The 57,671-nt window shown below is 47.4% G+C and carries 45 protein-coding genes (2 of these 45 cut by a window edge); 21 read left to right on the top strand and 24 right to left on the bottom strand.

Translation table 11 applies throughout. From position 1 onward, the window contains the following. Nucleotides 1-773, bottom strand: partial view of a LysR family transcriptional regulator gene (locus tag AOT11_RS19035; RefSeq protein WP_017421537.1) — the 5' portion only. Its footprint begins 124 nt before the window's first position; the window shows 773 of its 897 coding nt (coding positions 1-773); the start codon lies at nucleotides 771-773; its stop codon lies beyond the left edge, outside the window. A gap of 173 nt (nucleotides 774-946) precedes the next feature. Here AOT11_RS19035 and AOT11_RS19040 point away from each other — a divergent pair, with 173 nt between their 5' ends. From AOT11_RS19040 to AOT11_RS19055, 4 genes are all read left to right on the top strand, one after another. After that, a complete protein-coding gene (locus AOT11_RS19040) occupies nucleotides 947-1,438 on the top strand; it encodes a tetratricopeptide repeat protein (RefSeq protein WP_017421538.1) in 492 nt (163 codons plus the stop codon). A gap of 151 nt (nucleotides 1,439-1,589) precedes the next feature. Beyond that, nucleotides 1,590-3,614, top strand: a complete 2,025-nt coding sequence (locus AOT11_RS19045) for an alkyl/aryl-sulfatase (RefSeq protein ID WP_017421539.1) — start codon at nucleotides 1,590-1,592, stop codon at nucleotides 3,612-3,614. 177 nt (nucleotides 3,615-3,791) lie between these two features. Next, nucleotides 3,792-4,304 (top strand): hypothetical protein, encoded by a 513-nt coding sequence (locus tag AOT11_RS19050; RefSeq protein ID WP_017421540.1) that lies wholly within the window; start codon nucleotides 3,792-3,794, stop codon nucleotides 4,302-4,304. Beyond that, a complete protein-coding gene (locus tag AOT11_RS19055) occupies nucleotides 4,301-5,332 on the top strand; it encodes an HlyD family secretion protein (RefSeq protein WP_017421541.1) in 1,032 nt (343 codons plus the stop codon). Before AOT11_RS19050 ends, AOT11_RS19055 begins: the two co-directional genes overlap by 4 nt. A gap of 161 nt (nucleotides 5,333-5,493) precedes the next feature. Here AOT11_RS19055 and AOT11_RS19060 read toward each other — a convergent pair whose 3' ends face one another. Then, nucleotides 5,494-6,318 carry a LysR family transcriptional regulator gene (locus AOT11_RS19060; RefSeq protein ID WP_017421542.1) on the bottom strand — a complete coding sequence of 275 codons (825 nt, stop codon included), beginning with the start codon at nucleotides 6,316-6,318 and terminating at the stop codon, nucleotides 5,494-5,496. A gap of 223 nt (nucleotides 6,319-6,541) precedes the next feature. Between AOT11_RS19060 and AOT11_RS19065 the strand changes: the two genes are divergently transcribed. Next, nucleotides 6,542-7,798, top strand: coding sequence for an OmpP1/FadL family transporter (locus AOT11_RS19065; RefSeq protein WP_017421543.1), 1,257 nt, complete (start codon nucleotides 6,542-6,544; stop codon nucleotides 7,796-7,798). A gap of 119 nt (nucleotides 7,799-7,917) precedes the next feature. Then, entirely contained in the window at nucleotides 7,918-8,958 is a 1,041-nt protein-coding gene (locus AOT11_RS19070) for an oxidoreductase (protein WP_026050653.1), read from the top strand. 58 nt (nucleotides 8,959-9,016) lie between these two features. Here AOT11_RS19070 and tyrS read toward each other — a convergent pair whose 3' ends face one another. The 4 genes from tyrS to AOT11_RS19090 form a co-directional block, all read right to left on the bottom strand. Then, the gene (gene tyrS, locus AOT11_RS19075; protein WP_017421545.1) at nucleotides 9,017-10,285 is read right to left on the bottom strand and encodes a tyrosine--tRNA ligase; all 1,269 of its coding nucleotides are present in this window, start codon (nucleotides 10,283-10,285) and stop codon (nucleotides 9,017-9,019) included. Nucleotides 10,286-10,387: 102 nt separating this feature from the next. Then, nucleotides 10,388-11,212 carry a helix-turn-helix transcriptional regulator gene (locus AOT11_RS19080; protein ID WP_017421546.1) on the bottom strand — a complete coding sequence of 275 codons (825 nt, stop codon included), beginning with the start codon at nucleotides 11,210-11,212 and terminating at the stop codon, nucleotides 10,388-10,390. A gap of 136 nt (nucleotides 11,213-11,348) precedes the next feature. Then, nucleotides 11,349-12,155 (bottom strand): PhzF family phenazine biosynthesis protein, encoded by an 807-nt coding sequence (locus AOT11_RS19085; RefSeq protein WP_038940422.1) that lies wholly within the window; start codon nucleotides 12,153-12,155, stop codon nucleotides 11,349-11,351. Nucleotides 12,156-12,330: 175 nt separating this feature from the next. Further along, on the bottom strand, nucleotides 12,331-13,182 hold the full coding sequence (locus AOT11_RS19090; protein WP_026050655.1) for a LysR family transcriptional regulator: 852 nt from the start codon (nucleotides 13,180-13,182) through the stop codon (nucleotides 12,331-12,333). A 115-nt stretch (nucleotides 13,183-13,297) separates the two neighbouring features. On the opposite strand from AOT11_RS19090, the gene AOT11_RS19095 reads away from it, so the two are divergent. From AOT11_RS19095 to AOT11_RS19105, 3 genes are all read left to right on the top strand, one after another. Beyond that, the gene (locus AOT11_RS19095; RefSeq protein WP_026050656.1) at nucleotides 13,298-13,945 is read left to right on the top strand and encodes a glutathione S-transferase family protein; all 648 of its coding nucleotides are present in this window, start codon (nucleotides 13,298-13,300) and stop codon (nucleotides 13,943-13,945) included. 382 nt (nucleotides 13,946-14,327) lie between these two features. Next, on the top strand, nucleotides 14,328-15,284 hold the full coding sequence (locus tag AOT11_RS19100) for a substrate-binding domain-containing protein (RefSeq protein WP_017421550.1): 957 nt from the start codon (nucleotides 14,328-14,330) through the stop codon (nucleotides 15,282-15,284). Beyond that, nucleotides 15,281-17,338 carry a sensor domain-containing diguanylate cyclase gene (locus AOT11_RS19105; RefSeq protein ID WP_017421551.1) on the top strand — a complete coding sequence of 686 codons (2,058 nt, stop codon included), beginning with the start codon at nucleotides 15,281-15,283 and terminating at the stop codon, nucleotides 17,336-17,338. The genes AOT11_RS19100 and AOT11_RS19105 overlap by 4 nt, the downstream gene beginning before the upstream one ends. Before the next feature lie 62 nt (nucleotides 17,339-17,400). Here the strand turns inward: AOT11_RS19105 and AOT11_RS19110 are convergent, their stop codons facing one another. Continuing rightward, the gene (locus tag AOT11_RS19110; protein ID WP_026050657.1) at nucleotides 17,401-19,170 is read right to left on the bottom strand and encodes a sigma-54-dependent Fis family transcriptional regulator; all 1,770 of its coding nucleotides are present in this window, start codon (nucleotides 19,168-19,170) and stop codon (nucleotides 17,401-17,403) included. Between the two features lie 239 nt (nucleotides 19,171-19,409). Between AOT11_RS19110 and exaC the strand changes: the two genes are divergently transcribed. Then, nucleotides 19,410-20,930 (top strand): acetaldehyde dehydrogenase ExaC, encoded by a 1,521-nt coding sequence (gene exaC, locus AOT11_RS19115; RefSeq protein ID WP_017421553.1) that lies wholly within the window; start codon nucleotides 19,410-19,412, stop codon nucleotides 20,928-20,930. Nucleotides 20,931-21,063: 133 nt separating this feature from the next. Here the strand turns inward: exaC and paeA are convergent, their stop codons facing one another. Further along, nucleotides 21,064-22,377: a polyamine export protein PaeA gene (gene paeA, locus AOT11_RS19120; RefSeq protein WP_026050658.1), complete on the bottom strand. Its 1,314-nt coding sequence runs from the start codon at nucleotides 22,375-22,377 to the stop codon at nucleotides 21,064-21,066. Between the two features lie 497 nt (nucleotides 22,378-22,874). Between paeA and AOT11_RS19125 the strand changes: the two genes are divergently transcribed. Next, nucleotides 22,875-26,612, top strand: a complete 3,738-nt coding sequence (locus tag AOT11_RS19125) for a M66 family metalloprotease (protein WP_017421555.1) — start codon at nucleotides 22,875-22,877, stop codon at nucleotides 26,610-26,612. Between the two features lie 173 nt (nucleotides 26,613-26,785). Beyond that, nucleotides 26,786-27,292 carry a peptide deformylase gene (def, locus tag AOT11_RS19130; RefSeq protein ID WP_017421556.1) on the top strand — a complete coding sequence of 169 codons (507 nt, stop codon included), beginning with the start codon at nucleotides 26,786-26,788 and terminating at the stop codon, nucleotides 27,290-27,292. 75 nt (nucleotides 27,293-27,367) lie between these two features. On the opposite strand, the gene AOT11_RS19135 is transcribed toward def, so the two are convergent. Genes AOT11_RS19135 through AOT11_RS19145 form a run of 3 tightly spaced genes read right to left on the bottom strand, consistent with a single transcriptional unit; the run spans nucleotide 27,368 to nucleotide 29,417 of the window. After that, on the bottom strand, nucleotides 27,368-28,624 hold the full coding sequence (locus AOT11_RS19135; protein WP_017421557.1) for a PTS ascorbate transporter subunit IIC: 1,257 nt from the start codon (nucleotides 28,622-28,624) through the stop codon (nucleotides 27,368-27,370). Nucleotides 28,625-28,633: 9 nt separating this feature from the next. Then, nucleotides 28,634-28,921 carry a PTS sugar transporter subunit IIB gene (locus AOT11_RS19140; protein ID WP_026050659.1) on the bottom strand — a complete coding sequence of 96 codons (288 nt, stop codon included), beginning with the start codon at nucleotides 28,919-28,921 and terminating at the stop codon, nucleotides 28,634-28,636. A 52-nt stretch (nucleotides 28,922-28,973) separates the two neighbouring features. Continuing rightward, the gene (locus tag AOT11_RS19145) at nucleotides 28,974-29,417 is read right to left on the bottom strand and encodes a PTS sugar transporter subunit IIA (RefSeq protein ID WP_011081777.1); all 444 of its coding nucleotides are present in this window, start codon (nucleotides 29,415-29,417) and stop codon (nucleotides 28,974-28,976) included. A gap of 245 nt (nucleotides 29,418-29,662) precedes the next feature. Between AOT11_RS19145 and AOT11_RS19150 the strand changes: the two genes are divergently transcribed. Then, entirely contained in the window at nucleotides 29,663-30,694 is a 1,032-nt protein-coding gene (locus AOT11_RS19150) for a LacI family DNA-binding transcriptional regulator (protein WP_026050660.1), read from the top strand. A gap of 99 nt (nucleotides 30,695-30,793) precedes the next feature. Further along, entirely contained in the window at nucleotides 30,794-32,125 is a 1,332-nt protein-coding gene (locus AOT11_RS19155) for a ferredoxin reductase family protein (RefSeq protein ID WP_026050661.1), read from the top strand. A 181-nt stretch (nucleotides 32,126-32,306) separates the two neighbouring features. Here the strand turns inward: AOT11_RS19155 and AOT11_RS19160 are convergent, their stop codons facing one another. After that, nucleotides 32,307-32,891 carry a hypothetical protein gene (locus tag AOT11_RS19160; protein WP_223370905.1) on the bottom strand — a complete coding sequence of 195 codons (585 nt, stop codon included), beginning with the start codon at nucleotides 32,889-32,891 and terminating at the stop codon, nucleotides 32,307-32,309. Between the two features lie 506 nt (nucleotides 32,892-33,397). On the opposite strand from AOT11_RS19160, the gene AOT11_RS19165 reads away from it, so the two are divergent. After that, on the top strand, nucleotides 33,398-34,966 hold the full coding sequence (locus AOT11_RS19165; protein ID WP_017421561.1) for an ATP-binding cassette domain-containing protein: 1,569 nt from the start codon (nucleotides 33,398-33,400) through the stop codon (nucleotides 34,964-34,966). A gap of 37 nt (nucleotides 34,967-35,003) precedes the next feature. Here the strand turns inward: AOT11_RS19165 and AOT11_RS19170 are convergent, their stop codons facing one another. From AOT11_RS19170 to AOT11_RS19205, 8 genes are all read right to left on the bottom strand, one after another. Further along, nucleotides 35,004-36,218 carry an aromatic amino acid transporter gene (locus AOT11_RS19170; protein ID WP_017421562.1) on the bottom strand — a complete coding sequence of 405 codons (1,215 nt, stop codon included), beginning with the start codon at nucleotides 36,216-36,218 and terminating at the stop codon, nucleotides 35,004-35,006. A 98-nt stretch (nucleotides 36,219-36,316) separates the two neighbouring features. After that, complete coding sequence (tnaA, locus tag AOT11_RS19175; protein WP_017421563.1) at nucleotides 36,317-37,738, bottom strand: tryptophanase; 1,422 nt, start codon at nucleotides 37,736-37,738, stop codon at nucleotides 36,317-36,319. A 250-nt stretch (nucleotides 37,739-37,988) separates the two neighbouring features. Beyond that, entirely contained in the window at nucleotides 37,989-38,060 is a 72-nt protein-coding gene (gene tnaC / locus AOT11_RS24255; protein WP_123773448.1) for a tryptophanase leader peptide, read from the bottom strand. Nucleotides 38,061-38,346: 286 nt separating this feature from the next. Further along, nucleotides 38,347-38,913 (bottom strand): copper-resistant cuproprotein CopI, encoded by a 567-nt coding sequence (gene copI / locus AOT11_RS19185; RefSeq protein WP_172840621.1) that lies wholly within the window; start codon nucleotides 38,911-38,913, stop codon nucleotides 38,347-38,349. Between the two features lie 95 nt (nucleotides 38,914-39,008). Then, nucleotides 39,009-42,137, bottom strand: coding sequence for an efflux RND transporter permease subunit (locus AOT11_RS19190; protein ID WP_017421565.1), 3,129 nt, complete (start codon nucleotides 42,135-42,137; stop codon nucleotides 39,009-39,011). Then, complete coding sequence (locus AOT11_RS19195; RefSeq protein WP_017421566.1) at nucleotides 42,134-43,843, bottom strand: efflux RND transporter periplasmic adaptor subunit; 1,710 nt, start codon at nucleotides 43,841-43,843, stop codon at nucleotides 42,134-42,136. The genes AOT11_RS19190 and AOT11_RS19195 overlap by 4 nt, the downstream gene beginning before the upstream one ends. A gap of 4 nt (nucleotides 43,844-43,847) precedes the next feature. Then, complete coding sequence (locus AOT11_RS19200; protein WP_017421567.1) at nucleotides 43,848-45,230, bottom strand: TolC family protein; 1,383 nt, start codon at nucleotides 45,228-45,230, stop codon at nucleotides 43,848-43,850. Between the two features lie 90 nt (nucleotides 45,231-45,320). After that, the gene (locus AOT11_RS19205; protein ID WP_399462554.1) at nucleotides 45,321-45,680 is read right to left on the bottom strand and encodes a hypothetical protein; all 360 of its coding nucleotides are present in this window, start codon (nucleotides 45,678-45,680) and stop codon (nucleotides 45,321-45,323) included. A gap of 234 nt (nucleotides 45,681-45,914) precedes the next feature. On the opposite strand from AOT11_RS19205, the gene AOT11_RS19210 reads away from it, so the two are divergent. Beyond that, nucleotides 45,915-46,685 carry an MBL fold metallo-hydrolase gene (locus tag AOT11_RS19210; RefSeq protein WP_017421568.1) on the top strand — a complete coding sequence of 257 codons (771 nt, stop codon included), beginning with the start codon at nucleotides 45,915-45,917 and terminating at the stop codon, nucleotides 46,683-46,685. Between the two features lie 46 nt (nucleotides 46,686-46,731). Here AOT11_RS19210 and AOT11_RS19215 read toward each other — a convergent pair whose 3' ends face one another. Together AOT11_RS19215 and rimK are read right to left on the bottom strand one after the other, a co-directional pair. After that, nucleotides 46,732-47,160, bottom strand: a complete 429-nt coding sequence (locus AOT11_RS19215) for an ATP-dependent zinc protease family protein (RefSeq protein ID WP_026050663.1) — start codon at nucleotides 47,158-47,160, stop codon at nucleotides 46,732-46,734. A gap of 63 nt (nucleotides 47,161-47,223) precedes the next feature. Beyond that, nucleotides 47,224-48,129, bottom strand: coding sequence for a 30S ribosomal protein S6--L-glutamate ligase (rimK, locus tag AOT11_RS19220; protein ID WP_011081763.1), 906 nt, complete (start codon nucleotides 48,127-48,129; stop codon nucleotides 47,224-47,226). Nucleotides 48,130-49,691: 1,562 nt separating this feature from the next. Between rimK and AOT11_RS19225 the strand changes: the two genes are divergently transcribed. Together AOT11_RS19225 and vvuA are read left to right on the top strand one after the other, a co-directional pair. Next, the gene (locus AOT11_RS19225; RefSeq protein ID WP_223848376.1) at nucleotides 49,692-50,975 is read left to right on the top strand and encodes a condensation domain-containing protein; all 1,284 of its coding nucleotides are present in this window, start codon (nucleotides 49,692-49,694) and stop codon (nucleotides 50,973-50,975) included. A 339-nt stretch (nucleotides 50,976-51,314) separates the two neighbouring features. Next, the gene (gene vvuA / locus AOT11_RS19230; RefSeq protein WP_017421573.1) at nucleotides 51,315-53,378 is read left to right on the top strand and encodes a TonB-dependent siderophore vulnibactin receptor VvuA; all 2,064 of its coding nucleotides are present in this window, start codon (nucleotides 51,315-51,317) and stop codon (nucleotides 53,376-53,378) included. An 86-nt stretch (nucleotides 53,379-53,464) separates the two neighbouring features. Here the strand turns inward: vvuA and AOT11_RS19235 are convergent, their stop codons facing one another. After that, complete coding sequence (locus AOT11_RS19235) at nucleotides 53,465-54,373, bottom strand: siderophore ABC transporter substrate-binding protein (RefSeq protein WP_011081759.1); 909 nt, start codon at nucleotides 54,371-54,373, stop codon at nucleotides 53,465-53,467. Nucleotides 54,374-54,428: 55 nt separating this feature from the next. Continuing rightward, nucleotides 54,429-54,671 carry a phosphopantetheine-binding protein gene (locus AOT11_RS19240; protein ID WP_017421574.1) on the bottom strand — a complete coding sequence of 81 codons (243 nt, stop codon included), beginning with the start codon at nucleotides 54,669-54,671 and terminating at the stop codon, nucleotides 54,429-54,431. Between the two features lie 225 nt (nucleotides 54,672-54,896). On the opposite strand from AOT11_RS19240, the gene AOT11_RS19245 reads away from it, so the two are divergent. The 3 genes from AOT11_RS19245 to AOT11_RS19255 all read left to right on the top strand — a co-directional run. Next, nucleotides 54,897-56,525, top strand: coding sequence for a (2,3-dihydroxybenzoyl)adenylate synthase (locus AOT11_RS19245; protein WP_017421575.1), 1,629 nt, complete (start codon nucleotides 54,897-54,899; stop codon nucleotides 56,523-56,525). Nucleotides 56,526-56,753: 228 nt separating this feature from the next. Then, nucleotides 56,754-57,083 carry an isochorismate lyase gene (locus AOT11_RS19250; protein WP_011081756.1) on the top strand — a complete coding sequence of 110 codons (330 nt, stop codon included), beginning with the start codon at nucleotides 56,754-56,756 and terminating at the stop codon, nucleotides 57,081-57,083. Nucleotides 57,084-57,184: 101 nt separating this feature from the next. Further along, nucleotides 57,185-57,671 carry the 5' portion of an isochorismatase gene (locus tag AOT11_RS19255; RefSeq protein ID WP_017421576.1) on the top strand. It continues 401 nt past the right edge of the window, so the window shows 487 of its 888 coding nt (coding positions 1-487); it begins with the start codon at nucleotides 57,185-57,187; its stop codon lies off the right edge, out of view.

The following is a 57,671-nucleotide window of genomic DNA, read 5'->3' on the forward strand; positions in this document are numbered from 1 at the left end:
TGCAAACCCAGTGTCTCGGCAAATTGCTCCGCCAATGATCGGGTGACCATGGCGATGCAATCGCTGGTGGCAACGAGTGACATCTGCGCCACCATCGAATCGCATTCGGCCGCTACCCGTCTAACGTGGAGAAACTCTTCGGTAAAGTAATCGGCGAGGTAGACGTTTTCTCTACGCATTTTTAAGGTGATGTGCTTCTCTTGGTAGTACTCATCGCGGCTAATCGCCCCTTGAATACGCGGGTGCCCACGCCGTGCAATCAAGCAAATTTCGTCATTCATCAGCTTTTCTGAATAGAAAGAAGGGGCTGAATGGTGCACAAAATCAATCGCGAGATCCGCTTGCTGTTGGTTTAAACGCGTAAACTGCTCGTCCACATCGCAAGGCATGTGTTGAAGCTCGATGTCTATTTTGCCCAGTGTCGAATCGCCTTCAATCTTAGGCAGCAGTGTCAGCATCAAAGGCTCAGGGACATAAATGACAAATTTGCGATGGGTTTGTGGGCCAAATGATTCCAACCCTTCAAGTGCATTGTGAATTTGGCTGAGTGCCGGCTCGACTTGCCTTGCCAACTCATGTGCATGGTGTGTGGGGGCAATCCCACGGCCATCCCGAGTAAACAGGGTGACGCCAAGTTGCTCTTGTAGGCGTTTTAAAATGCCACTGACGCCTGGCTGGGTTAACCCCATGGCGTCAGCCGCCAAGGTGATCGAACGGTGGCGATACACGGTGACAAATACTTTCAGTAAGTTGAAGTCGATCGGGTTATCCATAGCCTTAATACATCGCATTTTGTTATGTTTTGAGCTAAGTTTTATAGAACTTTAGCGATGAGTCAATGAAGGTTTTGGCTCAACAGTGAGAGGAGACGGAAAATGCTCTCTGCTCGTTTCACTGTCATCAGTCAAAAACACAACAAAGATGAGCATAACAATAGGGAGTTCACATGGATGAGGTGATTCAATCCGCAATCCAATTGAGAAAAGCTGGGCAATACGATCAAAGCCGGGCGCAATTAACCACCTTGCTTCAAGACGCGCACTACAAAGCGCTAGCGCATCTCCATATTGCTTGGAGCTATGATAATCAAGGGTTGGAATCACAAGCGGTGCCCCACTATTTGGCGGCAATACAAGGTGACTTGACTGGAGATGACCGCTTTGAAGCCCTGTTTGGTTTGGCCAGTACATTGAGAAGCTTAGGGGACTATCAAGATGCACAGAACTGGTTTGAGAAAACACTGCAGGAGTTTCCTGAGCGAAGAGAAGTGATGCCGTTCTACGCAATGTGCCTTTATAACTTGGGCAAACATCATCAATCGACCGCGTTGCTACTCAATCTACTGGTGGAGACGACACAATCTCAAGCCATTCTGGGTTATCAAAGAGCCATTTCTTTGTATGCGGAAGATTTGGATCGTGTCTGGCCTAAGGGCTAAAGCGCGCGATGCGGTATGGAGGGATTTCTTGATTGAGTGAACCGTTAAAACATCGCAATTTTTGATGTTTAAAATAAACATTCATGCATGTATCTCTATGTGTTGTTTTTCTAAAGTATGCCCATAACAACGCACTGAGAGAGATAACGTTATGAATATCCGCTTTGTACCCTCAACCCTTACCCTTGCTTTGATGGTGTCTTTTGCTGCATCGGCGGACTACGCCAGCTTAGAAAACTATCAAGGCAAGCCAGCAACGACGCACACAAAACAAGCCAATGCTGAATTGGCAAAACAGCTGCCTTGGCATGATACTTCGGCATTTGAGCGCACTGGGCGTGGGCTCATTGCTGAGTTCGGAAGTCACCAAGCTGGCGAGTTAAAGCAGCGCTTTGACTACATGGCAGAAATGAACGTAGCGCAGCTGCCAGACACGGTGAATCCTTCGATTTGGCGTCAAGGCATGCTTAACTACACGGCAGGCGGCTTGTATGAAGTGACGGATGGGGTGTATCAAATTCGTGGTGCTGACCTCTCGAATATGACCATTTACCGCACCAACAATGGCTACGTGATTCACGATCCACTGCTTTCTCGAGAAGCGGCAGCGGCGTCTTGGGAATTTGCCAAACAACATCTCCCTAAAGTGAAGGGCGGCCATAAAATCACAGGCATGATCTACTCGCACATGCATGCCGATCACTTTGGTGGCTCTCGCGGCATTCTCGATTCCGGCGATATGGTGAAAAATGCGCCTATCTATGCGCCGAAAGATTTCATCAAAGAGTTGGCCGATGAAAACATCATTGCCGGAACCGCAATGGGGCGTCGTGCAAACTACCAATATGGCACCACCCTTGATAACAATACTCAAGGCATTGTGGATAACGCGTTGGGATTGGGAACGTCACGTGGTGAAGTGACGCTAGTTACGCCAACCGTGGAAATTGATCCACGTGAAAAAGAGATCACGATTGATGGTTTAACCTTCCTCGCGATCAACATGCCAGGCGCAGAAGCCCCAGCAGAAATCGTGCTTTATGTCCCTAAGTATCGCTCTCTCAATACCGCTGAGCTGACTTACGATGGCATGCACAATATCTACACGTTCCGCGGCGCGAAAGTGCGCGACTCCCTAGTGTGGACCAAATACCTCACCGAGCTGAAACTGCGTTTTGTTGATAGCGGTTTGGTGGACAACATCCACGCTGCGCACTCAGCGCCAGTGTGGAATGATCCGAGCACTGAGGTGAATGAGATTTCACAATACATGGCATTACAGCGCGACAACTATGGCTTTATCCATAACCAGTCAATGCGCTTAGCAAATCATGGCGTGACCATTCACGATGTGGGTCGTGAGATTGAGAAAATTGTGCCTCAAACGCAAAAAGAAACTTGGCACACCAATGGTTACCATGGCTCCTACAGTCACAATGCGCGTGCGGTAGTGAACTTGTATCTTGGTTATCACGATATGAATCCAGTGAACACCAATCCATTGGAGACTCAGGATAAATCGTGCGTTTACGTCGAAGCTGCGGGTGCAGAGAGATTGTTTAAAGCTGGCCAAAGCCACTTTAGCAAAGGTGAATATCAACAAGCATCGCAACTATTTAACGACTTAGTTCAGTGTGAGCCGAACAATATTCAATACCGTTTTGCTTTAGCAGACAGCTTTGAACAGCAAGGCTATCAGTCGGAAACCATGGCATGGCGTAACTCTTACCTGCAAGGAGCCGTTGAACTGCGTACCGGTAAGATTAAGCCGTCAATCAAACTCGCGTCTGCCGATGTCATTGCCAATACTCCAACGGGTATGTTCCTTGATTTCGTTGCGGTGAAACTCAATGCAACAAAAGCAGAGCAAGCGGGTTTGGATTTCCGTTTTGGCGTGTCACACCCTGAGCTGAAAGAGCATTACTACGGTGAAGTGTCCAACGCGAATATGGCCAATATTCAAGTAGATAAGTTACCAAAAACGGATGTGACTCTATCCATCAGTAAGAGCGACTTAACGCAAATGGTACTCGGTAAAACAACGTTAGATAAGCTAGTAAAAGAAGGAAAGGCAAACCTGAAAGGGGATGCCCAACTGATAAAAGCATTGTCGGAATGTTTAGATGAGTTTGATGGCTTGTTTGAAATTCTTCCAATGCCGAATAAAAAAGCATAGAAAGTGCTAACCCCATATCCCTCAACTTCGGTTGAGGGATTTTTTCTTAATTCCCGTCGTTGAATCAAAAAAAGTGCAAAAAGTGGGCACTGAATGGAATAGCGACAATTCCCAATTGATTAGAACGATTTTGTAAAATGCTCAGTTTAAACGACCAATAAAACAAGGCTCTACATTATGTCTACCTCTAAAGAAAACCTAGAGAATAAGGACGGTCTAGGCACTAAGCTAATCAGGTTTGTTCGATACACCTTAGGATTTTTAATCAAAGCGGTGATCGCCATCGGTGTGCTGGTGGGGTCATCAGTGGCCCTGTCTAAACTCGGTGCTATTCATGGCAAAGACCTACCAGAGAACTACTTTTCCAACGGTTACCCCACTATTTTACGTTTGCTCGATTCCGAAGTGTTTATGGGTTTCATCTTTTTCGTGACTGTGGCTGTACTCATTTATGTGGCTTATCTTTTCTGGCGACTTCACGAAGTGGCGGTGCATCGTTCGTCAGAAATGTCGAGTGCTCACACCCAATTGGTCTTTGCTTTATCACTGTGCGGACTGTTTGTGGATAAAGCGTGGTGGGTGTTAGCGATCATTATTGCCTTTGCGCGGTGGGATGTGCTGGCCAAAGAGCTCTCTAACATCATCCGCAATGGTGTACGAAGCAATAAATCAACGGAGAATAACGCATGAAAGAGATAATGCTGCCCTATGTGTTCATCTGTTGGATTTTGGTGAAAACAGGCTTGGTGAAGTGGACGCTGAAAAACGCCGTGATCATTGTTGGTATTGGTGTGGTGTTGGCGTTGGCTCTGTTTACTGCCCACCGTTTTTGGTCTCCAGCGGATCTAACCAATAGCACCACAGTCAAAGCTCCTCATGCGGTGCTCAGCCCACTGATAGGACAAGAAGTGGAAGCGGTGTTTGTCGATCACAACCAAATGGTGAAAAAAGGCGATTTGATCTACACGCTGCGTACCGAAGATACGGAATCGCAGATGAATGGTTTGCTGGCGCAAAAAAAAGCGGCGCAAGCTGAGATTTTGGCGCTGACTTATCAAATTGAAAATGACAAAAAGAACCTGCAAAGGCTTGAAAAACTGCACGACTATGCGCAGGAATTTCAACGAGATGATGTGCGCACGCGCATTGAATCCACTGAAGCAAAAATCGCCTCGGTTAATGCACAAATCCTCAATATTGAAGCGCAAATGGCAACCGCGACTTGGCAAAATGAACGCCGTGAGATCCGTGCGCCGTTTGATGGCCAACTTTCGATCACCAACATCGTCAGTGGTACGCGTTTAGGTAACATGCATCTGTATGACACTAGTAAGAAGTTTGTCGAAATGCGTATTGCCGATCAGACCTTTAGAGGTATTGAAGTTGGCCAATTTGCTGAGTTCTATGTGGATGCCTATCCGGGAGAAATCTTCCGTGGGCGAGTTCATAGCGTAACGACGGGGACGGGCGAAGCGGCGGTCTCGGTAATCAACGGCTCGCAGCATGTTCGTCAGCACGTTGGCAACAATATGGGGTCGCATGGTCGCACCATTATTATTGAGTTTATCGAACCTACTGGTTACAACGTGCCAATTGGCGCGACTGGGGCGGGGTGGGTGTCGGCCAAAAAACCACATCCACTGCTTGGATTTATGGATATTATTGGCGCGGCAACGGTTCGCTTAAAAGCGTATAAGTCCTATTTGTCGGCGATGTAAGTGCCTCGTTTTTCACAACAATGAGCGAGTGTGGGTGGTTAAAATCAAGGCCATGAGCTTAAATGCGCGTGGCCTTGTTTTGTGTTTCACCAATGTGTTTGCAATCCGGTTTGAAAAGAGGAAATGAAAGATTTAAATCGTGAGCTTGCATTGGGTTGTGATTACGCGTGATGTTTATTGCTCCAGCGCGTTTTAATATTGTGTTCCACCACTGAAATAATGAGATCAGTGAGCCATTTTTGTTTTGCCGCATGGCGAAGAGAGGCTTTCGTAATGAGTGCGACATCAATATTCAATCGTGTCTGTTTGGTAGAAGAAAAATGCGGTTCATAACGCAAGGTATAACAATCTTCCATTAACTGCATCATAAGTGCGTGGCTATCAACAATAATGCCAACATTCGTCTCCGGTTCGAGCGTTTTAAAATGATCACTGTATTCGTTTACTCCTGAAACAATAAATTTCACATACTCGCCTTCTTTATTGCCTTCAAAATATCCTGCACCAGAATGTATTCTTTTTTGATAGAACGCTTGAGGCTTATCATTAATAATGTGCAAGCCAATATCGACACTCTCATTTAGAATAAGAGACTCACTGTGTTCTCCCCATTGCCTAATTTCAATTTTGGCCTTGGTCTCGGATCGAATAGCTTCAATGAGTGCTTTGCCGATCTGAATCAAATAAGGTTCAACAATGTGTAAGGTGACTTTATCAAGCAGAGAAGGATCAAACTGCTGTGGAACGAGTGCAGAGTCGATTTGTTCTAAGGCGATACGAATCTTAGGTTCTATGACGTTTGCATAGTCAGTGGGCACTAACCCTGTACTTTCCCGTAGAAAAAGTGGATCGGCCAACTCTTCCCTCAACTGCGCCAAAACTTTTGAAACGTAAGATTGTGAACGCCCTAATTTTTTTGCGCAACGTTGTGTCGAACGAGTTTGCATTAATAGTAGGAATACGTGGAGGTTATTTAAATTGTTCATAGCCTTCTTCTTATCTTGTTTTGAACAATAATAATATCCAATATTTTGTTTTTTCGTGTGTGGTTATTGTAAGATAAATTCAGTGTTCTACACTATCACTTGTTGATAACTATATAATTTAAAGTAAATAATTTCAGGTCAAGGTGCGGAAAGGAATAACCATTATTCCAAAATGGAAAGTAAATCAAAGTAAAATTAGGTTTATTTTTAAAAGAATCTAAGTATGAAAAATATCTTCTCTTCTGTTTTGAGTGACCACGACAATAGGGAGGAAGGTGGCACTTTGCGCCCTTCCAACTGGCTAACATTTTCACTGCTGAGTGCTTCTCTTTTTACTCCTTTTCCCGCCATCGGCAGTGGCATTTTTCTGCAAGAAGCGGTCATCGCAAACGCCGGTACGACGGGCGCAGGGGATGGTGTGTATACGCAGTCGGCGGCGGCAATGTGGGCAAATCCAGCAACCATGCCGTGGATGGGCGAGACACTGACAACCGTCAATGTCACGGCGTTTGACTTGCAAATTAACTATCACGATCAATCGGGTGTCGGTGATGGGCAAGCGGCGTCTTTGATGCCATCTGCTGGCCTGTTTCATGTTCGCCAACTCAACGAAGACGTGCACTTTGGCATCGCGTTGGGCACGGTGGGCGGCTCCAGCCTAGATTACGGCTCTGAGTGGCAAGGTGCGGCACTGATGACGGATATTGCGTTGGCGGCAGTGCAAATCAACCCTGCACTCGGTTTTAAAGTGACCGACCAGCTTTCTTGGGGGATCGGCGCGCAAATCAGTTGGGCTTCTTTGGAAATGGGCATGGCTAATGCTCGACGGCTTGAGCAATCTTCTGATTGGGCCTACGGTTTCAACGCTGGCGTGATGTATCGGGTGAGTGAGCGGTGGAATTTGGGGGCAAGTTTTCGCTCCAAAGTGAATCATGAGTTTTCAACTGAGCTCAGTGGTGGGCAACGTGCACTTCCAGTAGGCACGGATCTGGTTGTGCCCGCGATTGTGGATGTGAGTAGCAGCTACGCAGTGAATCCGAAGCTTAAGTTACTCGCTTCGATCCAATTACACCGCTGGAGTGAATGGGATGAGACAGTGTTTGATTTTGGCCGTGTAGATTCAAATCCTCTAGGGCTGAACTCGATAGATCGTCAGTGGGAGGATGTCTGGAAGATGGCCATTGGTACGGATTACCAGCTCAATGCCGATTGGCGTTTAAAGGCCGGTTTCTCGTATGAATCTTCACCACAAGATGATCCCAGCAAACAGTGGGTCGATTTGCCCGTTGGCCAGCAATATCGTTACTCAGTTGGTGCTACGACGCAGTGGGATAGTTATGTCCTCGATGTTTACTACGAGTATGCAGATCTAGGAGAAGTGGATATTGCTCCGCGGAAAATAGCGAATCAAGATGTGGGTATAAGTGGCGCCTTTGAAGGCCGTATTCACTTTGTTGGTTTGAGCGTCAGCTTTAAGTAAGCGCATCTGCTCCGAGTTTTTGAGCTCGGAGCTTTCTTGATCCGGTTAAAGTGTTCGTAAAAGTGGTGAGGCCGCGATAAAGTGTGTTCTTCCATGGATTTAAAAAGAGAGCACCTTCCATGCCCTATTCCCCAGTAAAAACCGCCCTCATCGGTTACGGTTTTTCCGCTAAAACCTTCCATCTGCCATTTATCGAATCTCTACCTGAGTTAGCCTTGTGTGCGATAAGCTCCAGCCAGCAAGCGGCTGTGTTAGCCGATTTTCCGCAAGCAGAGTGGTATGGCGATGCTTACCAAATGCTGGATCAAAGTGATGCGGAACTGGTGATCATAACCGCGCCAAATGACGTGCATTTCCCATTGGCAAAATATGCCCTGGAGCGGGGTAAACATGTGATCGTGGAAAAACCATTTGTGACGCGCAAAGAAGATGGGGAAGCGCTTATTCAGTTGGCTGAGCAACAAGGCTTAGTGTTGAGTGTTTTTCACAATAGACGCTGGGATGGTGACTTCCTGACGGTGAAAAAGCTGATTGAAACAGGTCAGCTAGGCGAGGTGAAACTGTTTGAGTCGCATTTTGACCGCTACCGTCCTGAAGTTCGCCAGCGCTGGCGTGAGCTGGCTCAAGAGGGAGGCGGTATTTTGTATGACTTGGCGCCGCATCTGCTTGATCAAACACTCGCGCTGTTTGGCTTGCCGCAAGCGATCAATGCGCAATGTCGAATCATGCGCCCGCAAGGGCAAACCATCGATTACTACAATTTGATTCTCCATTACCCTGGCCACTTGGTGCATTTACATTCCAACTTATACAGCCCAGAGCCTAACTTACGTTTTCGTGTGTTAGGCTCGTTGGCGAAATACGAAAAGTATGGCTTGGATCCGCAGGAAGGTTATTTGAAACAAGGAGTTCAGCCAAAAGACGAAAGCTGGGCGCGTGAAGAGCCTGAGCACTATGGCCGAATGTATCGTGAATCGGATGCGGAAACGGTGCCTACCGAGTTGGGGGGCTACCAGCACTATTTTACTGGCGTAGCGAATGCCATCCGTCTTGGTGCGGCGAATCCTGTCACAGCGCAAGAGGCATTGAATAATATTGCCCTGATTGAACTAGCGCTAGAAAGTAGCCGTACAGGGCAAACTCTAACCATTGATTGGTGATGGAAGGAGTGCTTGATGAAGCCAGCACAAAGCTGGCTTCGTGATGCCTAAGTAAGGCTTACTTTTGAGTGAGTTTCACCATCGCAAACTGCTTTTTGCCCCTTTGCACAATATAGTATTGATCATACAAAGCGAATGTCTGCGCTAAGGTCTGCTCATGCCAACGTTCGCCGTTAATACGAATCGCCCCATTTTCCAGCCATTCACGAGCCTGACGCTTCGAGCTCGCTAGGCCTGTCTCCAAGAGCAAGGTGATCACATCACTCACGTGCGTCAATAGGGTACAAGGTAACCCATCTTGCTCAAGTTGTTGCAACTCGGCTAAATTCAGTTGGTTGAGTTGGCCGCTAAATAACGCCTCTGATATACGCTGCGCACTCTCTAGCCCCGCTTGCCCATGTACAAATCGCGTCATTTCTTCGGCGAGAATTTTCTGTGCGCTTGGTTTGCCTACTTGCGCTTTATCAGAGGTTTCAATGTGTTCAATCTGCTTGACAGAGAGGAAGGTGTAGTAGCGAAGGAAGCGATACACGTCCGCATCATCGCTGTTGAGCCAAAATTGATAAAACATGTAGGGTGAGGTTTTCGCCGCATCAAGCCAGATTGCTCCGCTCTCGGTTTTGCCAAACTTTGCGCCATCGGATTTAGTGATCAAAGGCAAAGTTAAACCATGTACGGTAGTGCCATTGAGGCGGCGAGTTAAATCAATACCGCTGACGATGTTGCCCCACTGATCATTGCCGCCAATTTGCAATGCGCATTGGTGCGTTTGGTTCAGTTGAGCGAAGTCGTAAGATTGCAGCAGCGAATAGCTGAACTCAGTGAAAGAGATGCCTTGATCTGGGCGAGCCAAACGCTGTTTAACCGATTCTCGCTGAATCATGGCATTGACGGAAAAATGCTTGCCAATATCGCGGAAAAACGCGATCACGCCAATGGATTGCATCCAATCAGCATTATTCACCATGAGGAGCGGTTGAGTGAGGTGCGGTGTCATCAACTGTTGAATCTGCGCAGCTAACGCGCTCACCCAGGCCGCCACCGTTTCGGCGCTATTGAGGCTTCTTTCGCTGGCTTTAAAACTTGGGTCTCCAATCATGCCCGTTGCACCGCCGATGAGCGCGATGCCTTGATGCCCGGCATCTTGAAAGCGTTTTAGCATAATCAAAGGCACTAAATGACCGATATGTAAGCTGCCCGCGGTGGGGTCAAAACCGCAGTAGAGTGTTTGTGGTTGGCAAAACAGCGCGATGAGTTGTTCAAGGTCGGTGGTTTGCGCGATCAGCCCTCGTTGGGCCAAGTCATCAAAGAGTAATTGTGAATTCATGCTGCCTCCAAAATCTAGACAGGCAGCGTATAAGATCAGGCCAGATCATGACGATATCCCTAAAGGGATAAAAGCGGTGATTAAGCTAGCGAGATCTGGAAACTATGCTTTGAGAGCAATCAAATGATTGAGAAACAACTGAAACAGTTCGCTGAGCGAGGCGACGTTGAGCTGCGCATAGATGCGTTTTCGATGGTTTTTCACGGTACCCAGTGTGATGCCGAGCTGCTGGGCAATTTCTTTAGAATCGAGCCCTTGGATGAGTAGTGCTGCAATTTCTTGCTCTCGTTGGCTGAGTTGCTGTTGACCAAAATCGCCAATTGCTTTGCGCACCCACTGGCTTACGTCGTGTTGTGCGGTTTGATGTTCTGCCAGCAACAAATCGGCGTTGAGCCAGTGTTGTCGGCACAAGGCGGCGATGGTGTCAAAGCGCTGCGACAGCGCGTTGATGTCCGCTGTTTGGAAGGTGTTACCTGCTTGCGTAACGCCTAAATAGATGGCGATGGCACGTTGTTCATCGAGGGTGATGATGATCGCCGCTTCGTCTTGCCATTGGGTTTGCCGGTAAAACTCTTGCTGGTAGATGGCGTGAGGCGCCAGTGTTGAGCTGGTGTCTTTTTTCATCACCTGCGCAAGGTGAAAAACCCCTTGCTGCGCCGCACCGAGCACGGAGTCGTAGAGTGGGTCATGTTGATAGTAATGGAGCAAGTAGCGTTGAAACAGCAACTCTCGTTGTGTCTGAATGGAGTCAAACAGGTAAATGGGATGCTTGTTGTCACGATGGCCTAAAATGATGGCGCAGTCGAACGCGACCACTTCCGCTAACATTGCGATCAGTGTTGAGCTAAAACTTGGTGAGTGCAATGCAGCAATGCATTGGCTCAGTTTGTGATACTCAGAAGAAGAAATAGCCACAGAGATATCCATCAGTTCGGGGAAGTCAGTATGCCGATTCTGGCAAACAAAATCGACAGGGCTCGTCAGTTTTCAGCCACCCAATTTTTCAAGCGCTAGGTGGCTGAACGATTTAGCGACTGACAGAGCGCTCTTTACGGCGCAAAGACTAGATAAGCAGTTGGCCTTTAAGGGTCGTGACCGCAGTGCCGATCAGTTTCACGCGTTGATAAGGAAGCAAAGCCATTTCGATGCGACCACCACGAGCGGACGCTTGATAGCCCGCCAGGTAATCCTTCTCGAGTTTACTGCCCCAGTAACCCGCGAGGGCACAGTGAGTTGAGCCGGTCACGGGATCCTCGTTGACACCAACCCACGGCGCAAAATAGCGAGAGATAAAATCGTAAATCGGTGAATCGGAACGCGCGGTTACGACCACGCCGCGTCCAGTCAAGGTTGCAAGAGCATCAAAATTGGGAGAGAGGGCTAAAAGTGCCTCTTCACTGGTGATTTCGATAAAATCTTTCTGTTGAAACTGACCACTACAAAGGACTTCCTCTGGTTTAATGCCTAGGTGAGCCAGTTTATTGGCATCGATGTTGACGGAGAAATCGATGGGGGATTGTGGAAAGTCCATTTCAATTTTGTTCGCGGTTAGCTTGACTTTCAGTTCACCCGATAAGGTATCAAAGGCGATCTCTTCGCCTGCTTTGAGTAGCCCTTGTTGTTGCATGATATGGGCGGTGGCTAGTGTGCCGTGTCCACACAGTGCCACTTCGGCTCTCGGTGTAAACCAGCGTAGATTCATGGTTTCTAAGCTTAAGAAGGCGGTTTCGGAGACGGCCATTTCAGCAGCGATCAACTGCATCAAACGTTCATCAAGCGGTTTCTCTGTAATACAAACACCAGCGGGGTTTCCTTTAAATGCTTCACGGGCAAAGGCGTCTACTTGGTAGATATCGAGTTCTGTTTTCATGTGAATGGCCAAAGCGTCAGTGCTTTTGTTCCTTAGCGTGTTTTGAGTAGCGTAGATTGGTTGATGTAGAGTAGCTCGAAAAACTCATGCATTTATCTGATAGAACTATCAAAAAATTGCATGATTTTGTCTTAATGTTGAGACGTAAGCCTATCGTCATCGAGTGATAGAGAGATTATCGAACGGCAAGAAGTTTGTCAGAGAACTGTTTTTCAAGCTGTTTCAGCCATGTTTGGCTCAACAATGGGTGCGATTTTGCAGACACGGCCAACACGATGTCCACCTTAGGCAGTGGTGGAAAATCCCTTAGTAGCCTCACTTTGTCACCCATGCTGAGTTTGCCCATCGCACCAATCGCAAGCCCTTGCTCCACCAAAGCGCGCTGTGCCGATGCGGTATTGCAACAAGCCAGTAGTTGGAAAGCTTGGCCGCGTTTGGTGAGGCCATCAATCGCCGCCGCGTGGTACTTGCAATCCGCTTGAAAAAGAGCAAGGGGTAGGGCGGAGTGGGCTTCGACACAAAAGGTTTGACTGGCAATCCACACCCCTTGATCGGAGGTGAGCCAATAGCCCTCTTCACTGTTTGGCGCGCGAGTTAAAATGGCGCAGTCCAGCTCGCCCGCATCGAGCTTTCTTCTCAGCTCAATGCTAGGCTCACTAAACACTTGGATAGAGCATGTAGGTTGCGCTTGATGGAGCAGGGCAATCAAGCTGGGGAGCACTTTCTCGTTGTAATCTTCAGGGCAGCCCAAGCGCAGCGGGCGTTTATCTTGAAAATGTTTGAGCTCCGAGAGAGTCTGATCATGTTGCGACACAAGCTGACGAGCGTGAGAAGTGAGGCGAATGCCTGCGTCGCTCAGTACTAAATAGCGCCCTTCTTTGATGAACAGCTCTGCGCCGATTTCTTCTTCGAGCTTGCGCATTTGGGCGCTAAAAGCCGACTGAGTACGACTGATCTGTTTGGCTGCGCGGGTAAAACTGCCCGTCTCAACAAAAGCAAGAAAACTGCGTAGTGCTTCAATATCCATATTGAGTCTAATCCATCGTATTTTTAAATAGGTTGTATCAAAACTATCCGTTGGTCGTGGCAAGGAAGTTGCCCTAATCTGCGATTGAACTTAACAGAAATGGCAGGGAATGACGATGAAGTTGTATATAGGAAATCAAAACTACTCGAGTTGGTCGCTCAGAGCGTGGGTGGTGTTTGCCACCTACAACCTTGAGGTGGAAGTGGAAAAACTGGTGCTTTTTACTCCTGAGTTTTATCAAACTTTGGAAGGCATTACGCCAACGGCAAAAGTGCCGACGCTGGTGGATGGGCCTTGCACGGTATGGGACTCTTTGGCCATTTTGGAGTACGTCAATGAAACGCAACTGGCGGGTAAAGCGTGGCCTGACGATCGTGCATCAAAAGCCAAAGCACGTGCGCTTGCGTGTGAAATGCATTCGGGTTTTCAAGCTCTGCGCAAGGAGCTGCCGATGAACTGCCGAGCAAAACGCAAAGTGACGCTTTCAGCGCAAGCTCAGAAAGACGTTGCGCGCATTGATCAAATTTGGTCGCAGCAGATGGAAGCGAATCCTCATGCTTGGTTATTCGGTGAATGGTCAATTGCCGATGCGATGTTCGCGCCTGTGGCGCTTCGTTTTGAAACGTATCAAATCCCGCTTTCGGAAACCGCTCAGCTTTATCAGAACAAGGTGCTGGCGAGTGCGCCAATCCAACGTTGGTTGGCGGAGGCAGCGTTGGAAACCGATATTGTGGAGGAAGATGAAGCGGGAGAGCCGATTTAGTCATCATTCTCGTATCGTTAGTATGGAAGCAGATAACACGATTTGTCTGCTTTTGCTTTTGCTTTTGCTTTTGCTTTTGTCTTAGTTTTCTATCTTCTTTCCGATCCCCCTAGCCCTAGCCCCTAGCCCCTAGCCCCTAGCCCCTAGCCCCTAGCCCCTTTCCTTTTCTCCTTAAATCCATCTATTTAATGTGGTTATTTGCTTGGAAAATACCTCTAAATGGGGTGTTTTTGCTTAAAAATTTGGCTCAAAAGAATATGAAATTGATTGCTTTATGATGTGTGTCAAATTGTAAACAAAAAAAGCGGAGCGATATTGGTCAGCGTATATAGTTAACTTAGCAGCAGTATGTCGTGTTTATAGCGGTTTTCTCGGAGGAAACATGGATATGCGTCATCTCGCTTTTTGTGTTGTTTTGTTTTTTTCTCCTTGGCTCAGTGCGAGCCAACAGATTGTTTATATGGTTTCCGATCTGCGGATCCCATTTTGGCAAATCATGTGGGGAGGCATTGAGAATGAAGCAAAACAGTTGGGTTATGAAGCCGTGGTGTTAAGTGCAGAAAATGACGCCAAAACCGAGTTGGAAAACATCATCAAAGCCATCGCCCTCAAACCGAATGGCATTATTTTATCGCCGACCAATTCATCGGCCGCGGTCACTATTCTCAAAATGGCGGAGCAAGCGAATATTCCAGTGGTCATTAGCGATATCGGCACCGAAGGCGGCACCTTTGTCAGCTATATTGAGTCGGATAACTTTTCCGGCGCCTTTCAATTAGCTCAAATACTGGCGTCGGCCATGAAAGAGAAAGGCTGGCAAAATGGTGAAGTTGGCGTGGTCGCCATTCCGCAAAAACGCAAGAATGGCATTGAACGAACGGAAGGGTTTATTGAGGCGGCCAAGCAACAGGGCATGCGCATTGCGGCGATCAAACAGCAAAAAGATTTCAGCTACCAAGAGACCTTTATTTTCACCCAAACGATGTTGCGTGAGCATCGTAAAATACGCGCCATTTGGTTGCAGGGCTCGGATCGCTACCAAGCGGCACTCGATGCGATTGATTCATTAGGTCAAAGAGACAAAGTGTTGTTGATCTGTTTTGACGCTGAGCCAGAATTCATCGATATGATCCGTTCTCAGCAGCTTGTTGGCTCAGGCATGCAACAACCTTTTTTGATGGGGGAGAGAGCAATGAACTCTCTGCATCAGTTTCTTTTAGGTCATACGGTGGCAAAAGAGCAACAACTGGAAGTACTGGCCGTGTCATCGCAAAACCTAGACAGCCTGCTCAGCACCATTCAGCGTAATGTACTTGGGCATGAAGGAGGGTCGCAATGACAGTGAGGTGGCCGCTTTTTCATCATCGGCGTTCATTAACGCTCTTTCTTAGTATCAGTATGATCATCACCTCGTCCATCGTCTTCATTGGCTATGGTGTTTACAACTATTCCTTGCGCAGCGAGCACGTAGAAAGCGAGATACGTGGCCAAGCGGAAGAGAGTGCCGCGAGGCTAAGTACGACGATTTCAGGGTATGTGGACACCTACCAGATCAACGAATACGACAAACTGCTCTATACCGAAATCAACACAGAGAATCACGATGCATTGCTGGCTATCTTGGTCGATAACTTTCAAATGGCAGAGCTGACAGGGCAAAAAAGTTATCTCACTGGCTACGTGAAAACGTCCTCTTCTCATCTGAGTGAATTTCAAAGCGAAGACTTACAACAACAAACCTTATTGAATCAGGCACTCTACCAAAAGAGTTCAGAGATCCACGATGAAGAAGGCAATCAGATCGGACGTGTGGATGTGTATGTGAGTGGGGAGCTATTGGTGCTGGAAAAGCGCCATTTGCTACTGAACATTACCGCCACCGTGTTGGTGCTCTTGTTGATCCAAGCGTTTTTGGCCATGTTTCTTATCCGCTGGATTTTGATTCATCCACTAAATCGGATTGCCCATTCGCTTGAGCATCGAGATCAGGATGGCTTACCTATCAATATGTTGGCGCCTTCCCCTTACACAGAATTGAACATTTTAACCAAAACGGTCAATGACATGTTGAAGGTTATTTCACTGACACGAAACAAGTTGAAAGAAGAGCATGAGCGTCTGGAGAATGTGATTCGAGGCACCGACGCGGGCACTTGGTATTGGAACATCAAAACCGGTGCGACGAGGTTTAACCCACGTTGGGCCGAAATCATAGGCTATCAATTGGAAGAACTGATGCCTGTCTCGATTGACACCTGGATGAAATACGTTCATCCCAGTGACTTAACATTGTCACAACGACGCCTGTCCGATTACTTCTCCGGTAAGACAGACATCTATGAGTGCGAAGTAAGAATGAAGCACAAAGATGGCCATTGGGTGTGGGTGCTCGATCGCGGCCGTGTCGCGCAGTGGGATGAAGATGGTCAACCGTTGGAGATGTTTGGCACCCATGTCGATATCAGTGAAAGTAAAGCGCGAGAGAGCCAATTGGAGCTGGCGGCCAATGTGTTTAAATACGTTCACGAAGGGATTGTGATTACCGACAGTAAAGGCATAATTATTGATGTTAATCAGGCGTTTACCTACATATCGGGCTATGAAAAATCTGAGCTTGAAGGACAAACGCTTAAACTGTTGAAGTCCGGCATGCACGATGAAGATGTCTATCATGATCTTTGGGAAATGTTGCTTTCTCGTGGTTACTGGCGGGGAGAAGTTTGGAATAAGCGTAAAGATGGTGAAGTGTGCCCCGATCTAGTGACCATCAGCAAGGTAGAAGATAGACGAGAGGATGAGATTCGTTTTGTCGCGCTCTTCTCTGACATCTCAGCGTTGAAAGAGCATGAATCACAGTTAGAAAAAATCGCTCACTATGATCCCCTGACAGAGCTCCCCAATCGCTTGTTGCTTAAAGAGCGATTACTCAATGCGATGGAGCGCTCACGTCGTTATAAGCAGCATTTGGCAGTGTTGTTTCTCGATCTCGATGGTTTCAAGCAAGTAAATGATACTTTTGGTCACGATGCGGGTGATGATGTGCTCTATCATGTTGCCGCCAGAATGAAAGATTTGGTCAGGGAAGGTGATACGTTGGCTCGCCTCGGTGGCGATGAGTTCATTATTTTGGTGCCGCGGGTGCGAGACAGCTACGACATTGAACCGTTGGCCCAGCGCTTCCTACATTCCATCAGTCAGCCTATCACCATTGGAAAAGAGGAGATTACCCTCTCTGCCAGCATTGGTGTTTCTATCTATTTTGGCGGGGAACAGCAAGATTCTGACAGCCTGATTCGACAGGCTGACCAAGCGATGTATCAAGCAAAATTAGCAGGGAAAAACTGCTACATGTTCTATAGCGACCAAACCCCAATGCGCCAACTAAACGGTTAGGGTTTCAGCGACTTAACCCTTTGGTGGCTGAGCTCGTGGCGATGGCTGTTTGGGAGTCTCGATTATCTCGCTGACTTAATCATCCCTAAGCTTTTGAGTTTACGATAAATGGTGTTGCGGCTGATGCCGAGCAATCGCGAGGTTTGGCTGATATTGCCTTGCGTCGCCTGATAGGTTTTCACTAGCGACTCATCCACCGTTGAGCGTAGGTCTTTGACTTCTTTCTCTGTGGCATCAGGTTCTATAAGTTGCCCCAGTTTTTGAGCTAGATGCGCTGGCACATGAGCCAAAGAGAGTGAAGGCTCACCTTGCGCCATTAAGGTGGCGACTTTCAATAAGCTGTCCAATTCGCGCAAATTACCGGGCCATGCATAGTGCAACAGTAGCGTCATCAGGTGTGGACAGATATCTTGATGTTCTTGCGCGTAACGTCGATGGATATGCTCAATGAGTGCGCTTTTATCGTCACGTTTGGCAAAACGGGGCAGCTCAATGATCAAACCATTGAGACGATAGTAGAGATCTTGACGGAACAGGCCGAGCTGCACGAGTTGTTCGAGATCTTTATGTGTGGCAGCGATAATTTGGGTATCCACCTGCCATGTTTGGTTAGAGCCAATCGGCAATACGGTTTTGTCTTGCAGCACATGCAGTAATCGGCTTTGCGCATCCAATGGCAGATCGGCAATCTCATCAAGAAATAAGATCCCTTTATCCGCTTGGCGGATCTTGCCTTGATACCCTTTGCTACTGGCGCCAGTAAATGCCCCAGCGACGTAGCCAAACAGTTCCGACTCAATCAGATCTTTCGGCAGGGCGCCACAATTGACGCAGACTAATGGCCCTTGTTTGCGCTGGCTATTTTTGTGCAGCGCTTTGACAAATTCATTTTTGCCCACGCCTGTTTCACCAAGGATCAGTAAGCTAATGTCTTTATCAATCACACGATTGGCTTGTTGCCAACAGTGCTCGACAGTGGCATCACCAAAATGAAGATCGCTGGAAGGGCTTAACGCGCGGCTACGAGGGCGTTTTGCCTGCAAGGTTTTGGTTTCAAAAAACAGAGGAGAATGGCTCTGCTGCGATTGCAAAATGGCGTCTAATGATTCCCCAACCACCTGCTGTTTGGCCAGAAGTTGCCCTGCCACTTGGTTGTGCGCCACCACTTGACCGGATTCATCCGCAATGAGAATGCCTTGCCAGCCACTGTTCAACAACGATTTTTCACAAGCCAGATCCACACGAAAATGCCCTTCTGGAACTTGATTCAATAATTGGTTTTCCACCAACTGCACCATGTTTTGTACCAACACCTGTGTAGACAGATCATGTTTTTGCTGTTCGCTGGTGATGTCCAAAATGCCCACCAGATTGCCTTTGTGATCAAACAATGGGCTTGCAGAGCAACTGATAAAGCGATGGCGCTGGATGTAATGCTCATCCCCCACCACGGTGACGGGTTTGGCTTCAATTAGGGCGGTGCCAATGGCGTTGGTGCCTTTCAATCGTTCTTGCCAACAGGCGCCGGAGCTCAAAGCGATCTCGGTGAGTTTTTCACGAAACTTGGGTTGTCCCCAACTGCCGATGATCACGCCTTGGTTGTCGGTCAGAATCAAACGGCTATCACTGTGGGCAAACAGTTGGTTAAACAACGGCAAAGCAAATTGAGTGATCGCATCGATTAACGCGTGATGTTGCTGGCGTCGATCTTTGAGCATCGCGGGGGAAATGCGCACATCCTCGGGGAGGCGACGCTCTTTCAAACCCGCCTGTTCGCTTCTGTCCCAAGAGTTCATCAGCCAGTTGGGTTTGCTAACATGTTGAAGTTGCATGACTGTTCCATTTTGCCACAGTTTGGGTGTACCAAATTGGAACAGTTGAACAGCGCGTATCACGCCACTCGTCGTTCCATTCTTGATGAACCCAAGTTGTTATCGTTTGGTAATCATAGTTTTACATTTAATTAACAACAAGCGTTGTGTTTCTGGCCTGTGACTTGCGTTATAGGTGACGTGAAGTAGCGCAATTCGACGCTGCGTTTTAAACCAAACGAGCAACAAAAGGACGAGTTATGATTTATGCACAACCAGGTAGTGACAACGCTGTCGTGAATTTCAAAAGCCACTATGACAACTACATTGGCGGGGAGTGGGTGAAACCGGTGAGTGGTGAATATTTCGATAATATTTCGCCGGTTAACGGCCAGGCTTATTGTAAAGTGGCTCGCTCAAACGCGGCGGACATTAACTTGGCCTTGGATGCGGCGCACAGCGTTCGTTATCAATGGGCAAAAACCAGCGTGACGGAGCGTGCCAATATCTTGCTGAAAATCGCCGATCGCATTGAAGCGCATCTCGAAGAGTTGGCGGTGGCAGAAACGTGGGAAAACGGCAAACCTGTGCGTGAAACGCTGGCGGCAGATTTACCGCTGGTGGTTGATCACTTCCGCTATTTCGCCGGGTGTATTCGTGCGCAAGAAGGCAGCGCTGCGGAGCTGGATGCCAATACCGCGAGCTACCATTTCCCAGAGCCGATTGGTGTGGTGGGGCAGATCATTCCTTGGAACTTCCCAATGCTCATGGCGGCATGGAAACTGGCACCAGCGTTAGCGGCGGGCTGCTGCGTGGTTCTTAAACCAGCAGAGCAAACGCCGACCTCAATTCTGGTGCTGATGGAAAAGATTGGTGATCTCATTCCAGCTGGTGTAGTGAACGTGGTTAACGGCTTTGGCGCAGAAGCAGGCCAAGCTCTAGCAACCAGTAATCGCATTGCCAAACTGGCGTTTACGGGGTCAACCGAAGTGGGTAATCACATACTCAAATGCGCGGCGGAAAGCTTGATTCCATCGACGGTCGAACTCGGCGGTAAGTCGCCAAACATCTACTTTCCTGATGTGTTTGATCATGAAGATGCTTATCTGGACAAATGCATTGAGGGAACGTTACTTGCTTTCTTCAACCAAGGTGAAGTGTGTACTTGCCCCTCACGCGTGCTGGTTCATGAGTCGATTTATGATCAGTTCATTGCCAAAGTGGCGGAGCGTGCCAAGAGCATCAAACAGGGCAACCCGCTCGATACCGACACTCAAGTTGGCGCCCAAGCGTCGCAAGAGCAGTTTGATAAGATATTGAGCTACTTGGAAATCGGTCGCCAAGAAGGGGCAAAAGTGGTGTTTGGTGGTGAGATTGCCAAGCAAGAAAACGATCTAGCGACCGGTTACTACATCCAGCCGACTTTGCTGCAAGGTCACAACAAAATGCGTGTGTTCCAAGAAGAGATTTTTGGCCCGGTGATCGCGGTGACAACCTTTAAAGACGAAGCTGAAGCGCTGGCCATTGCCAACGACACTGAGTATGGCTTAGGCGCTGGCGTGTGGACTCGCGATCAAAACCTAGCCTATCGCATGGGGCGTAACATTGAAGCGGGCCGGATTTGGATCAACTGCTACCACGCATATCCTGCACACGCCGCATTCGGTGGTTACAAAAAATCGGGCATTGGTCGTGAAACTCACAAGATGATGCTAAATCACTACCAAAATACCAAAAACTTGCTGATTAGCTACGATGTGAATCCGTTAGGTTTCTTCTAAGCGAACTGGCATTTTATACGACCAAGAAGCCCCTGACGATTGGGGCTTCTTTCTTATTGTGGTATTTACCCTAGATAAAAAATCAGCCAAAGCGAAGGGCAATGGCTGATGAAATGGGTTGTGAGTGTTGACGTTATTCCTCGTGGCTTGGATGAGCCTCCACTTCCACACGGGTGACCAGCAGTTGGTCAACTTTGTAGTTATCAATGTCCACCACTTCGAACTTGTAACCAGAGTAAATGATGGCATCCGTTCTGCGTGGGATCTTTCTCAGCATGTACATCATAAAACCGGCGATGGTTTCGTAGTTTTGTGGATGTGGAAACTCGTTGATATTGAGTGCTCGCATCACATCGGTGATTGGCGTAACACCGTCCACTAACCAAGAGTTCGGGTCGCGTGCAACGATTTGTTCTTCGCCTTCGGCCAGCACCCAGGTACCCATCACCGCACTTTGCAGATCGTTAAAAGTGACAATACCGAGCACCAGCGCATATTCGTTCATGATCACGGCAAAGTCCGCGCGGGTATTTTTAAAGTAATCTAACGCTTCTGAAAGGCTCAAAGTGTCAGGAATAATCGGGCAACTCTGCACCATGCTGCTGTCTTTGACGTTTAATGTATGACCGTTAATTAAACGAGTAAGCAGTTCTTTGGAATCGATGTACCCTTTGATGGCATCGAGTTGACCATCACACACCAGAAACTTGTGGTGAGGATCTTCGGCGATCTTCTTTCTCAGCGTCTCTTCATCGTCTTCAAGCGAAAGGAAGGTCAGGCTTTCGCGTGGCGTCATCGCAGAGGTGACGGGCACCGACTGCATTTCAAACACACTTTCCATCATTTTTTGTTCGCCGCGATCAAGCACGCCCGCCTCAGCGCCTGCATCCATCACTGCATAAATATCGTCAGAGGTAATGTCGTCGTTGCGCTCGGCAGGAATGCTCAGCAGTTGGAAAATCAGGTTGGCTAAGCCGTTAAAGACAAAAATAAATGGCTTGAGAATGGAAATGCAGACCAACATCGGGCCGACCAAGGTCATAGCGATTTTTTCTGGCACCGCCATGGCGATGCGTTTGGGCATTAAGTCGGCAAACAAAATAAACATGCTGGTGACTAAAAAGAAGGAGAGGAAGAAACTCACCTGTGCCAACCAAGCTGCTGGGACAACACCGTCAAGAGCGGCTTTGATGTAAGGCGTGAAGGCAGACTCACCCACAATACCGCCCATGATGGCCACAGCGTTAAGGCCAATTTGCACCACGGTGAAGAAGTTACCCGGATTGGCTTGCAGTTCAAGCACTTTGGTTGCGCGCTCATCTCCTTCGTCAGAAAACTGCTTTAAGCGAATTTTTCTAGCGGCGGCAAGTGCAATTTCTGACATAGAGAAAAAGCAGCTAGATAAGATCAGGGCAAAGATGATTGAGAGATTCTCAAATAGACTCATGTTAGTTTCCAAGTTTTCTTCAGGGTTACCACACCGAATGAATGGGAGAGAAAGGGCGTGGTCTGTCTGCTAAACAAATGAGAGGTTCGGACGGGATACTCAGCAAGCGAGATACAGGCTGTTTCTGCTTGTTGGTTCGAGTTCGCCTCGGCTTTGATATTCTATACCTAAGCCGGGAAGAGATGAAGCTGCTCAGCGATTTCTAGTGGTGTTCTTTGTGGGTTAAAATAAGCTAACTTATTGAATTGTTGCACATTTATAAATCCACTGAATTATTGACTGAACCTCTCATATTGAATCTTTTCAGTATGGCATTTTGGAACTGTACTCTCATTCCGTTCAATCTTTATTTTTAAATTGCTTGTCTCATAAATGATAATTAAATCCTAACCTACTTATTAATAACAATATTTCTTAGATTTTCAGAGAAATGTTGTGGGTTAGTGTTGCCTAAATTTGGGCTCAATCTATTCAAATAATAATGAGATAAGCCAATCATGAAGAAAAAACCACTGACACTTCTCATAGCGGGGCTATTGGGAAGCACCGCTGTGTGGGCGCAACCTGAGTTGACGCTGGTACAGATCGGAGAGAAAACCGTCGAGCGTTTGGAATCGATCAAAGCGATGGCTGAACGCGGAGAAGGCGTGTTTGAGCGTGATGGGGAGCGCTGGATTACCTATAAAGATGTGGAATACCGTTTAAGCTATAAAAATGATATTAAGTTCCCATTCCTCCCTTACCAAGGCGGTGACGACACGCCTTATCGTAATGTGATCGATTTTGTGGATGAGAGTTGGGAGTTCATGATGTACAACGGTGGCTTCTATCTTATGAGCCGCGAGTTTGGCGTTTATGAATCGGATGAACAGGGCTGTTTTGTTGAATACATACCTGCGGCACATGGCTCAAAAAATAATGATGGCAGTTACGCATGGGAGCGCGATGTTACCTATCGCACGGAAACCAACGATTGTGGCGATCTGGTTAAACCGAGTCTGACTTCGTTGACGGTATCGAGCGTGTCTGATCTCGGTGCCTCTTTTGATTGGTTAGGTCAAAACCCGTCAGACAAGGTGACACTCACGTTAACCAACTTAAGTGATGAAGAAGATGCTCGCCGCTATGACGCTGTCTCTGCGGGCTTTTTTATCGGCGGGCTCAAGCCTGAAACACAATATGAAGTGGCGCTGCGCTCTTGCAATTCGGTGGATTGTGCTGAGCCACAGTTAGTGCGTTTCACCACTCAAGCCTCTCGTGTTGGTTTTGCCGATGAGATCCCAACCCCGAACCATTTGCAAGGCAGTTTAGAAGGCGGTTTGGGCATCACGCAAACGCACACTTCGGTGGCACCAAATGGCAATGAACTGACAGGGCAAGGCCATTTGGATGTGATCATGAATCGTGACGCGATGCTGCTCTTCACGCCTTCGCAAGGCGAAGAGATCAACCAAATACGTGCTGAAGTACTCCTTGATGGCGAGGTGGTCCACAGCAGCTTGATGCTGCCGCCAAGTGCTCTGGCTGCATCGGATCAGCCTGATAATGGACGTATGAAAGTGGTCTTCTCTCATCATGCTTGGTCGCTGCCACTGCAATGGAATTGGATGAAGCCGGGTCTATCGCTGCGCTTGAGCGACAACTTAGGCCGAGAAGGGGTACTAAGCCAAGGAGAGATCCAATTTGGTGGCGCACCAGAGTTGGTGATTCAAAACATCGACATGGGCATGCTTATTGAGCCGCGTAATCGCAATACCATGATCCAAAACTTACCGACGCTTGCGGCGGATTACTTCCAGAAAATCCCGGCCTCCAAGTTGGTGATGGCCGATTACACGCCAGCGCATTTTCCAATTGTGACGATGCCAAATGGCGTGGTGTACACCGATAAAAGCGCCAGCACAGGTGGTTGGCACAGTGGCGATATGCGCGAAGCGATTGGTAAAGCCATGGTGTCGATTGGCATTAACAATGCCAACGTGGGTATTTTGACCAGCGCAGGTTATACCCAGCAGTACAATCGTCGCTTTAATCACATCACCGCCCATACCAACGTGGGTGTTTACACCAAAAAAGACACCGATCTACCCCAAGTGGTGGTGCATGGTGGCAGTGGTGGTGGTGGCATTGTCACGCTAGAAGCGACCACGGGCAACGAATGGTCACATGAACTTGGCCACAACTATGGGCTGGGGCACTGGCCGTATATGGCGTCGATTCACGATATGGAATCAGGCTGGGGATGGGATGCTTTCTATCAACGTTTTATCGGCAACCTGCATTGGAAAGGCAGTGTGTATACCCAGCAACAAGGGGACGACATTGTTCCGCCATTCAAAGATGCGTTCCGTTTCCTCGTTGATGCTCAAAACGGCGGTGAGCAAGAGTATGTTGGTACGATTAGCCGCTTTACCCTTGAGCACCCTGCTCAGTCGCGCAAAGCTCAGCGTTGGATGAACAGTGGTTTCAACCTTGATAGCAGCAGCCCAAGTGGCTATGTGCAGTGGGATCAAGCAGCGCAGCGTTATCAAACGGTCGAGACCGACACGCCAAAACCACAACAAACGGGTGTGCCAGTGGTGACGTTGTTGGGAATTTACGACCCACTTAATATCAACCCAAGCCAAGTTTATCCGCCGGTGTACTCGAACTACGGTAACGTGTTTGAATTGCCGCGGTCAGAGCAAGGAGAATTTCAGCCAGAGGGTTGGCAAGCCGTCGCTGATTTAACCCCTGAGCAGATTGCCAGCGATGTTTGGCAAACGCTTAGAATCAATGGCGAGCAACAACGCGTGTGTAAATTTACTTACCAAGCTGCCAACGGCGATAGCGCGGTGTTTGTCGGTGGGGTGATTCCACAAACCAACCGATGTGGCACTGGTCTTGATATGCAATGGCATGTCAATCGCGATATGCAATCGGCGCCTGCAGATTACGAGCTGTTGTCTAAGTATGGTGTTGGTGCCGTGACTTACGCGCCAACGCCAGAGGTGGGGGAAGTGACGCTCTGTACACTCAATAAGTCAGGCACCGATCACGATGGTGCGGGTTTTGTGGTGGGTAACAACTGTGAGCAAATCTCAGGTGTGATGCATAAGCATGGCAAGACCTGGCGCTACGCTCTACGTGGTGATGAAGTACTGCGCCCTAACTACCAGACGCAAGGTCAGTGTCAGTTAGATGTTGAGTTTGCAAATGGTGCCAGTGAGCGCGTGCTGCTCAATGCCTCTCGTCATAGTGTCAATGAAAGTAACAAGTTCCACGTTAACTTGCCGATGGATAACGGTGTACCAACATCGGTGGCATTGAGCTGTGCGGATGCCAATGGCGAAACACAAATCGCGCATTTGACGCCGGATCAAAACCCGCCAATTGATCAATTGAAAGGGCCGATCATCATTGGTCAGGAATATGGCTACAGCCAAGTGGTCGACACTACACCTACGTTTGACGAAAACCAAGCGTTGTTGAATGTCGATTTTGCTACCATTGCACAATTTGATGCGTACGTTGCTGAGCACTATGGTCGTGGTACGTTGAATAACGGCGTGACTCATTCTGAACGTCGCGCAGGTGCACTGTATGTTTTCCTTAATCCAGAGCTTGGAACGCGAGACTACTTTGCCATGCGCCAGCAAGATGCAGGGGCATTCCCAGTTGATCAAACCGACAACCAAGATTGGAAATACCTCGGTTCGGCAGAAGAGCATATCAATTTTGCCTTCAATCCACTGCAGTTCGACCGTAGTTCAGAGAGTGCAGTAGAAGCAAAAGTGACCAGTTATTTTGGCTTGTCGCGTCTGATGAGTTGGGATGAACGCGCTGCCACCACATGGCAAACCATGAACAGCGCTGTCTTTGTGGGGCAGGTTGACGGTGAAAATCACTACTTTATCCAGAAACGCCCGGGTGAAGGTGACGCATTCCCAACCAACGGTGAAGCCAATCAAGATTGGTATTTCCTCGGTACTGACAGCACCATTCAAGCTTATCTGGATGAGCTCAATCGTGATTTAGCGAGTTTTGAACGTGCTGTGCTGCAATGGCATCAGCAAGAGGTCATGGGCGAATGGGGCAGCCATGGGCAACGTGGCAAAGTGAACGATATTTATCAGTACGCTTTCCGTGGTGGTTATCATTACTATCGCCTAAAAACCGAGAGTTATGGTTATTTCCCTTGGCCGACCGATGGCAATGCCACCAACCATCAATGGGAATATTTAGGGCAGTTTTGATCTAAATAATCACCACTCACGTAATCAAGCCAGTCGAATTGACTGGCTTTCCTCATTTTAAGCTCAAGAATAAGGAAAACTGGGCATCGATGTTAACCTTAGGTTTACAACGTGGAGAGAAAACACTATCTTACGCCGCGTTATTTTTACTCAATTGATGATTTAAGGAACTCATGGCTGTTTTAGACATTTTAACTGCACCCGATCCACGTCTACGCGTTGAATCAAAGCAAGTCACCGATGTGGCTGCGGTACAAACTCTGATCGATGATCTGCTAGACACACTTTACGCTACAGACAATGGTGTGGGCTTAGCTGCGCCGCAAGTTGGCCGCGAAGAAGCGATTGTGGTGATTGACCTGTCTGAAAATCGCGATGAGCCATTAGTGCTGGTGAACCCAAAAGTGGTGAGTGGCAGCAACAAAGAAATGGGTCAAGAAGGCTGTTTGTCTGTTCCTGACTACTACGCCGATGTTGAGCGTTACACTTCTGTGGTTGTGGAAGCGCTTGATCGTAACGGTAAAGAGTTGCGAATCGAAACCAGCGAGTTTCTCGCGATCGTGATGCAACATGAGATTGACCATCTTTCTGGTAATCTCTTCATCGACTACTTGTCGCCACTGAAGCAGCAAATGGCGATGAAAAAAGTGAAAAAACACAACAAGCTTCGTGCTCGCTAATTGTGTGATGAAAAATGAAAAAGCCGCTTATCTTGAAGCGGCTTTTTATTGGTTTTTTATCGGATTAAGAATGGCTTAACGCACAATCAGACCAAGTAGAATACCGACAGCACCGAAGTCCGCGTCACTGAAGGTGGTGTTGGCAAAGCCAAGATCACCCAGTACTGGCATCAGGAAGACAGGTAGGAAGGTGATCAGCAGACCTTGGGCAAAAGCCCCTAGGATTGCGCCACGGCGACCACCGGTGGCGTTACCAAATACCCCAGCTGCAGCACCAACGAAGAAGTGTGGAACCACGCCTGGAATAATCACGGTTAAGCCCATTACGTACAGTAGGAACATGCCAAGCAAACCCGCAGCAAAACTTGATAGGAAACCCACCAATACTGCATTCGGGGCGTAAGGGAAAACCACTGGGCAATCTAGCGCAGGTTTAGCATTCGGTACGAGTTTGTCCGAGATGCCTTTGAACGCAGGTACGATTTCCGCAATCACCATACGCACACCTTGCAGGATAACGTACACACCACCGGCAAACGTGATGGATTGCATCAGCGCGAACATAAACCAATGTTTACCGCCGCTCACTTCACGCACAAAGTCACCGCCAGCGAAGAGACAAGTCACCATAAAAATGATGCCCATGGTAAACGAGATCGCCACTGGCGTGTCACGCAAGAACAGCAGGCTCTTTGGTACGTTCATCTCTTCAGTCGAGTGTTCTTTGTTACCAAATTTGCTGCCGATAAAGCCAGCCAACACGTAAGAAAGTGTGGAGAAGTGGCCAATTGCAACGTCGTCTGAACCCGTCACTTGTTTCATGTACTTGTGTGCAATCGCAGGGAAGAACACCATCACAGCGCCCACGACCAGTGAACCCAGAGCAATCAGAGGAACGCCACTCATACCGCTAGAAGAAAGGATGGCGGCAACCATCATCGACATAAACAAAGTGTGGTGACCCGTCAAGAAAATGAATTTCCACGGCGTAAAGCGAGCAATCAGAATATTCACCAACATGGCAAAGAACATGATCATCGCCATCTCTTTACCAAAGGCTTCTTGTGCAATCGACACGATGGCTTCGTTGTTAGGAACAACACCAGTGATGCCAAATGCTTGTTGGAAAATAGTGGCAAAATCGCCGAGTGAGCTTACGACCAAGCCAGCACCTGCGCCAAGCACGATAAAACCTAAGATGGTTTTAACAGTACCTTTGATACACTCGGTGACAGGCTTTTTCTGTGCGATTAGGCCGATGAGTGCAATCAGGCCCACCAAAACGGCAGGTTCTGATAGAACGTCATTCATTAAGAAACGAAAGAATTCCATAACGCCCCCTTAAAGTGCGCCAAGTTCTTGAAGTGCAGCAGATAAGCGATCTTTCATTGCCACCTTATCTACCATGTTATCTAGGCTGACAATCTTAGGTTCTACACCCAGAGATTTTAACTGATCGGTGATGTCGTTAGTGCCGATAAAGATGTCGCAATCGGTGCCTTTGGCACTGCCCAGATCAATATGATCAATGGCAGCGTCGACATTCAGATCTTTAACAATCGCTTTAATACTCATTTCCATCATTAGGCTAGTGCCTAAACCATGACCGCAAACAACCATAATTTTCATCATTCTGTACCTTATTGTTTCTTTAAATCTATATAGGGGGTATAGACAGGAGTTAATAGTTCTTGATGACCGCTAGGACATCGTCAGGAGTTTGAGCTTGGCAAATCTGTTCGACATGCTCTTCATTCATAAAAAGTTCTGCCAGTTTTGCAATTGCCCCGACATGGCTATTGCTGTCGGTAGCCGCAAGCGTCACCAGCATTTTTACAGGATCATTACCTTCAGAATCGAAATGAACACCTTGTTGAATAACGGTGATCGCCAACGCCAGGCGGTTGACGCCATCTTCTGGACGAGCGTGCGGCATGGCCATGCCCGGGCCAATTACATAGTAGGGCCCAAGTTCTTGGTGTGAGCGAAAAATAGCGTCGACGTAACGTGCTTCGACTGCACCATTATCAATGAGTGCCTGACACGATTTTTGAACCGCATCTTGCCAATCTGTTGCTTGAGGGTGGACTCGAATAACGTCAGAGGTAATCAGTTCACTTAGCATTGTTGTATTCCGATTTCTGTTGCTGAGATGGCGCTACTCTAACGATGATTTCGGCATAAAAACCAGATTTTGATCACAAATGATAGCGCTATCTGATAGCGCTATCATTAAGTGTGATAGCGCTACCATTTTTGCTAACACATTGAGTTTCATATGCTGGAGTTCAACCTTTCGTAAGCTACACTCTTCAGCATCTCTCCTCTGTGGTAAGATGCCGCAGCCTGCAAATAAGTAAAATTAATCCAATGAGCGAACCTCGAAAACGAAGAAGCACAGGGAGCGTCACCCTAGCCGATGTGGCCAAGAAAGCTGGCGTAGGAACCATGACGGTATCGCGTGCATTGCGCACACCAGAACTCGTTTCAGATAAGTTACGAGATAAGATTCAACAAGTCGTCGATGAGCTTGGCTACATTCCCAATAAAGCTGCTGGTGCACTTGCTTCGGCAGAGAGTTATTCGATAGCACTGATTTTGCCTTCATTGGTGGAGAAATCGTGTGCGCTGTTTTTGCCCTCTTTTCAGCACACGCTCAACAAGGCGGGTTACCAACTCTTGCTGGGTTACAGCGATTATTCGACAGAGCAAGAAGAAAAATTACTCAGCACGTTTCTGGAAGATAGGCCGGCAGGGGTGGTGTTGTTTGGCAGCAGCCACAGTGATCGCACGCATCAACTTTTGCACAGTGCCAACACACAGGTTCTTGAAATCGCGGAACTGAGCAGCGAGCCTCGCTATATGAACATTGGCGTAGATCACTTTGATGTGGGCAAGGTTTGTACCAAACATTTGGTAGAACAAGGTTTTCGTAATATTGGCTTTATCGGTGCGCGTGGGAATCACTCAACCTTGCAACGAAAACTGCATGGTTGGCAAAGTGCCATGATTGAAAACTACCTCACGCCGGATCATTTTCTTACCACTCATGAGGCGCCATCAGCTCAATTAGGGGCTGAAGGTTTGGCAAAGCTGCTGTTGCGTGATTCCACGCTGGACGCGCTGGTGTGTAGCCATGAGGAAATTGCCATTGGGGCGCTGTTTGAATGTCATCGCCGCGTGCTCAAGGTGCCGGGCGATATGGCGATCATCTGTTTAGAAGGTTCCACGCTCGCTGAGCACGCTTATCCCAGCATCAGCAGTGCAGAATACGACTACGATAATATGGGCACACGCGCAGCGGAGAAGTTACTCCATGCGATTAAAGGTGAGCGTTTTCAAGAAGTGACGGATTTAGGCTTTCGACTCAAGCGCAGATCAAGTACGCAAGTGAAGTCGTAACAACAAGCGCATCCTTTACCCAAATTTACATGCTGGCGACGTTGCTTTACGTTAGGATTGTTACTCTAAAATAACCATATAAATAAAGTGGATTTGGTTATGGACAGAGTAAAACAATCGATAGGGATCGCCGTCACCATCATGACGCTTTTGTGGCTGCAAGCCGAGCCTTCGCTTTTCTCTTCACAAAATGTGTTTCAATGGCGCTCAGCCCTTGTTCAGTACTCCGGTATTCTGGCACTTATGATGTTCTCAGTCGCTATGCTGCTTGCGTTGCGCCTTGCCACTATTGAGCGTTGGACTCAGGGGATCGACAAAGGGTATCGGATCCACAAATGGCTTGGCATTGTGGGTTTATCGCTCGGTGTGTTTCATTGGTTTACTTACCATTTACCTAAATGGTTAATCTCTCTCGAGCTGCTGGAAAAACCGCTTCGCTTCGATGGCAGTGGCCCACATGGCCAGCTTTCTGAATTGGGCGTGTGGTTAAAACAAGCGAAACCTGTTGCCATGGCGATGGGGGAGTGGGGATTTTATCTGCTGATTGCCTTAGTCGTGGTGTCATTATGGTCTGCGGTTAAGTACAAATCCTTCCGCTTGAGTCACCAATTGATGCCAGTAGCTTACCTATTGATTGCTGCGCACGCTTTTATTTTGCTGAAAAAAGCGTATTTGGGCACGCCTATCTACTGGATCACGTTATTGTTTTTAAGCGTGGGAAGTTTGGCGGCGCTCTACAGTTTGTTTGGATTGATAGGCAAGAAAGCACGCTATGCAGCCCAGGTAACTCGACTCCATTATTGCCCGAATAGCCAAACGTTGGATTTGACTGTCACGGTTGAAAACAGATGGAATGGGCACAAAGCGGGTCAGTTTGTCTATCTACGATTTGCCGATGAAGAGCCTCATCCCTTTACCATTGCTAGTGCAACGCAAGGCAATCAACTGCGTTTTCTCATTAAAGAACTGGGTGATTTTACCACGGGTTTACGCGATCGAATCCGTGTTGGTGAGCAGCTTGAAATCGAAGGGCCTTACGGTCAGTTTGATTTCTCAGCAAATAAAGCGCAGATCTGGATTGGTGGTGGGGTCGGGATTGCCCCGTTTATGGCCGGCTTAGAGGCCTTAGCCGCAATAGAACATTCCCGACGCGTGCATCTTTTCTTCTGTTGCCAGAAAGTGGATCCGCAGATGTGTGAGGAACTTAAGCGTAAAGCGCACGCTGCTCACGCCTCACTGACCATTATCGATGCGAGCGTGGCCCCTTTATTGACTGCGGAAGACATTGCCAAGCAATGCGGTGACCTGCGCGACTATGATTTCTACTTCTGTGGACCTGTGGCTTTCTCGCATGCCTTAAAGCAAGCGCTAAAACCCTATCGGGTCGATACTCGTCAGCGCTTTCACGAAGAATGGTTTGTGATGCGCTAACAAGAGAAAACGCAGCTTGAAATGGCTGCGTTTGTTGATTTAAACGGTGCTTATATTGAAAATCACGCGTCGTTTCCATTGAGATAAATAACGATAACGTCGTAGAAACAAGGGAAGAGGGCATCTCTTCCCTAAATAACACAGATTAACACCGATTTATTGGTCTAGATTTCGATGGTCTTTAGAACAAAACGGTAAGGTGAATATCGAAGCCACTGCCGTCAAAGGTTTCACCTGTTGAGGATACTTCATACTCGATATTGGTGTATTTGGCACCAACTGCGATTTGGCCAAGAGCTCCAGGCGCAAATGCGTACTCATATTGCACCACCAAACCTGCTGCATCATCGAATTCCACTTCGCCACTGCAGATCCCGCTGACATCACACTCATAGCTAACCGCGGTGTGATAGGTAAACCCTGCGCCTAACTTGTGGTTGCTTAAGCTCTTGAAAACTGTGAACTCAACGGGAACTCGGCTGAATGAGATATCACCGTTTGACGCATCAATAGTGTCAAACTTGTAACCTAGGGTGCCACGCAACAAGAAGTCTTGTGGAAGCGCTAAATCCGCCCCGCCAAAGATCGAAAAACCTTCGTTCGCTTTTATATCATCGCTATCGCCATTGACGAAAACGCCTTCACCCAGTTTATCGCCTCCAAAGCCATATCCAATGCCGACTACTCCTGTCAATACGTTCGCATTTGCATACGAAGAGGCCAATAAGCCCAACAGAAAAACTTTAGATAATGCCAACTTTTTCACACAAATTTCCTTATTGATATTTAACGTATTTTTAATAACTATGCGATTGAAATAATAGGTATATTTTATTTGCATAGAGGCGGGCGAAAATACCACAACACTCATTTGTTGCATTTATGATTTATCAAATACTTATCAATGATCACAAAAAGATTATTATTGATTATTTTGTTGTTAATCATTGCTTTAGCACTACATTATTTAGCTTTTTGTTGTGTATTGATTCATGAGTTGCACTTGACACCTCGTTTGTTCAATTGTTAACCTCTCGCCATCCTTTCTTGCGGAGATAACGCCTACATGAACATCTAACTTCCCTACATTCCGATGATTTTTATTCATTCGGCTCTTGGAGTTAGTCGGCGTTATTGCGTTTCTTTTATTCTCAAATGAGTTTTCATTCCATCTGTGCGTCATGCATTGCTTGATGCCTGTGTTGCCACACGTGATGCTCGTAATTTTGCCTACTGACTTCTTACTTTTCTTTGAATCGTAAGGGGGTCTCTATGCCCGTTATTCACGCACAGCAACTGAGCTATCAATTAAACAGCGGTGAATGGTTATTTCACCATCTTGATTTTCAACTTTACGAGGGACGAACGGCGTTGGTAGGCCGAAATGGTGTGGGTAAGTCTCTCCTGCTGCAATTGCTGGTGGGCCAAAGGACGCCGACATCAGGTTATGTTGTTGCTCATGGCCGAATTGGCTACTACTCACAACAAGCATCCGATCAAAAGCCACAAGGCTCCATTGCGCAATACCTTGGTGTCAGTCAAAAACTGAATGCCCTCAAGCAAATAGAAAAGGGCAGTATGGATCCGCTTCATTTTGAACTGCTGGAAGAAGATTGGCAGATTGAGCACACCACGCAAGCTTTGCTTGATGAGCTTAGGATCACGCAACCACTCGATGCCAGTTGTCAGCAACTTAGCGGTGGACAGCTTGCGATGCTCACTTTAAAGCGCTTATTTTTGGCGGACAACGAGGTGTTGATCCTTGATGAGCCGAGTAATCATCTCGACCACATTGGTAAACAATGGTTGATTGAGCAAATGAGGCTCGAGTCGCGGCCAATCTTGTTGGTGAGCCATGATCGCGCTTTGTTGATGGCGGTGGATCGAGTCGTGCGTTTGACATCCGAAGGGTTGCACTGGTTTGATGGTCACTATGCGCAATATCATCAGCAGTGGCAGGCGCAGCAAGAAGCGGTGACTCGCAAGCTCAATCATCTGCAACGTGAACAAAAAGCAATACAACGCGAGATACAAAAGAGCAAAGAGAAAGCGCAGAAGCGAGAAAGCCAGGGTAAGAAAAAGCGTACGTCAGGTAGCCAACCCAAAATATTGACAGATGGCATGAAAAACAGCGCTGAAAATCGCCGCGCGAGCGCCAACATCAAGGAGCAAAATCAACTTAAGCGAAATCAGCATCTGCAGCACAATTTAAAGCAGAAGTTGGTGCTAGAGGAAGAGCCAAAGTTGTACTTGTCTGAAACGCATGAGCACAAAAAGAGGACGTTGCTGAATGTGAAAGATTATCGAACGCAAGGGCTTACGCACACGCCTCTCTCCTTTCAGCTCAAACAAGGAGAACGCTACCGTTTGTTTGGTGCCAATGGCGTGGGGAAAAGCAGGCTACTGAAAGCGTTGACCGGTCTACATAAGGAATACAGTGGTGAAATTTGCCGTTATGCGCCTGCGGTTTATCTTGACCAACACTACCAAATCATCAACCTTCAGCTCTCTTTGCTGGAAAATCTCACCCACTTTTGCTCTGGGATAACCACCAATGAGGCTCGTCTGTTGCTTGCTGGTATCGGTTTTCGTCGAGAGAGCGTTGATCGGCAAGCGGCACATCTGAGTGGCGGTGAGAAAATGAAATTGGCGATGTTGATGGTAAGCCATGTACCTAACCAGCCTCTATTGCTGTTGGATGAACCGGACAATCATCTCGATTTGGAATCCAAACAGGCATTGGCCCACGCGCTGGCCCGCTACCAGGGCGCATTAATTTTGGTGAGTCACGACGATCATTTTGTCGCTGAAGCGCAAATTACGCGGAGTTGGCATTTGTAACAACAAGCCAGCCACCTTGAGGTGGCTGGCGTTATCTTTACCCCGTAAATGCGGGCAGCATATTGGCCATGGCCAGCATATGGAAGATGGCGGTTAACACACCAAAACCCAGAACCAGAATGAGCACCGATATGCCTCCTGGTACCACAAAGCCTTGGTAGCCATTCTCCATCGAACGAGATTTGTAGGCGAGCAGTACAGGGATGATACATGCCCAGACGGTGGCCGCCGCGCCAGCATAACCAATGGCAATGATGAAACCAAATGGGAACAGCAGCGACAAGATCAACGGTGGAAGGAAGGTGACTAACCAAGTTTGCGTTCTGCCCATTTTGCTGTTGTTGAACTGAAACAGATCAGCCAAGAAATCAAACACCCCTAATCCAACACCAATGAAAGACGAGAGAATCGCCGCCATCGAGAATGCGTTGATCGCGTGCGAGACCTTCTCTGATTCAATCACCGAACCCAGTGCTTTTAGCAACACATCGACATTACCACCTTGCTCTATCACCGAGCCAAACTCTGAGCGAGGTAAGTTGCCGAAGATGCTCAGTAGCCATAAGAAATAGAGGCTAAGCGCAATAATCGTTCCACCAAGAATGGCGTACTTGGCTTTTCGTTCATCACCGTAATAAGAGCGCATAGAAGAGACGGAATGGTGATAACCAAAAGAGGTTAGAGCAACGGGAAGCATCGCCATGGCATAGGGCGCGTAATCTGCATTCTCATTGATGGTATCGAATAAAACGGAGGTTTTGACGTTGATCGCTAACCCTGAAACGCCAAAGATAAAACTGAGAACCATAAAGACAATGAGAATGACCGAGATACGGTCAACGGCGCGTGTTGAATGCCAAACAAAGGCCGAGAATACCGCAACGAATAAGACAGAGGCCACTTTACTGTCTATTTGCAGAACATCTTGCAAGATAAGACCAGAAGAAGTGATGTAAGCGTACAGCAAAATGCCACCTACAAAGTAAACCATCAAATTGTTGAACCAGTTTACTTTGTTGCCGAGCATATCTTTGGTGACGGTATTGAAGGAAACCCGCAGTTCGTAGTGTTTAAAAGCTTCGAGCAGCAGCCAACCAGATAGAGTCATGACGACCATGGTAAGAGTGAGAGCCAATAGAGACCAGAGCGTCCACGCGCCAGCCCCTGCACTGGGGAGGCCGAGCATTCCTGCGCCGACACAGACGCTGGCAATAATGCACGCTCCCCCAATTAACGAGGGTTGCTTTGACATGATAATAATCCTTGAGTTTCACGTTATTGTTTAATCTATCGTTATCTTTTTTTTGGCCAAAAAAACGCAGCCACGGTAGGGCTGCGTTTTGGCGAGTGTTATGCGTCGATTTCCTTCAGTCGCGCGGTAAAGTGACGAAGGACTTGCGGCTCATAGGTGAACTCGAGCCCTTTGACGTTTGCCGCATTGGCTTTGACTTTACCAAACGCTTCGATGATGAAATCCATGTGCGTTTGAGTATACGTGGCGCGTGGAATGGTTAGGCGCAGTAACTCCGCAGGACACGGGTGCTGCTTGCCTGTCGCAGGATCGCGCCCGAGGAGCAGCGAGCCGATTTCGACCGCGCGGATACCCGCGACCTTATAGAGCTCGCATGCTAAAGCATGGGCAGGGAACTGGTCTGCTTGAATATGAGGAAGCAGTTTACCGGCATCAACAAAGGCCGCGTGTCCACCGGCTTGCTGACAAACCACGCCAATGCTTTCGAGGCCATTCACTAAATATTCCACCTGGTTAATTCGGTAGGCTAGCCAGTCTTGGCGCATACCATCGTATAGGCCAACCGCTAAGCGCTCCATCGCACCGCCTTCTAAGCCACCGTAAGTGGGGAAACCTTCTTGAACCACACACAAGGTGCGGCATTCTGTGTAAACATCTAGGAAGCTTTCATCTTTAAAGCAAAGCAGACCGCCCATTTGTACCATGGCGTCTTTTTTCGCTGACATGGCCAAACCATCTGCGTATTTGTAGCTTTCGCGGGTGATCTCCTCGATGCTCCAGTTTTGGTAATCCTTTTCGCGTTGCTGGATGAAATAAGCATTCTCCGCAAAACGGGCTGAGTCCATGATCACAGGGATCTCATAGCGTTGGGCAATCTCGTAAACCGCTTTTAAGTTAGCAAGTGAAACCGGTTGGCCGCCAGCAGAGTTACAGGTAATGGTGCTGACGATGTACGGCACATTGGCAGGGCCCGCTTCGAGAATCGCTTCTTCCAGCTTTTCTAAATCAAAATTGCCTTTAAAGTCGGCTTTCACGCCAGTATCAAAGGCTTCTTCGGTGTAGACGTTTTTCGCCACACAGCAGTTAATTTGCGTGTGACCTTGGGTGGTATCGAAGAAGTAGTTCGACAGGGCGACCATCTTAGAGCGATCCAATCCCTTTTCGATTTCACGTTTTTTGATCAACACCGGAATGTAGATTTGCTCTGCACCACGGCCTTGGTGCGTCGGAATGGTGAATTCGTAACCAAAAATGTCTTTTACGGCGTTGGCTAATGCGTGATAACTGCGGCTGCCACTGTACGCTTCATCACCACGGAACATCGCCGCTTGCATATCTTGAGTGATGGCCCCTGTGCCACTGTCGGTCAGCAAGTCGATAAAGACATCTTCACTATCCAGTAGGAAAGGGTTCATGCCCGCTTTTAAAATCGCTTCTTCGCGATACTCGCGAGTGGTGCGTTTTACTGGCTCAATAACGCGAATACGAAAGGGTTCTGGAAGATGCTTAAAATTATCCATAATAGTTTCCTGAAATTTTAAATATACTTATTACCTCAAGAATAGTTTGTTTATTCTCGAGTGTTTTAAATTGATTGAAAATACCAGTGGATAGACGCGAAATATCACATTAAGCGCCAGTCTAATAACTGGTAAGAACAAGTGGATAAATTAAAATTCAATGACTACAAAACGTACTAATAAACTAGTATGCGAGTTTTATTGCATTAAGTAATATCTAATGTATTGAAAATTAATTTAATTGTGGGGATTAAGCAGGAAAGAAGAACGCGATTTTATAATCGAGTGTAAACCAGAGACTAGAAGTGTTGTATGTGGTCATAATATTCACCTAATTGAAATGAACCATTTCAGACTCATAGTCATTATGTATGAAAAAATTCCCTCGTCATTATTGTGATTATAAAAGTGAGAGATCTTAGACAAAAAATATTTTACCAATAATAAGCTGTTGTTTTTTCGATAAGCAATAAGTGGCAGGAAATAATGGCGTTCGGTTTTTCCTTTTGATTTGAGTGTGTAAATTATCCCCCCGCTCAATATGTTGAAGCTAATGAGTAGGGGGGCTGTGGTCTATTGTTTGGCTAGCGTGCTGAGACGCTATAGAGTTACAGTTCTATTTTCTTCACCATACCCGCTTCGGCGTGGCCTGGAATGTTACATGCAAACTCGACTTTGTTATCGCCGTGGAAATGCCACATCAGTTGTTTCGCTTTGCCTGGTTGAACGGTCACGGTGCTGCCGCTGTCATGTGCATGGTTGCCCATCTGCTTCATCATTTCACGATGTTCAAGCTGTTCAGCCATAGAGCCGATAGAAAACTCATGGTCGATTTTACCGGTGTTCATGACAACAAACTGCACTACGTCGTTTGGCTCAATTTTGACTTCTTTTTTAAAGGTGATTTTCATGTCATCGCTCAAAATAACATGCACGATTTTGTCTGGTTTTGAACCTTTGGCTGGCATACCAACATCCGACATGCCTTCCATTCCCATCATGTTCGAGTGGTCCATCTTCATGCTGCCTTCTTTCATGTTGCCATGATCCATTTTACTGTGGTCCACTTTTCCATGCTCCATCTTAGAATGATCCATTTTTGAGTGATCCATGGTGTTCGCAAATACTGCGGTGGCAGAGAAAGTCAGTGCGGCTGCAATCAGTGTTTTTGTCATCTTGTTCATGGTTTTTTCCTTTTTAAGTCGTGTTCTTTTTGTTTTCTGTTGTTGATTGTTTTGTTAAGGGGGCAGTCAGTACTGCCCCTGATTTTCTATTCGGTTTTAGTCAGTTCTTTGCTTTTCCATAACTTGAATATGGCAGGGAGAACCAATAGCGTGAGCAGAAGTGCTGAAGCCATGCCGCCAATCATCGGGGCTGCGATGCGTTGCATCACCTCAGAGCCCGTACCTTCACCGTACATGATTGGGATAAGGCCAATAATCACCGTTAGAACCGTCATCATGACTGGGCGTACACGTAAGCCCGCGCCTTCGCGGATCGCATCGGTGAGATCTTGTGGCTTAAGCGCTTGCTTGTTTTCTTCAGCGTGAAGCTTTTTGTAATGCCATGCTTGGTTGAGGTAGACGAGCATGATGACACCGATTTCCACCGCCACCCCGGCCAGTGCGATAAAGCCGACCCCTACCGCAATGGAGAAGTTGTAACCGAGGTAATGCATCAGCCATAGGCCTCCCACCATTGCGAGTGGTAATGTCGCCATAATGATCAGCACTTCACCAACGCGGCGGAAGCTGAAGTACAACAGCAGCATGATGATGGCTAAAGTAATTGGCACCACGACACTGAGTCGCTCTTTGGCGCGTTCCATATATTCATACTGACCAGACCAAGCAAGTGAGTAACCAGCAGGAAGTTCAAGCTGCTCTGCTACCACTTGTTGCGCTTCTTGCACGTAGGAGCCTAAATCGCGACCATCAATATCGACAAACACCCAGCCATTTGGACGTGCGTTTTCGGTTTTGATCATCGGTGGGCCATCTTCATAGCGAACATCCGCCACATCGGCGAGTGTAATGCGTGCTCCGTTTGGCGTTACCAGTGGTAGGTTTTGCAGTTTGACGACTGAATCACGATAATCTTGTGGGTAACGCACGTTAATCGGGTAGCGTTCTAGCCCTTCGATGGTCTCACCCACGTTCATGCCGCCCACTGCCGTGGAAACCACTTGTTGAACGTCTTTGATACTCAAACCGTAACGTGCTGCTGCTTTACGTTTGATGTCGATGGTGACATAACGCCCACCCGCAACACGTTCAGCGTAAACAGAGGCAGTGCCTTGCACGCCTTTGAGGATTGGTTCGAGTTGGGCGCCAATCTGCTCGATCTCTTTCAAATCAGGACCCGCGATTTTAATCCCGATTGGTGTCTTGATACCCGTCGCGAGCATGTCGATACGAGTTTTGATAGGCATTACCCATGCGTTGGTTAAACCAGGGAATTGGACTAAGTTATCAAACTCCTTGCGAAGTGATTCTGTCGTCACGCCTTCACGCCATTGGTCGTGCGGTTTGAGCTGGATAACCGTCTCGATCATGGTCAGTGGAGCGGGATCAGTCGCGGTATCGGCACGGCCAATTTTTCCCCACACCGTTTCGACTTCGGGTACGGTTTTGATCAGCTTATTGGTTTGTTGCAAGAGCTCACGCGCTTTACCGATGGAAATGCCTGGATAAGTGGTTGGCATGTACATCAAGTCGCCTTCATCCAATGGCGGGATAAATTCACTGCCCAGTTTACTGGTTGGATAGTAAGCCGAGGCCATCAGTCCCAACGCCAGTACAATCATCGATTTCGGGTATTTCAGGCTTAAACTCAGTAGTGGTCGATAGAGCGAAACTAGCCCTTTGTTGACCGGGTTTTTGTGCTCAGGCAGTACGTTACCACGAATAAAGTAACCCATCAGCACAGGTACAAGCGTAATCGCTAGACCAGCCGCTGCCGCCATCGCGTAGGTTTTGGTGAAGGCAAGTGGCGAGAACATTTTGCCTTCTTGACCTTCAAGAGCGAACACGGGCACAAAGCTTAACGTAATGATAAGCAGTGAGAAGAACAGCGGCGCACCGACTTCTTCGGCTGCTTTGCCAATCACTTGCCAACGGTTTTTGTCCGTGAGTGGTGTCCGTTCGATGTGCTTGTGCACGTTTTCGATCATTACGATTGCCCCGTCCACCATGGCACCAATCGCAATCGCGATACCACCGAGAGACATGATATTGGCGTTAATCCCTTGCCAGTGCATGACAATAAAGGCAGAGAGAATACCGACAGGCAGGCTAAGCGCGATGACCAGTGACGAGCGAATGTGGAACAAGAACAGCGCACAGACGACGGCAACCACAATGAACTCTTCGGCGAGTTTTTTCCAAAGGTTCTCAACGGCGGCGTTGATCAGCGTTGAACGGTCATAAGTCGAGACGATTTCGACCCCTTCTGGCAGGCTGCGTTGCAGATCGGCCAGCTTGGCTTTGACGTTATCAATCACTTCGCTCGCATTTTCGCCAAAGCGCATGACAATAACGCCGCCTACGGCTTCCCCTTCACCATTAAACTCAGAGATACCACGACGCATTTGTGGGCCAATATTGATATCGGCAATATCCCCCAATAGCAGTGGCGTACCCTTGTCGGTCACCTTGAGTGGCAGTGACTGAATATCCTCGATACTGGTGAGATAGCCTGTCGTGCGCACCATGTGCTCGGCTTCTGCTACCTCAATCACGGACGCACCGCTTTCTTGGTTGCCGTTTTGGATGGCCATGTTGATTTGTTGCAAAGTCAGGTTGTATGCACGCAATTTCGCGGGATCAATTTGCACTTGATACTGCTTGACCATGCCGCCAACGGTGGCGACTTCAGAGACCCCTTCGACCGTTTGCAGCTCATACTTTAGGAACCAGTCCTGTAGGCTTCGTAGTTGGGCTAAGTCATGCTTTCCTGTTTTGTCTTGTAACACGTAGCTGTATATCCAGCCCACACCTGTTGCGTCTGGACCGAGGGTAGGTTTGGCATTCGCGGGTAACTTTGGCGCGACTTGGCTTAAGTATTCCAATACGCGTGAGCGAGCCCAATACATGTCGGTCTTATCATTGAAGATGATGTAGACGTATGAATCACCAAAAAACGAGTAACCGCGCACCGTTTCTGCACCCGGTACCGCTAACATGGCGGTGGTGAGTGGATAGGTGACTTGGTCTTCCACGACCTGTGGCGCTTGACCTGGGTAACTGGTTTTTATGATCACCTGGACATCGGAAAGGTCGGGTAGGGCGTCAACGGGGGTATTTTTGACGCTATATAAACCACCAAGAGTCAGGAATACGGTGGCAATCAACACCAGAAAGCGGTTGTTGAGTGACCAGCGAATAATGGCAGGAATCATTGTTTACCTCCCAATACTTCAAGCTGTTTTAAAACGTACTCTGAGCCCTGTTTCGCTACTAGAAATCGTACTTTCTGCCCTTCTTCAAAGCCCGACAAATTGATCTCTTCACCCACGGAGAAGTTCATTTCTCCTGAATCCCAGTTCCATTCAGCGACGGGAAGGTGGGAGAGGGTAACCATGCCAAAATCCGCCATCAGCATTGAGACATCACCACTTAGCCAGACTTCGTTAACGATGACGCTGTTGTCTGCTTTCACCGCAATAATTTGGTATTGGCCTTCGGGGGTTTTCTCCATTTCAAACTCAATCGCTTGGCCTTTTTGTAGCGCACTCAGGTCTACACCTTGCGCGGCGTTGAAGTTCATGGTCATGCCTGGCCAGTTCCATTCAGGTACGGGCTGGTGGTTAATGGTTAACATGCCGTGATCTGCCATTAGATCAGTGATTTCACCTTTTGCCCATGCGGTTTCTGCCGCAGCTTCAACCCCGTTTATACGAGAGAGATCTGCGCTTTGACTGGATTCAGAGTCGAGCATAAAGTGCGCAGAAGTTACAATGCGATCATTGACGGTTAAACCTTGCAGCACTTCGATTTTATCACCCGCTTCGCGTCCAATTTCGATGCGCGCCGAGCGGTATTTACCTTCGCCTTCCGCTAGGACAACACGTGTCATGCCACCAGAGCGGATCACAGAGGATTTCGGAATCGTCAGAACGTCGGAGTCACTCACGGGTTGCAGTGTGATGTTGGCAAACATGTTGGGTTTGAGTTCACCATTGGGATTGGCAAACTTCAGGCGCATACGTAGCGTGCGTGTTTTTGGGTCGAGAATAGGGTAAACATAGTCGATAGCTCCTTGCCACTCTTTACCGGGCAATGAATCCAACGTCATGCTGGCTTGGCTACCATTGGTTAGCCAGTGCGCTTGTCGCTCGAACACTTCCGCATCCACCCAAACTTCGTTGAGGGGGCCAGCACTGATGACGGCTTGAGCGGGAGACAAATAGCCCCCTTCACGAATGTTTAGGCTGGCGATAACACCATTGGCTAACGCTTTGACTTCGATGGTTTGCGATGCTTTACCGCGGCGAAGGACTTGGTTTATCTGCTCGCGATCCACACCGAGTGAGAGGAGTCGTTCTGTTGCCCCCTTGACGAGCCCATCGCGGCCAGTGCGTTTGGCATTGAGCAGCTCTTCTTGCGCTTTAACCAGTTCAGGAGAGTAAAGCGTAAAGAGGACATCGCCTTTTTTCACCTGTTCGCCCACGGCATTGATGTAGAGTTTTTCTACCCAGCCGGAAACACGGACGTTGGTTTGCCAGAGCTTACTTTCGTCAAAGGCGATATAACCAACGGTTTCAATACGTGGAGATAGCTTGGCCAGTGTCACGCTATCGGTTTTGACACCGAGATTGTTTTCAACCGATGGATCGATTTTCACAGTGCCTGCTTTGTCATTCGCACCGGCTAAATCTTCCGCATAAACAGGGATGAGGTCCATGCCCATTGGCGATTTTCCTGGCTTGTCACGTTTGTAGTTTGGGTCCATAGGAGCAACCCAATACAGAGGCTCATTGCTGCTTTGAGCACTGCTTGTTGAGGCCATTGCACTCATATCGTGGCCACTCAAATAACTGTTTGCTGCGAATCCGACAGCACCGCCAACCAAAAGGGCAATAGTGGCAACTTGTAGTGTTTTCATGATTTTATTCCTTTGCTGATTGCTGACGAGTGGCATCGATATGGGTGAGTTCTGGTTTAGCAACGACATAGTTAAAACCACCAAGTAGCATGCTGAGGTTGCTGTTCACTTGGTTAAGGTCGGTGATGAGTCGTTGAGATTCCAGTTCGACGGCCAGCTCGTCACGAGTGGCGGCAATCACATCATTAAATTGTGCGGTACTGTTTTGGTAGCCTCGCTCAACCGCTTTGGTGCGAGCTTTAGCTTGTTCTACCAATGTGGTTTCGTAGCGCTCAAGGCGCTGTTCAAGATTGGTTCGATCAACCATCAGTGCATTGACCTTAGCATTCATCTGAGAGAGCAGTAGATCTTTCTGTGATTGAGCGGCACCCACCTGATATTGTGCGGCAGCATGATTACGATCTTGGCGGTTGCCGGTAAACAGAGGAATATCCATGGTTAAATAGGCACTGACCAAATCAGAGGCTGGCTCACCTTTCATGTTGTTCGCTTGGCGATACGCATACATCACTTCGACACCAAATTGCGGAGTGTAGGATTGCTCTGCCAGTTCCACCTGCGTTTGGCTAACGGCGATACTGGCATCGGCCATTCGCACCATCGGATGTTGTGCGAGAAGTGAAAAGTATTGCTCATTATTGACCGACGCGAGCAGAGTATCGAGCGATTGCCAGTTCAGTTGATTGGTTGCTTGCAGCATGGTTTGTTTCCCCAACCATTCGCTGCCTAACCACTCAGACATTTGTGACAGAATGCGACGTTGCATCTGTTGGTTGGCTTGCAGCTTTTCTTCTAATTGGCTGACTTGCAACTGTGCGTTGAGCAGGTCTTGGGCTTCACTCTTACCAATTGAATAGTTGGTACTGATGAAACTTTCCAGCTCACGCATTAAACGCTGATTTTCACGTAGAACGCGTTCAGCGTGCTGCTGATAGCCGAGTTCCAGCCAAAGTTGCGTGATACTGTTGGCCACTTCCCGTTCGCGGGTCTCGACTTGAAGCGCCATACCATCGGCTTGCTGAGTGGCTTTTTTACTCTGTAAGTCTAGCGTTGAACCTCGTTCAAACTGCTGCATTAGACCAACAGAAATGTTGGTCATTGGGTCTTCGTCGAACTTAAAGCTATCGACCGGTAAACCACCAAAACCCACTTTGAGTTTGGGATCCATGAGAGTCGCAGCGGCGACACCGGTTTCTCGCATTGCTTGCGATTGGGCATAGAACTGCTTGCGGCTGGCGTCGTTTGCCAGAGCTTGCTCAATAAGCAGCATTAAAGGTTCACTCTTGGAAAGTGACTGACTTGGGCTGGCAACGACTGATTGTGCCATCACTGGAGTCACCACCAGAGCAGATACGCTGATGCACAGCGCTAAAAGGCTCGGTTTCATTTTTATAATCCAATCTGCACGTCAAAAAGCGACGTGAAAATACACACCACAGCTCGTTAGAGCTTGTGATACGACATATCGATGATCGGATTACGCTATCGGGGGGCGATAGAGAGATTGCTCTCTTTGGATGACCAATGTGGAGGATTCATGCGGAATCAACGCCAACTGGTAATGGGCTTGTAGGCTGTAGCTACTTTGTGGAAGAAAGGCAAAAACACTCACGCAGGCTGCAGTACAGCAACTATGAATGGCAAGGTCATCATTCATACAGGGGGAGTGACTGTTTTTCTCAGAAGAGGGGGGCATATGCATCGCATGAGAAGACATCTCATCCATTGTCATTGCGCAGGCAGAGGCGACATCGGTTTGTATTGAGGATGCATTGAGCATTTGAAAAGTCATTAAAGGCGCGCTGGAGGCAAAACTTGAGCTCAGCATGGCGAACATACTGATAAAGGATATCCAGAATATGCGAAGAGAAGAGAAACGCATGTCGTGCCTTTAATGAAAAACTTAGCGACACTCTAAAGCTTTACCCTAGGGTAAGGTCAAGCGTAGATGACTTAAAGTTTGATATCACAAGGTTTGCTATCCAGTGAGGACGTGTTACGGTTTTGCTGCTAACTTATTGGTCAGACCAGGTGAGCTAGGGATTGGCTCATTTTTAACGCAATGAAAGGAATGACTGTGCGTTTACATAAAATTGAAGGTTATATTCAGATCATGTACTTGGTGGAATATCCCGACAAACTTCTTTTGCTTGATGGGGCGAGTCGCGCGGACATTTCCTATCTGCGCCGTTTCATTGAACAGGATTTAGGGCGTTCTTTTTGTGATTTGAAAGTGGTCGTGGTGACACACATGCATCCAGACCATGCTGGTGGTGCGCATCGATTACGTCAGTTGACGGGATGCCAAGTCGTGGCAGCCAATCGAGCTCTCGATTGGTATCATGGTGTTGATGGCTGGTTGATGCATCTGACAGACTTACTGTTGGCAGCATGGATGGCAAATCGGTTAAAAAAACCGTGGCGAAATCTATGGTATTCACGAGCGTTAAACCCAGATCATAAGCTCAATGATGGTGAATGCATTCCGGAGTTTCCTGAGTGGGTGGTGCTTGAAACGCCCGGTCATACCGATCGCGATTTGTCGGTGTATTATGCTGAACAGGGGATTCTGTATGTGGCGGATTTGATGGTTGAAGTGAAACGAAAGCTCATCGCGCCATTTCCCATTTTCCATCCCAACAAATATCGCGCTTCATTAGAGCGCGTTTTCCACATGCAGCCGACAACCTTGCTGTTGGCGCATGGCGGAGAGCGTACGTTTGATCTTGCCGCATACCAGCATATTTTAGACACCTCCCCTCAACGCCCAGTGACTCACTGGCGAGTGACAAAAATCAAGCTACGTAGTTTGTGGCGTTCGCTCTGGAAAAAGAGCCAATAAAAAACGGAGAGCCGAAGCTCTCCGTGGAATGAGATGACAAATCTCGTTAGTTGGCCAAAATGTGTGACTGGCTTGGGTCTACCAATACGCGATCAGCCATGCCTTGGCGGCCCAACAACATCATGTAAGTCATGTCTTGGCGATTACTCAAGGTAATGTCAATTGGCCACTCTTGATCGGCTAAGCGCAGAGTGGTGGTGATCACGCAGCGGTGTTCAAAGGTACCGTTTGATGATTTGACCTTTCTATTGCCTTTTAGTCGAGCGCAACAGCGTACCGTTTTCGCCAGATTATAAACATCTGGGTGAAGATCGAACTCAACGTATTCTTTGCCGTCTTTCTTTATGCAGATCAAATTATCCACGTGCAGAGAAGAAGTCTGCGCGCCAGTATCAATTCGTGTCTCTAGGTGAGTAATCCCTAACTCTGGTAAGCAGACAGCTTCAGTATTTCCAATGATCAGTTTCTGAGTCATAGTCATTATCCAAGCTTGCTTCGCAATTTTAAGAATAGTGGAAGTCTGGCTTCCACCGCGTCATTAACCTCTACCTTTGGTACGGTTTGAATTTGGTTTGGCGTTCTTTTCGATAAACTCGTAAATCATGCCTGCCACATCTTTGTTGGTCGCTTGTTCGATACCTTCTAAACCAGGAGAAGAGTTTACTTCCATGACCACAGGGCCATTTTTAGATTGAAGAATATCAACACCACACAGGTTTAGCCCCATTACTTTTGCCGCATTAATAGCGGTAGCACGCTCTTCTTTGCTCAAACGAACCAATTGCGCACTGCCACCACGGTGTAAGTTAGAACGGAACTCACCTTCTTTCGCTTGACGTTTCATCGCAGCAATCACTTTGTTGCCCACAACGAAACAGCGAATGTCTGCGCCTTTTGCTTCTTCAATGAATTCTTGCACCATGATATTGGCTTTTAAACCCATGAAGGCCTCAATGACACTTTCTGCCGCTTTATTGGTTTCTGCCAATACCACACCAATGCCTTGCGTGCCTTCCAGTAACTTAATCACCAAAGGTGCGCCGCCTACATTGCGGATCACGTCTTGGATGTTGTCTGGATGGTGAGCAAAACCGGTACGTGGCAAACCAATGCCTTTACGTGACAACAATTGCAGAGAGCGCAATTTATCGCGAGAGCGGCTGATGGCAACGGATTCGTTAACCACGAAAGTGCCCATCATTTCAAACTGGCGGACGACCGCTGTACCGTAGAAAGTGACAGAGGCACCAATGCGCGGAATAATGGCATCGTATTGCGGCAATTCTTCACCCTTATAGCGGATCTTCGGGTTGTTACTCGTAATATCCATATAGCAGTGTAACGTGTCGATCACATCGACCTCGTGACCACGTGCTTCACCCGCCTGTTTTAGACGCATGGTGGAATACAGATTCTCATTACGAGAAAGAATAGCAATACGCATGGCAATTCCTTAGTAGTCAGTACCAGTTTTAAATAATTGTAGGATAAAGCGAACAGGTTTAAATGATGTGACATGAACCGAATAAATCGGCACTAACCATTCGCTAATACGATTAAGGAGTGTGGTAGGACACCACATCGTTTAGAGGTGCGCACCTTAGTTTTTTTTATAAGACGATGAAAACGAAAAAAAATCATCGTAATGACAAAAAAAATCTATCGCCATTGCGCCCTTATCGCAGTTGAGTGTCAAGAGCTGTCTGGAAATTATTTTATTATTGGCTTGCGGTTTTGCACGATGAGAAAGTAGTAGAAAGGGGCATTCAGCAGGTCATTTTGAGATATTCACCGCATAGATGGAATGCTTTATTGATAAATGCATCTAATTTGAGAGTTAAAAAAATAAAACCCCGCCTGGTTTCCCAAGCGGGGCTTATTCTCTTTCGCAGCAATCCAGCTACTGATAGTGCTCCCTGCATCTATCCATGATATTGGCTAAATCCTTTAACCTAATCCTTTGTCCATCGCCTTCCTAGCGGTGTCCTTCCTGGCCTGTCATCCTGACTGGCGTAACTCTATCCCAGAGTGTAACGTCCTTGCTGACAACTCATCCTAAGCTATCAAATCTTCATCCTGAAGATACCCAATCCTTTAGGCTTTGTTCCTGTTCCCGCCAACATCCTGTTGACGAAGACAGTATTGAATTTTTGTCGGTTGGCGGCAATTGTCTGCAGAGAATTTTTTTCGTGTATTTTTAGAGTAAAAAAGTGATAGTTAATAAAATACAATAACTTAGCCTGTGGATTAATACGTTTTCCTCGAAATAAAAAGTGAAAAGCTTACAAGGCTTGTAAGAGATCTCGCACAAAGCGAATGGCAAATTGGTCGCAGCGCTTTTTTATCTCACCTTCACTCGGAATGCGTGACATCACATTTTCTTTTTATTAGCGCTGAATTCGTCTATGCAGGCTTGTCGAAGCGGCAAATGGTGTCCTACTTTTAATGGTACAAAAATTGTATGTTTTGTAATCGTCAGGAAAACGGAACAAAAATGCCATTTTTCTGTCATAAGAGAAGCATAAGTTAATAACGGTTAGGAAATGAAACCTGCCTAAGTGTTCAAAAACGAATTGTAACGGTCAGGTGTTTATCATTAACTTGTGAAATTAATCACGGTCAAAACGAACGTTACTCGATATGTTATTGAGGAATACGACCTAAACAAAAAGTCCTGCATGAGTAGGGCACATAATTAATGAGGAAGATGGCTATGAAAAAAATGAGAAAAGCTCAGCTTCATCGCATCCGCATCCAGTATTGGAAAGATGCTAAAGAAGCTTCTAAACAAGCCTAGTGTTACCCAAAGCAAGCCGAGCTGGTAAGCGATTAAATTACCTTTCTTAATACCAGCTCATTATTTTTTCCCAACAACAACTTTCCCTTACTTTCCCAGATAATAACCCAACAAACATCAGATTATTTGTAATTGATAATTATTATCATTGATTGCAATGGTGATGTTGTTATCATTTGTTCTATCTTTTATCACGATTCGATAGGCAAATGAGTAAACCTGTGTTTTTCCCACTCTCTTTGGCTCAGCAAGAATACTGGGCTGACTATCTTGCTTTCCCTGAAAGACCTTTTTCCAATGTGGCGCACTGTATCGAGATCAGCGGAGAGTGCGATATCGAATGTTTGTATCAAGCTATTTTGCAAACCACACAAGAAGCGGAAGCGCTGCGGCTCTCTTTTGGTTGCGATGAGCAAGGGTATCCACACCAAGAGGTGCTCGACGGTTCTGCGATAGTGCTGGATTGCATCAGCTTGACTGATGAAGCCGAAGCGGAACAACTCGCGTGGCAGAAAATCCGTGATGACATTGCGAAGCCAATTGATCTGACAGGGGAAGTGCTGACCTATCAAGCCATTTTTCGGCTCAGTGAGGTTAAGACACTTTGGTACATAAGAAGCCACCACATCGCGCTTGATGGCTACAGCTTGCACTTAATAGAGCAACGATGTGCTTCTCTCTATTCTGCATTCATACAAAGTCAGACGCTTCCCGCTGTGTTTAAAGGATTCGATACTTACGTCAGAAATGAGCAGGCTTATCTGTGTAGTGAGCGAGCAGAGCGAGACCAACGTTTTTGGTTGGATTATGCCAATCAACGCCCGTTTATCTCGTGCAAAGATGATGACTTCAATAACGACACTTTTGCTATTGCAAAGGAGGTTGCTCCCGAGCTAAGAGCCGCGCTCTTAAACGTCAGCCAACAACAGCAGTGGGCTTGGGTGGATCTGTTGGTGGTTTTGGTCGGTCTGTATTGCGTTGAAAAGCCGGTTCTCACAGAGCAGCAATCGGCAAGTGACGGATGGTGGATCTGGCTACCCTATTTAAATCGAATGGGTAACCGCTGCGCTAATACGCCTTGTTTGATGGTCAACACCTTACCGCTGTGGATTAATGCCGATATCGAGGAAAACTTTGTGGATAGGGTGAAGCGGCTCATGGTTGAGTTACGTCTTCTTTATCGCCACGGTAAGTATCCTCTAAGTGCCAGTCTCAATGTAAAAGCAAGTCAGTCCCCCTATATCAATGTGCTTATTGATGAGGATATTGTTTTTGGTGGGTGCCAGAGTGAGCGCAAGGTTGTTGCGAATGGCACCAATGATGGACTCAATATGACATTTCGCGTAAGGAAGGATGCAGCCAACATTACCTTCACGCTAGAAGGCGAACAACGATGTTTTGGACAAGAGCAAATCACCCATCTCAGTGAGCAGTTGATGGCGTTTATGCATCAATCACTCAATACCTTAGCCGAACAGAACTCAGGACAATGAAGGCATCTCGTGCGGTGAGTAGCATACATTCTCGTTAATGCAAATGAGAATGCTTTACATTTGAATTATCCATAATTAGAATGCGTTGTGAACTACGTTGTTATACCACTCGATAGTTGAGTTTATGCTTTTGGCCTGAATCAGCCCCGTTTGGAACGTATGTCAGTCGGAATATTTGCAATCAAGCACATGGCTTTTGAGCGTGACTCTATAGTGCAACGCTGTTCAGTTTCGGTCTCTTTACGCCTCTCTACTCAATCTCGAGGTAGAAGCACCACTCGCTATGCCTGTGCATCCTGAATGCAATCAGTTGTTTATTAGAGTTAAGGAGAAATTCAAATGGCAGCTTTACGCCCAGCGCGAACGAGCGTTGCAGAAAACAAAATCTTTAAACTGCACGCTCTGTCTGCGGTAGTGATGGGGCTTTGTGCCAGTGGTCAAGCCTATGCTCAAACCGAGAGTACCAACAGCAACAAAAAAGAAGAGATGCCTGTTGTCGTTGTGATCGGTGAGAAAACAGAAAGAACCATTTATGACACCAGTTCGAGTGTCCAAGTGTTCGACCAAGAGACGATAGACAATACCCCAGGTGCAACAGAGATCGATGACCTGTTGCAACTTATTCCCAATATGGTGGACTCTGGCCAAGGTAACAGCATGCCAACGGTGCGTGGTATTGATGGTTCTGGTCCATCGATTGGCGGTTTGGCGAGCTTTGCAGGTACTTCACCTCGTTTAAATATGTCCATTGATGGCCGCTCGCTGACGTATTCGGAAATTGCGTTTGGTCCGCGTTCTCTTTGGGACATGCAGCAAGTCGAAGTGTATTTAGGTCCGCAAAGTTATATTCAAGGGCGCAACGCTTCTGCGGGTGCGATTGTAATGAAAACCAACGATCCTACCCACCATTTTGAAAGTGCGGTAAAAGCAGGTGTTGGTGAGCGAAACTATTCACAAACCGCTGCGATGATCTCTGCCCCAATCATCCAAGACGAACTTGCATTCCGCCTCAGCTTTGACCAACAAAAGCGCGACAGTTTTGTTGATTTAGCCTCTTATGAGCCAGCTGGCGATGCTAAGAAAATTGAGATGAATTCCGTACGCGGTAAGCTACTTTATGAACCATCTGCGTTGGCGGGTTTTAAGACAACTCTCGGTGTTTCTCATATGGATTCCCGTGGTCCACAGTCTGAAAGTACTAACGTTGTCGGGAATGAAGCGTTTAGACCTGTTTATGAAACTAAGTCACTGAGCACCGCTTGGGATATTTCTTGGCAGTTGAATGAGGTACTGACCTTTGAAAACAACCTAGTCTACTCAAAGTTTGCTTTTGATCGATACACTAATCCACTCCAGAAAGGCGATTATACCGCTGAAGGTAAAGAGTTCCATGTAGAGCCATTACTAAGGTACCTTTCTTTAGGCGGCCGAGTAAATGCGTTAGTCGGCGCTCGTTATTACAAGTCTTCTCAAGATGATGAATACGTCGATGCGACAAGCGCGAACCCAATGAGCGGCAGTACTAAAACGCAATCGGCATTTGCCGAATTGACGTATGCGCTGACACAATCGATTGATGTGACTGTTGCGGGGCGATATGAAAAAGAACGCGTGAAGAGAAAAGTAAGTGACCCACGTTTTAAATTGGATCATGACGACACGCTAAGTGTTTTCTTACCTAAGTTTGATATAGCGTTTAAACCTGATATGGCTCAGACCTTCGGTTTTAAAGTGGCAAAAGGCTACAATTCGGGTGGTGCTGGTTTGGCGTTTAACCCTATTCTAGGCGGAGGATTTTCACCATATCAGTTTGAAGAAGAGTATATCTGGAACTACGAGTTTTATACCCGCCACCGCCTTGGCAATTCGGTTGAGCTAATGACCAACACCTTCTATAACGATTTTGACAGTATGCAGATGACTCAAACGTTATCTAACGGTGATGTGCTTATCGCGAACCTAGACAACGCTAAGACATACGGTGCAGAAATTGGTACACGTTGGTATGCCACAGATTCACTGGAGCTATTTGCTAACTTAGGTTTATTGAAAACAGAATACAAAGAGGTGAATGGAACTTCTAAAGAACTAGAGCGAGCACCAAACATGACAGGTAATTTAGGGGGGCAGTATAGCTTCTTTGATGGTTTTGAGTTAAGTGCCAATGCAGCCTACACGGGGGATTACTTCTCAGACCGTAGTAATACTGAAATCGTAAAGATTGATGCTTATTGGGTCGCTAATGCTCAATTGGCTTATGTATTCGAGAACGGCAGAGCCGCTCTGTTTGCCACCAATCTATTTGACTCCGATAAAACGACTCTATACGCAAGAGGTAGCTTGAACGAACCGCTAAAACAGCAACCACGTATGATTGGTGCTTCATTGCAGTTGAACTTCTAGCCCTTCCCAAAGTAAAACGCCTCTGATGTTGATCAGAGGCGTTTCTTTATAGCAATTAATTTCTCTATATCGACTAGAGAGAATGACTACAGTTCGACGGTCTCTTTGATGTCGGAAACCATCTTTTCAGTTGCAGAAATACCTGAGATTGAGAGATACCAAGCGTCTAGATCAAGCAAGGTAATTCGTTTGTTCTTGTAAGCGTTGGTGGCTTTGACCAGATCGTTGTCAAGATACTGTTCTTCAACTTGATTGCCTTTTCCTGAGAGCTTATCACCGTCAATCACCAATAGCGTACTTGGGTTGGCTTTATTAATGTACTCGTAAGAGATGATATCACCATGGTTGTTGGTCTTAACGTTAGAGGAGCTTTCCTTAAAACCAAAATCTTCGTAAACCGAAGCAAAGCGGGATTGTGAGCCAAACGTCGTGATATTGCCACCGGATGTCATGATGGTGAGCGCATCCACTTGGTTTTTCTCGTTGTATTGTTTGATGGCGGCAAACTCTTCATTGAGCTGACTAATCTTCTGCTCAATCTTTTGTTGGGCGTTGAAAATTTCGCCCATATTACGCCATTGTTTTTGTGTGCTCTGCCAGTAGCCTTGCTTGAGATCGGCACTGAACACGATGGTCGGGGCAATTTCCGACAGCTCTTTGTATTTGGACGTCGCACGAGGACCAATGATGATCAAGTCTGGTTTTTGGCTGTAGATGGTTTCAAAATCTGGCTCAAATAAGCTGCCCGCCGAGGCGTATTTCGCATCCTGAAACTTATCGAGATATTGTGGCATTATTGGCGCTTTCGCAACGGCAACGGGCTCGATGCCAAGATAATCCAGAGCGTCTAAGGCCCCATGACCAATAACAACAACACGCTTTGGCGCATCTGAAATTTTAGTGCTCCCCATGTAATGCTCGATCACAAGATCTTTCGCCATTGCACCACCAGAAATCAGGGTGCTGACCAACATAACGCTTAATTTTAGTTTCATTTTTTTGTCCTATTGAAAAGGCTATTTCGAACAAATAGCCCATGTTCGTGGTGCTTTAGGCAAGTGCCTTTGCGTTGAAAATGATGGTTTGCCAAGAGCTGAACGTGGGTGAGTTCATCAGTTGGGCAAAGTTGACTTCGATACCCACTTGGCGAAGGCGACCAGTGAGGCGCATTAAACTGATGGAGTCGAGGCCCAGTTCAATCAGGTTGATGTCGGACTGAATTTCAGCTTCGCTGACTCGCAGTAACTCGCTGAGCGTGGCAAGCAAATCAAACTCTTTTAGAGGTTCTGACAAAATAATTTCCTTTCATTTTTCGCGACTTATTGCCGATTGTCTTTGCGGCTAAGTGTAGGAATTAACCATATCATTACTTGATTGATTTATTCAAATGATTATTATTACCATTTGCATTTGGTGCTATTAATATCACTGATTTGCGTATTGGTTTGGGTTACTCATGCCTAGTGCTACGGCCAGTAATCCAAATAGGAGTGACCTTAAAGAAAGGCAAGGATAGATATGGTCGTCACGACAACCGAAACACCAAAGCAGATACTCGATGGCTTTGTGCGTAAACCTAGTGTTCAAAGTGAACAATATCAGGCTGCAAATTTGTGGCGCAATTCGCCGCTGTGGCAAATTCTTCATCAGGGAGTAGAGCATCACCCTGATAGCATAGCGGTGACCGATAACCACACTTCACTGAGCTATCTCGAGTTGGCCAGTCGCGTGGATAGGATCGCCGCTGGGTTGCGAGAAGAAGGGCTTGTGTGTGGTGACAGTGTTGTCTTGCAGTTAGCCAATACACTCGATTTTCTCGTCGTGTTTTTTGCTCTTCAGCGCCTTGGTGTGGTTCCCGTACTGGCATTACCTGCACACGGTTTGGTCGAAATTCGCCACTTTATGCAACTCTCTGGGGCAAGAGTGTACATCGGCTCCAATCATGAAAAGGATGACAAAGCGTTGGCGATTGCCACTCAGTTGCAAGCGGAACTATCAATATCCATTCGCTGCTATATCTGCGGGCATTTTGGTCAGTTTTCGCCGTTGCCAGAGTGTGACGCTGGCGATTTTGCACCAGCGATGGTAGACCCAGAACACCCGGCACTTTTCCTCGTTTCTGGAGGCACGACAGGGCTACCCAAACTGATCCCCCGTACCCACAATGATTATCTGTTTAATGTTGAGCAATGTGCGAAAGCCAGTGAAATCAGTGCGCAGGATGTGTATTTGGCGGTGTTGCCTGCGGCACACAATTTTACCTTGGGTTGTCCTGGGATCTTAGGGGTGTTGAATACTGGCGGAAAAGTGGTTTTGACCACCAACCCAAGCCCAGATTATTGTTTTGAACTTATTGAAAAACAGCGTATTACCGCAACGGCGTTGGTGCCTGCATTGGCGCAGCTGTGGACGGAGGCAACTCAATGGGAGTCGACGGATCGTTCGAGTTTACGTTTGATGCAAGTCGGTGGTTCCAAACTTGCTTATAGCGATGCGCTGGAAATGCAAAACGCCTTTCCAAACGCGTTGCAGCAAGTTTTTGGTATGGCGGAAGGTTTGATTGCGTGTACCCGTTTGGGCGATGACAAAGAAATTATTGCAACAAGGCAAGGTCGTCCTGTCAGCGAATGGGACGAGGTCCTCGTTGTGGATGATCAAGGCAAGCCAGTTGCGGTTGGAGAGGAAGGGGAACTGCTGACCCGAGGGCCTTACACGCTTAGCGGATATTACCGTGCGCCAGAGCATAATCTGCGGGCGTTTACGGATGAAGGATATTATCGCAGTGGCGATCGCGTGGTCGTCGATTCCCAAGGTTACTTCACGGTCACTGGGCGGATAAAGGATGTGATCATTCGTGCCGGCGAAAACATTGCTGCTGATGAGTTAGAAGAACTCTTATTGTCGCATCCACAAATTGCCCAAGTAGCGGTGTTTCCCCTGCCAGATGCTCATTTAGGTGAAAAAATCGCCGTCGCAGCCGTCATTCGAGGTCCCGAAATTATGTTGCGAGACATTCGGCAATTTCTCCAAACCAAAGAGATCGCCGCATTCAAACTTCCTGATGAACTGTTTGCGGTCAAATCGTTGCCAAAAACGGCCGTAGGCAAAATCGACAAGAAGCGCATTTTAAGCACCATTCTGCCGTGATGGTTCTACAACCTATTGGTCGAAAAAGAAAAACACGACGATAGTAGTTAGCCGTATGGTAAAGAAATGGTTGTGTGTGGTTGTACAACTGTTGCTAATGATATACATTCTCATTTATGTTTTGTGTGGTTTCGAAATGAACAACCACTGAAATAACCTGTTTGTCTGTGCAAACCGCTGCGAGGCGGACGCACATAAAGCAAGGAATTCAATCGAAAGGAAATAACCGTGGCATCGTTGAAGAAACCAGAAGCGTGTGAAAGCCTCAATGATATTCGACTGGGAATCGACACTCTTGATAAAGAGATTGTCCATATCCTCTCTCAGAGAATGGGATACGTGAAAGCTGCCGCACAATTTAAACCCGATGAGAAAAGCATACCTGCCCCTGAGCGAGTGGCGTCCATGCTGGAAGAACGCCGGCATTGGGCTAATGAACAGGGGTTATCAGAAGAGTATGTGGAAGCACTTTTTGACAACATTATCCAATGGTACATCAGTCAGCAGATCCAGCATTGGCGCAGCCAAAAAGGCCTTGCGCCAGTGAGTCAAGATTAGCTTATCACTCGTAAACACGACGCTAACCGTCATGCTTCGTCTGTGAGTGGCGCGTATCGAACCGCCACCATCATGACAAACAAAATGAAAGGATTATCAACATGGGAATCCCCAAAATTGCTGGCTATCCGTTGCCAACCCCCGCTGAGTTTCCAGATAACAGAACGGGCTGGACAATCGATCCCGACCAGGCCGTACTTTTGATCCACGATATGCAAGAATATTTCGTCAACTATTATCAGCCAGATTCATCGCCAGTTGTTGACATCATTCAACATATTCAACGCTTAAAAGCCGCAGCGAAAAAAGCGGGCATTCCCGTTATCTATACGGCGCAGCCTGCTAACCAACATCCGACAGACCGAGCGCTGCTCACTGATTTCTGGGGGCCGGGCCTGAATGGCGATCATGTACCTATCGTTGAAGCACTCAGCCCAGAAGAGGATGACATCGAATACGTCAAATGGCGTTACAGCGCATTTAAGAAAACCCCATTGCTCGAGTTTATGCGCGCGCAAGGGAAAAGCCAGCTCATCATTTCTGGGATTTATGGCCATATCGGCATACTTTCGACCACGTTAGACGCCT

It is taken from the genome of Vibrio vulnificus NBRC 15645 = ATCC 27562 (genome assembly GCF_002224265.1).
Taxonomy (GTDB): Bacteria; Pseudomonadota; Gammaproteobacteria; order Enterobacterales; family Vibrionaceae; genus Vibrio; species Vibrio vulnificus.

Bases quoted from the DNA above. Each gene is read 5' to 3' on its own strand.
- AOT11_RS19040 (WP_017421538.1), top strand. From the start codon at position 947: ATGGATGAGGTGATTCAATCCGCAATCCAATTGAGAAAAGCTGGGCAA.
- AOT11_RS19045 (WP_017421539.1), top strand. From the start codon at position 1,590: ATGAATATCCGCTTTGTACCCTCAACCCTTACCCTTGCTTTGATGGTG.
- AOT11_RS19050 (WP_017421540.1), top strand. From the start codon at position 3,792: ATGTCTACCTCTAAAGAAAACCTAGAGAATAAGGACGGTCTAGGCACT.
- AOT11_RS19055 (WP_017421541.1), top strand. From the start codon at position 4,301: ATGAAAGAGATAATGCTGCCCTATGTGTTCATCTGTTGGATTTTGGTG.
- AOT11_RS19060 (WP_017421542.1), bottom strand. From the start codon at position 6,318: ATGAACAATTTAAATAACCTCCACGTATTCCTACTATTAATGCAAACT.
- AOT11_RS19065 (WP_017421543.1), top strand. From the start codon at position 6,542: ATGAAAAATATCTTCTCTTCTGTTTTGAGTGACCACGACAATAGGGAG.
- AOT11_RS19070 (WP_026050653.1), top strand. From the start codon at position 7,918: ATGCCCTATTCCCCAGTAAAAACCGCCCTCATCGGTTACGGTTTTTCC.
- tyrS (WP_017421545.1), bottom strand. From the start codon at position 10,285: ATGAATTCACAATTACTCTTTGATGACTTGGCCCAACGAGGGCTGATC.
- AOT11_RS19080 (WP_017421546.1), bottom strand. From the start codon at position 11,212: ATGGATATCTCTGTGGCTATTTCTTCTTCTGAGTATCACAAACTGAGC.
- AOT11_RS19085 (WP_038940422.1), bottom strand. From the start codon at position 12,155: ATGAAAACAGAACTCGATATCTACCAAGTAGACGCCTTTGCCCGTGAA.
- AOT11_RS19090 (WP_026050655.1), bottom strand. From the start codon at position 13,182: ATGGATATTGAAGCACTACGCAGTTTTCTTGCTTTTGTTGAGACGGGC.
- AOT11_RS19095 (WP_026050656.1), top strand. From the start codon at position 13,298: ATGAAGTTGTATATAGGAAATCAAAACTACTCGAGTTGGTCGCTCAGA.
- AOT11_RS19100 (WP_017421550.1), top strand. From the start codon at position 14,328: ATGGATATGCGTCATCTCGCTTTTTGTGTTGTTTTGTTTTTTTCTCCT.
- AOT11_RS19105 (WP_017421551.1), top strand. From the start codon at position 15,281: ATGACAGTGAGGTGGCCGCTTTTTCATCATCGGCGTTCATTAACGCTC.
- AOT11_RS19110 (WP_026050657.1), bottom strand. From the start codon at position 19,170: ATGCAACTTCAACATGTTAGCAAACCCAACTGGCTGATGAACTCTTGG.
- exaC (WP_017421553.1), top strand. From the start codon at position 19,410: ATGATTTATGCACAACCAGGTAGTGACAACGCTGTCGTGAATTTCAAA.
- paeA (WP_026050658.1), bottom strand. From the start codon at position 22,377: ATGAGTCTATTTGAGAATCTCTCAATCATCTTTGCCCTGATCTTATCT.
- AOT11_RS19125 (WP_017421555.1), top strand. From the start codon at position 22,875: ATGAAGAAAAAACCACTGACACTTCTCATAGCGGGGCTATTGGGAAGC.
- def (WP_017421556.1), top strand. From the start codon at position 26,786: ATGGCTGTTTTAGACATTTTAACTGCACCCGATCCACGTCTACGCGTT.
- AOT11_RS19135 (WP_017421557.1), bottom strand. From the start codon at position 28,624: ATGGAATTCTTTCGTTTCTTAATGAATGACGTTCTATCAGAACCTGCC.
- AOT11_RS19140 (WP_026050659.1), bottom strand. From the start codon at position 28,921: ATGAAAATTATGGTTGTTTGCGGTCATGGTTTAGGCACTAGCCTAATG.
- AOT11_RS19145 (WP_011081777.1), bottom strand. From the start codon at position 29,417: ATGCTAAGTGAACTGATTACCTCTGACGTTATTCGAGTCCACCCTCAA.
- AOT11_RS19150 (WP_026050660.1), top strand. From the start codon at position 29,663: ATGAGCGAACCTCGAAAACGAAGAAGCACAGGGAGCGTCACCCTAGCC.
- AOT11_RS19155 (WP_026050661.1), top strand. From the start codon at position 30,794: ATGGACAGAGTAAAACAATCGATAGGGATCGCCGTCACCATCATGACG.
- AOT11_RS19165 (WP_017421561.1), top strand. From the start codon at position 33,398: ATGCCCGTTATTCACGCACAGCAACTGAGCTATCAATTAAACAGCGGT.
- AOT11_RS19170 (WP_017421562.1), bottom strand. From the start codon at position 36,218: ATGTCAAAGCAACCCTCGTTAATTGGGGGAGCGTGCATTATTGCCAGC.
- tnaA (WP_017421563.1), bottom strand. From the start codon at position 37,738: ATGGATAATTTTAAGCATCTTCCAGAACCCTTTCGTATTCGCGTTATT.
- copI (WP_172840621.1), bottom strand. From the start codon at position 38,913: ATGACAAAAACACTGATTGCAGCCGCACTGACTTTCTCTGCCACCGCA.
- AOT11_RS19190 (WP_017421565.1), bottom strand. From the start codon at position 42,137: ATGATTCCTGCCATTATTCGCTGGTCACTCAACAACCGCTTTCTGGTG.
- AOT11_RS19195 (WP_017421566.1), bottom strand. From the start codon at position 43,843: ATGAAAACACTACAAGTTGCCACTATTGCCCTTTTGGTTGGCGGTGCT.
- AOT11_RS19200 (WP_017421567.1), bottom strand. From the start codon at position 45,230: ATGAAACCGAGCCTTTTAGCGCTGTGCATCAGCGTATCTGCTCTGGTG.
- AOT11_RS19205 (WP_399462554.1), bottom strand. From the start codon at position 45,680: ATGTTCGCCATGCTGAGCTCAAGTTTTGCCTCCAGCGCGCCTTTAATG.
- AOT11_RS19210 (WP_017421568.1), top strand. From the start codon at position 45,915: ATGACTGTGCGTTTACATAAAATTGAAGGTTATATTCAGATCATGTAC.
- AOT11_RS19215 (WP_026050663.1), bottom strand. From the start codon at position 47,160: ATGACTCAGAAACTGATCATTGGAAATACTGAAGCTGTCTGCTTACCA.
- rimK (WP_011081763.1), bottom strand. From the start codon at position 48,129: ATGCGTATTGCTATTCTTTCTCGTAATGAGAATCTGTATTCCACCATG.
- AOT11_RS19225 (WP_223848376.1), top strand. From the start codon at position 49,692: ATGAGTAAACCTGTGTTTTTCCCACTCTCTTTGGCTCAGCAAGAATAC.
- vvuA (WP_017421573.1), top strand. From the start codon at position 51,315: ATGGCAGCTTTACGCCCAGCGCGAACGAGCGTTGCAGAAAACAAAATC.
- AOT11_RS19235 (WP_011081759.1), bottom strand. From the start codon at position 54,373: ATGAAACTAAAATTAAGCGTTATGTTGGTCAGCACCCTGATTTCTGGT.
- AOT11_RS19245 (WP_017421575.1), top strand. From the start codon at position 54,897: ATGGTCGTCACGACAACCGAAACACCAAAGCAGATACTCGATGGCTTT.